General features: G+C 74.2%; 45 protein-coding genes and 1 pseudogene. 21 read left to right on the forward strand and 25 right to left on the reverse strand.

What is annotated here, in order from left to right; all coding sequences use genetic code 11:
- On the forward strand, positions 1-654 hold a 654-nt coding region (locus ACGF7U_RS07935), incomplete at its 5' end, for a glycosyltransferase family 9 protein (RefSeq protein WP_393104191.1).
- A gap of 52 nt (positions 655-706) precedes the next feature.
- Entirely contained in the window at positions 707-1570 is an 864-nt protein-coding gene (locus tag ACGF7U_RS07940) for an alpha/beta fold hydrolase (RefSeq protein ID WP_393104193.1), read from the forward strand.
- 46 nt (positions 1571-1616) lie between these two features.
- On the opposite strand, the gene ACGF7U_RS07945 is transcribed toward ACGF7U_RS07940, so the two are convergent.
- On the reverse strand, positions 1617-1787 hold the full coding sequence (locus ACGF7U_RS07945; protein WP_393104195.1) for a hypothetical protein: 171 nt from the start codon (positions 1785-1787) through the stop codon (positions 1617-1619).
- A 225-nt stretch (positions 1788-2012) separates the two neighbouring features.
- Here ACGF7U_RS07945 and ACGF7U_RS07950 point away from each other — a divergent pair, with 225 nt between their 5' ends.
- Together ACGF7U_RS07950 and ACGF7U_RS07955 are read left to right on the forward strand one after the other, a co-directional pair.
- Complete coding sequence (locus tag ACGF7U_RS07950; RefSeq protein ID WP_393104197.1) at positions 2013-2636, forward strand: hypothetical protein; 624 nt, start codon at positions 2013-2015, stop codon at positions 2634-2636.
- A gap of 245 nt (positions 2637-2881) precedes the next feature.
- A complete protein-coding gene (locus tag ACGF7U_RS07955; RefSeq protein ID WP_393104199.1) occupies positions 2882-3187 on the forward strand; it encodes a hypothetical protein in 306 nt (101 codons plus the stop codon).
- A gap of 26 nt (positions 3188-3213) precedes the next feature.
- Here ACGF7U_RS07955 and ACGF7U_RS07960 read toward each other — a convergent pair whose 3' ends face one another.
- From ACGF7U_RS07960 to ACGF7U_RS07970, 3 genes are all read right to left on the reverse strand, one after another.
- On the reverse strand, positions 3214-3744 hold the full coding sequence (locus ACGF7U_RS07960) for a DinB family protein (protein WP_393104201.1): 531 nt from the start codon (positions 3742-3744) through the stop codon (positions 3214-3216).
- A gap of 75 nt (positions 3745-3819) precedes the next feature.
- Positions 3820-4008 (reverse strand): hypothetical protein, encoded by a 189-nt coding sequence (locus tag ACGF7U_RS07965; protein ID WP_393104203.1) that lies wholly within the window; start codon positions 4006-4008, stop codon positions 3820-3822.
- A 132-nt stretch (positions 4009-4140) separates the two neighbouring features.
- Positions 4141-5049: a DUF72 domain-containing protein gene (locus ACGF7U_RS07970; RefSeq protein WP_393104205.1), complete on the reverse strand. Its 909-nt coding sequence runs from the start codon at positions 5047-5049 to the stop codon at positions 4141-4143.
- Between the two features lie 132 nt (positions 5050-5181).
- Here ACGF7U_RS07970 and ACGF7U_RS07975 point away from each other — a divergent pair, with 132 nt between their 5' ends.
- Together ACGF7U_RS07975 and ACGF7U_RS07980 are read left to right on the forward strand one after the other, a co-directional pair.
- On the forward strand, positions 5182-5679 hold the full coding sequence (locus ACGF7U_RS07975; protein ID WP_393104207.1) for a DinB family protein: 498 nt from the start codon (positions 5182-5184) through the stop codon (positions 5677-5679).
- A 105-nt stretch (positions 5680-5784) separates the two neighbouring features.
- Positions 5785-6615 carry a hypothetical protein gene (locus ACGF7U_RS07980; protein ID WP_393104209.1) on the forward strand — a complete coding sequence of 277 codons (831 nt, stop codon included), beginning with the start codon at positions 5785-5787 and terminating at the stop codon, positions 6613-6615.
- A 146-nt stretch (positions 6616-6761) separates the two neighbouring features.
- Here the strand turns inward: ACGF7U_RS07980 and ACGF7U_RS07985 are convergent.
- A pseudogene (locus ACGF7U_RS07985) lies at positions 6762-6938 on the reverse strand (glycogen debranching N-terminal domain-containing protein); the annotation flags it as partial.
- Positions 6939-7131: 193 nt separating this feature from the next.
- Here ACGF7U_RS07985 and ACGF7U_RS07990 point away from each other — a divergent pair.
- From ACGF7U_RS07990 to ACGF7U_RS08010, 5 genes are all read left to right on the forward strand, one after another.
- A complete protein-coding gene (locus ACGF7U_RS07990; RefSeq protein WP_393104211.1) occupies positions 7132-8178 on the forward strand; it encodes an NAD(P)-dependent alcohol dehydrogenase in 1047 nt (348 codons plus the stop codon).
- A 23-nt stretch (positions 8179-8201) separates the two neighbouring features.
- Positions 8202-8717: a 2'-5' RNA ligase family protein gene (locus ACGF7U_RS07995; RefSeq protein WP_393104213.1), complete on the forward strand. Its 516-nt coding sequence runs from the start codon at positions 8202-8204 to the stop codon at positions 8715-8717.
- 307 nt (positions 8718-9024) lie between these two features.
- On the forward strand, positions 9025-9921 hold the full coding sequence (locus tag ACGF7U_RS08000) for a LysR substrate-binding domain-containing protein (protein ID WP_393104215.1): 897 nt from the start codon (positions 9025-9027) through the stop codon (positions 9919-9921).
- A gap of 119 nt (positions 9922-10040) precedes the next feature.
- On the forward strand, positions 10041-11783 hold the full coding sequence (locus ACGF7U_RS08005; RefSeq protein ID WP_393104217.1) for an exo-alpha-sialidase: 1743 nt from the start codon (positions 10041-10043) through the stop codon (positions 11781-11783).
- A 147-nt stretch (positions 11784-11930) separates the two neighbouring features.
- Positions 11931-12782: a S1 family peptidase gene (locus tag ACGF7U_RS08010; protein WP_393104219.1), complete on the forward strand. Its 852-nt coding sequence runs from the start codon at positions 11931-11933 to the stop codon at positions 12780-12782.
- 53 nt (positions 12783-12835) lie between these two features.
- On the opposite strand, the gene ACGF7U_RS08015 is transcribed toward ACGF7U_RS08010, so the two are convergent.
- The 4 genes from ACGF7U_RS08015 to ACGF7U_RS08030 form a co-directional block, all read right to left on the reverse strand.
- Positions 12836-13753, reverse strand: coding sequence for a carbohydrate ABC transporter permease (locus ACGF7U_RS08015; RefSeq protein WP_393104221.1), 918 nt, complete (start codon positions 13751-13753; stop codon positions 12836-12838).
- A 58-nt stretch (positions 13754-13811) separates the two neighbouring features.
- Entirely contained in the window at positions 13812-14762 is a 951-nt protein-coding gene (locus tag ACGF7U_RS08020) for a carbohydrate ABC transporter permease (RefSeq protein ID WP_393104223.1), read from the reverse strand.
- 8 nt (positions 14763-14770) lie between these two features.
- Positions 14771-16123: an extracellular solute-binding protein gene (locus ACGF7U_RS08025; RefSeq protein WP_393104225.1), complete on the reverse strand. Its 1353-nt coding sequence runs from the start codon at positions 16121-16123 to the stop codon at positions 14771-14773.
- A 137-nt stretch (positions 16124-16260) separates the two neighbouring features.
- Positions 16261-17343, reverse strand: a complete 1083-nt coding sequence (locus ACGF7U_RS08030) for an NYN domain-containing protein (protein ID WP_393104227.1) — start codon at positions 17341-17343, stop codon at positions 16261-16263.
- A gap of 171 nt (positions 17344-17514) precedes the next feature.
- On the opposite strand from ACGF7U_RS08030, the gene ACGF7U_RS08035 reads away from it, so the two are divergent.
- From ACGF7U_RS08035 to ACGF7U_RS08045, 3 genes are all read left to right on the forward strand, one after another.
- The gene (locus ACGF7U_RS08035) at positions 17515-18804 is read left to right on the forward strand and encodes a sensor histidine kinase (protein WP_393104229.1); all 1290 of its coding nucleotides are present in this window, start codon (positions 17515-17517) and stop codon (positions 18802-18804) included.
- Entirely contained in the window at positions 18792-19460 is a 669-nt protein-coding gene (locus ACGF7U_RS08040) for a response regulator (protein WP_393104231.1), read from the forward strand. Before ACGF7U_RS08035 ends, ACGF7U_RS08040 begins: the two co-directional genes overlap by 13 nt.
- Positions 19461-19566: 106 nt before the next feature.
- Complete coding sequence (locus tag ACGF7U_RS08045) at positions 19567-20751, forward strand: endonuclease (RefSeq protein WP_393104233.1); 1185 nt, start codon at positions 19567-19569, stop codon at positions 20749-20751.
- Positions 20752-20810: 59 nt separating this feature from the next.
- On the opposite strand, the gene ACGF7U_RS08050 is transcribed toward ACGF7U_RS08045, so the two are convergent.
- The 4 genes from ACGF7U_RS08050 to ACGF7U_RS08065 form a co-directional block, all read right to left on the reverse strand.
- Complete coding sequence (locus ACGF7U_RS08050) at positions 20811-21752, reverse strand: ion transporter (RefSeq protein ID WP_393104235.1); 942 nt, start codon at positions 21750-21752, stop codon at positions 20811-20813.
- A gap of 280 nt (positions 21753-22032) precedes the next feature.
- Positions 22033-22665, reverse strand: a complete 633-nt coding sequence (locus tag ACGF7U_RS08055; RefSeq protein WP_393104237.1) for a hypothetical protein — start codon at positions 22663-22665, stop codon at positions 22033-22035.
- Positions 22666-22808: 143 nt separating this feature from the next.
- Positions 22809-23282: a molybdenum cofactor biosysynthesis protein gene (locus ACGF7U_RS08060; protein ID WP_393104239.1), complete on the reverse strand. Its 474-nt coding sequence runs from the start codon at positions 23280-23282 to the stop codon at positions 22809-22811.
- 128 nt (positions 23283-23410) lie between these two features.
- Complete coding sequence (locus ACGF7U_RS08065; RefSeq protein WP_393104241.1) at positions 23411-24085, reverse strand: M23 family metallopeptidase; 675 nt, start codon at positions 24083-24085, stop codon at positions 23411-23413.
- A 95-nt stretch (positions 24086-24180) separates the two neighbouring features.
- On the opposite strand from ACGF7U_RS08065, the gene ACGF7U_RS08070 reads away from it, so the two are divergent.
- Positions 24181-24342 carry a hypothetical protein gene (locus ACGF7U_RS08070; protein ID WP_393104243.1) on the forward strand — a complete coding sequence of 54 codons (162 nt, stop codon included), beginning with the start codon at positions 24181-24183 and terminating at the stop codon, positions 24340-24342.
- A gap of 62 nt (positions 24343-24404) precedes the next feature.
- Here the strand turns inward: ACGF7U_RS08070 and ACGF7U_RS08075 are convergent, their stop codons facing one another.
- On the reverse strand, positions 24405-25088 hold the full coding sequence (locus ACGF7U_RS08075; RefSeq protein WP_393104245.1) for a macro domain-containing protein: 684 nt from the start codon (positions 25086-25088) through the stop codon (positions 24405-24407).
- Between the two features lie 158 nt (positions 25089-25246).
- Between ACGF7U_RS08075 and ACGF7U_RS08080 the strand changes: the two genes are divergently transcribed.
- Both ACGF7U_RS08080 and ACGF7U_RS08085 read left to right on the forward strand, forming a co-directional pair.
- The gene (locus ACGF7U_RS08080) at positions 25247-26863 is read left to right on the forward strand and encodes an ADP-ribosyltransferase domain-containing protein (RefSeq protein WP_393104247.1); all 1617 of its coding nucleotides are present in this window, start codon (positions 25247-25249) and stop codon (positions 26861-26863) included.
- 128 nt (positions 26864-26991) lie between these two features.
- Positions 26992-27558 carry a GNAT family N-acetyltransferase gene (locus ACGF7U_RS08085; RefSeq protein WP_393104249.1) on the forward strand — a complete coding sequence of 189 codons (567 nt, stop codon included), beginning with the start codon at positions 26992-26994 and terminating at the stop codon, positions 27556-27558.
- On the opposite strand, the gene ACGF7U_RS08090 is transcribed toward ACGF7U_RS08085, so the two are convergent.
- Complete coding sequence (locus ACGF7U_RS08090; RefSeq protein ID WP_393104251.1) at positions 27533-27991, reverse strand: hypothetical protein; 459 nt, start codon at positions 27989-27991, stop codon at positions 27533-27535. The two genes, ACGF7U_RS08085 and ACGF7U_RS08090, sit on opposite strands and share 26 nt — an antisense overlap.
- Before the next feature lie 90 nt (positions 27992-28081).
- Here ACGF7U_RS08090 and ACGF7U_RS08095 point away from each other — a divergent pair, with 90 nt between their 5' ends.
- A complete protein-coding gene (locus ACGF7U_RS08095) occupies positions 28082-28492 on the forward strand; it encodes a MerR family transcriptional regulator (RefSeq protein WP_393104253.1) in 411 nt (136 codons plus the stop codon).
- A gap of 56 nt (positions 28493-28548) precedes the next feature.
- Here ACGF7U_RS08095 and ACGF7U_RS08100 read toward each other — a convergent pair whose 3' ends face one another.
- From ACGF7U_RS08100 to ACGF7U_RS08130, 7 genes are all read right to left on the reverse strand, one after another.
- Positions 28549-28971: a hypothetical protein gene (locus ACGF7U_RS08100; RefSeq protein ID WP_393104255.1), complete on the reverse strand. Its 423-nt coding sequence runs from the start codon at positions 28969-28971 to the stop codon at positions 28549-28551.
- A gap of 650 nt (positions 28972-29621) precedes the next feature.
- Complete coding sequence (gene argS, locus ACGF7U_RS08105) at positions 29622-31340, reverse strand: arginine--tRNA ligase (protein ID WP_393104257.1); 1719 nt, start codon at positions 31338-31340, stop codon at positions 29622-29624.
- 269 nt (positions 31341-31609) lie between these two features.
- Positions 31610-33571, reverse strand: a complete 1962-nt coding sequence (locus ACGF7U_RS08110) for a bifunctional aldolase/short-chain dehydrogenase (RefSeq protein WP_393104259.1) — start codon at positions 33569-33571, stop codon at positions 31610-31612.
- 32 nt (positions 33572-33603) lie between these two features.
- Positions 33604-34617 carry an S-methyl-5-thioribose-1-phosphate isomerase gene (mtnA, locus tag ACGF7U_RS08115; protein ID WP_393104261.1) on the reverse strand — a complete coding sequence of 338 codons (1014 nt, stop codon included), beginning with the start codon at positions 34615-34617 and terminating at the stop codon, positions 33604-33606.
- 86 nt (positions 34618-34703) lie between these two features.
- Complete coding sequence (gene pdxY / locus ACGF7U_RS08120; RefSeq protein WP_393104263.1) at positions 34704-35555, reverse strand: pyridoxal kinase PdxY; 852 nt, start codon at positions 35553-35555, stop codon at positions 34704-34706.
- 102 nt (positions 35556-35657) lie between these two features.
- On the reverse strand, positions 35658-36113 hold the full coding sequence (locus tag ACGF7U_RS08125; RefSeq protein ID WP_393104265.1) for a DUF6463 family protein: 456 nt from the start codon (positions 36111-36113) through the stop codon (positions 35658-35660).
- Positions 36110-36724, reverse strand: coding sequence for a DUF2867 domain-containing protein (locus ACGF7U_RS08130; protein ID WP_393104267.1), 615 nt, complete (start codon positions 36722-36724; stop codon positions 36110-36112). The genes ACGF7U_RS08125 and ACGF7U_RS08130 overlap by 4 nt, the downstream gene beginning before the upstream one ends.
- A gap of 100 nt (positions 36725-36824) precedes the next feature.
- Here ACGF7U_RS08130 and ACGF7U_RS08135 point away from each other — a divergent pair, with 100 nt between their 5' ends.
- Together ACGF7U_RS08135 and ACGF7U_RS08140 are read left to right on the forward strand one after the other, a co-directional pair.
- Entirely contained in the window at positions 36825-37400 is a 576-nt protein-coding gene (locus ACGF7U_RS08135) for a TetR/AcrR family transcriptional regulator (protein WP_393104269.1), read from the forward strand.
- 140 nt (positions 37401-37540) lie between these two features.
- Positions 37541-38008, forward strand: coding sequence for an SRPBCC family protein (locus ACGF7U_RS08140; protein WP_393104271.1), 468 nt, complete (start codon positions 37541-37543; stop codon positions 38006-38008).
- A 132-nt stretch (positions 38009-38140) separates the two neighbouring features.
- Here the strand turns inward: ACGF7U_RS08140 and ACGF7U_RS08145 are convergent, their stop codons facing one another.
- Both ACGF7U_RS08145 and ACGF7U_RS08150 read right to left on the reverse strand, forming a co-directional pair.
- Positions 38141-38377 (reverse strand): hypothetical protein, encoded by a 237-nt coding sequence (locus tag ACGF7U_RS08145; protein ID WP_393104273.1) that lies wholly within the window; start codon positions 38375-38377, stop codon positions 38141-38143.
- Positions 38378-38744: 367 nt separating this feature from the next.
- A complete protein-coding gene (locus tag ACGF7U_RS08150) occupies positions 38745-39338 on the reverse strand; it encodes a MauE/DoxX family redox-associated membrane protein (protein WP_393104275.1) in 594 nt (197 codons plus the stop codon).
- A gap of 154 nt (positions 39339-39492) precedes the next feature.
- Between ACGF7U_RS08150 and ACGF7U_RS08155 the strand changes: the two genes are divergently transcribed.
- Positions 39493-39945, forward strand: a complete 453-nt coding sequence (locus ACGF7U_RS08155; protein ID WP_393104277.1) for a S26 family signal peptidase — start codon at positions 39493-39495, stop codon at positions 39943-39945.
- Here the strand turns inward: ACGF7U_RS08155 and ACGF7U_RS08160 are convergent.
- Complete coding sequence (locus ACGF7U_RS08160) at positions 39898-40485, reverse strand: peroxiredoxin family protein (RefSeq protein WP_393104279.1); 588 nt, start codon at positions 40483-40485, stop codon at positions 39898-39900. The genes ACGF7U_RS08155 and ACGF7U_RS08160 overlap by 48 nt on opposite strands.
- Positions 40486-40640: the final 155 nt, after the last annotated feature.

Here is a 40640-nt window from a genome sequence, read left to right on the forward strand (position 1 = left end):
GACTGGGACGACGACGAGCACGAGGTGCACCGCTGGTGCCGGCTGCTCGGCTGGTACGGGATCCCCGCCGACCGCGGCGACCTCGCCCTGCGCCGACCGGCGGCGGGCGGACTGCCGACCGGGGTGAGCATCGTGCACCCCGGCGCGAAGGCGGCGGCGCGGCGCTGGCCGCCGAGCCGGTTCGCGGCGGTCGCCCGCGAGCTGGCCCGCCGGGGGCACCGGGTGGTGGTCACCGGCACCCCGGGCGAGCGGGCGATCGCGGCTGAGGTGGCGCGCGGTGCCGGGCTGCCGGACACCGCCGTGCTGGCCGGGGAGACCGGGATCGGCGAGCTGGCCGCGCTGGTCGCCCACGGGCGGCTGGTGATCAGCGGGGACACGGGCATCGGGCACCTCGCCACCGCGTACGGCACCCCGTCGGTCCTGCTGTTCGGCCCGGTGTCGCCGGCGCTCTGGGGCCCGCCGCCGGACCGGCCGTGGCACCAGGCCCTCTGGGCGGGACCGCTGGCGGGGCCGGCGGACGCCGTACCGCATCCGGCGCTGGCGGCGCTCGACGTGCCGGACGTCCTCGCCGCCGTCGACCGGGCCGAGCGCGGTCGGGGCGGCCGGCGCGTCCCGGCGGCGCGGGCCGACGGGGCGACGGCGCCCGTCGGGTGACCCCCGCCACCCACCGGTTACCCCCGGGTAGCCTCGGCCGTAGCCTGAGGCGATGAGCGCGACGGGGGAATACCGGCAGGAGTTCGTGGACGTGGACGGGGCCCGGATCGGGCTCCAGGTCTACCCCGAACCGGACGGCGTCGCCGACGCCCCGCTGGTGCTGATCTCGCCCGCGATGGGCGTCCGCGCGCGCTACTACCGGCCGTTCGCCGCCGAGTTGCGCGCCGCCGGTCTCGCCGTGGCGGTGGCCGACCTGCGCGGCACCGGGGAGAGCACCCCGCCGCCGAGCCGCGCCTGCCGATACGGCTACGCCGAACTCGCCGCCGACGTGGGCGCCGTGCTGGCGGCGCTCAAGACCCGGCGCGACGGGCGGAAGACGCTGCTGCTGGGGCACTCACTCGGCGGGCAGGCCGCGCTGCTGCACCTCGCCGTGCACGGCGACCACGACGTCGACGGGCTGGCCCTGGTCGCCGTCGGCCTGCCGTGGTGGCGCACCTACCCGGGGCTGCGCGGGTACGGCGTCCTGCCGTACACCCAGGGGATCGCGGCGACGGCCCGGCTGCTCGGCGTCTGGCCCGGTTGGGGCTTCGGCGGCCGACAGGCGCGTGGGGTGATCCGGGACTGGGCGCACACCGCGCGCACCGGCCGTTTCCCCCGCCTGGACGGGGTGGACGCCGACGCGGCCGTGCGGAGGCTGCGCACCCCCGTGCTCGCGATCAGCGTCGACGACGACCAGTACACCCCGCACGAGACGCTCGACCACCTCTGCGCGAAGCTGGCCGCGGCGCCCGTCGTGCGCGAGCGCTACACCGCGACGCAGGCCGGCGCCCGGATGGACCACTTCACCTGGGTACGCGCCGGAGCGCCGCTGGCGGCCCGGGTGGCCCGCTTCGCCGCGGACCTGCCCGCCCGCTGACCGTCCGTACGTGCCCCGGGCGGCTCCCCGCCGCCCGGGGGCACGCTCACTCGTCGGTCTCGACGGGCACCATCTCGCCGTCCCGCTCGACGCGGGTCTCGCCGTGCTCGGGTGGCGGCGGCACCTGGGCGGTCGTCTTGCGCGGATCGTTGCCGGGGTGCATCAGCACCGCGTCGGTGGAGGCGGTCTTCTCCCGGCTCTCCTCGGGCTGCGACATCCTCTTCCCCCCTCGCTCATTTCCTCCGTCAGGCGATCTACCCGCCACCGGCCCGCCGACTCCTCCCGGCCGGCACGCCGGGTCGCCCCGGCCGGGCGGCGACGCCACCGCCACCCGGTCTTCCCCGGTATCCGCGCGGCCGTGCCGTATCAGCAGGTGACGGACGGGATTAGCCGACCGGGCGGCGGGTATGCCGCACCGCCCGACACGGTGGAAGGGGATCAGATGTCCGAACGGCACACCGCACTGCGCTCGATGCACGATCTGGGCCTGGCGGCCTGGTTCGGGGGCTCCCTGATGGGAGCGTTCGGCGTCAACGGCGCGGCGGCACAGATGAACGACTCGACCCAGCGGTTGCCGATGGCCTCGGCCGGCTGGGCCCGGTGGACCCCGGTGAACGCGGCCGCGATCGGCGCCCACCTCGCGGGCGCCGTCGGCGAACTGGTGACGGAGAGCCCCCGGGTGGCCGCCCAGTCCGGCGTCGGCCGGGCCAGCACACTGAAGACCGCGCTGACGGTCGGTGCGCTGGCCGTGACCGGCTACAGCCGGCTGCTCGGTATGAAGCTGGAGAAGGCCGGCGGCCCGCCGGTGGAGGGGGTCACCGAACCGAACTCGCAGACGCCGTCGAACGTGGCGTCGAGCCAGCGGCAGATGCGGATGCTCCAGTGGGCGGTCCCCGCGCTGACGGGGGCGCTCATCGTGGTGACCGCCTACATGGGCGAGCAGCAGAAGCCCGGCGAGGTGTTCCGGGGCATGCTCGGCCGCGCGGGCGGGCTGCCGAAGGGGATGGGCGCGCTGATGGCGATGGGCTCGACCAAGAAGAAGCGGATGTCGATGTCCGGCCGCTGACGCGGGCGACGCGCCCCCGGCGTCCCGCCGACTCCTCGGCGGCGGGGCGCCGCTCGGCGTGTCCCCGGGTCCGGGTGCGCCCGTACCGGGCGGCGCGTGCCCGCCCGGTGGCGCCGGCGCAGGCATGACCTGCTCCGGGACGGGCAATCGGGCCCGGTATCGGCGGACCGACCAGCGAGGTGACCATGGCGGCAGGAGACGGACGCAGCGGGAACAGGCGCACACCGGAATCGACCACGCCGTGGGTGACCAGGGACGGCCTGGACGCGGAGCCGCCCTGGGGCACCGGTGAGCACGACCCGATGGACGAGGGCAGCGAGGAGACCGCCGTGCCGGAGGGGCGGCGCGGGGACCGACGCGCCGGCGAGCCGGCGGGACCGTCGGGGCCGGCGGGCCGGCACGGCCTCGGATCGATCGAACCGACCCGTACGATGCCGGCCGGTCCCGGCGCGCCCCCGGACCCGGCGCCGTCCCGACGGACCTTCCCCGATGCCGCCGACGTCGAGGAGCGGACGGAGGACGCGCTGCGGACCCGGGGCCGCCGCTCCTGAGCCACCTGTTCCCCGCCCGGCGGGGGTCAGGCTCCGGGACCCGCCGCCCGCAGCAGCCGGAGCTGACCGATCTCGGCGGCGTTCTTCATCAACTCGGCGTTGACCCAGCCGAGCATGTGCGTGACCGTGTACTCCGGGTCGTCCTGCGACGGAAACGGCGCGGTGCGGTCGAGGTCGGCGTCGGTGAGTCCGTCGAGGACGGCATGCCACTCGGCGCGCAGCCCGCGCAGCCAGGCGACGGTGGGCTCGCCCGCGCCCGGCCACCGGACGTCGGTGCGCTGCCGGGGCCCTCGCCCCCGCAGGTGGTCCACGGTCACCGTCCACCACCAGCCGATGTGCCAGGTCAGCCACGCGATCGTCGGGACCGGGACCGGGTCGGGCTCCGTGTCGGCCCAGTCGGGTGTCCAGCCGCCGTCCGCGCCCCGGCGTACCGTCCAGCAGTGGCCGGCCGGCTCCCAGAGGAAGTCCGCCGGCTCGAGGCGCTCCAGGTGGTACTCGAACAGCGACCAGGTCAGGTCGAACTGCCAGCGCACGAGAGCGCGAGAGGAAACCGACATCCGACGATCATGTCGGAGGACTGTTACCCGGTTCGACCGAATTAGTGGCCCGGGCAGCGGTCAGCCGTCCCCGGATCAGCCGCCGGCGGTCCCCTCGCTGGTGACCCCCGGCTCGTCGGACGCGACCGGGTGACCGGTGTCGTCCACCACGCCGGGCGCCATGCTGCCGCCGTGCGCCTCCTGCGCCTCCCGGGTCTCGCGCGCCGCCGCGTCCCGCGGTACGCCCGGCATCCCGTCTCCCGGCCGCTCCTGCCGCTCGGTCATCTGTCGTCCCTCCCGTCGCTCGACGCCACCGGCGGTACCCGACCCGCCCCACGGGAAACCTCCCGCCCGCGAGGTCACCCTGCTGGTGGGCCGGGCCACCCGCTGCGGGGAACGCGGTTCGCGCGCCCGCCGTCAGGAGGCGGCGGCCGCCCGCGCCGGGCGTCCCACCGGCTCGACGCCCAGCAGCCCGGCCAGCCGCTCCGCGTCGCGCTGGGCCTGGTCGCCGCAGCAGTTGTTGAACAGCACGTGCAGCTCGCCGGCCTGCCCGGCCAGCTCGGTCAGCAGCTCCGACCAGCGGCGCAGTTCCTCGTCGCCGTACGCGTAGCGGAACTTCTCCTGCTTGTCCCCGGTCCCCCAGGCGGCGCTGTGCCCGTGGAAGCGGACGACCGCCAGCTCCGCCGTGGCGAACAGGATGGGCGGCACCGACGACGGATGCCCCTGCGGCATGTCCACGCAGACGAACGACACGTCGCGCGCCCGCAGGAAGCCGAGCGTCTCCACCGCCGCCGTGCCGTCGAACCACGATCCGTGGCGCAGCTCGACGGCGACCCGCCACGGGCGGCAGCGCTCGGCCAGCTCGGCGATGCGCCGCTCGGCGGCGGCGCCGCGGGCCAGCCACGGCGGGAACTGGAGCAGGACCGCGCCGAGCCGGTCGGCCGCCGCGATCGGGTCGAGCGCCGCCCGGAACCGGTCCCACAGCTCGTCGTACGCGGCCGCGGGCAGGTCCCGGCGGCGGATCCGGCTCGGCCCGCCGGCCGGACGCAGGTCGCGGGGCAGCGCCGCCACCGGGGTCGGGTGGCCGGTGAAGAGGCTGAACGCCTTGACGTCGAAGGTGAATCCCTCCGGCGTGGCGTCGACCCACGCCTGCGTCGTCTCCGGTACGGGCACCGCGTAGTAGGAGGTGTCCACCTCGACCAGGGGGAACCGCCCGGCGTAGAAGCCGAGCCGGCCGGCCGGGGTGTTCGCCGCGCGCGGATACCACCCGGAGCGCAGCAGCATCTGGTCCGCCCACGACGACGTGCCCACCTTGATCACACCCATGTAGTTCACTGAACCCCGGATCGGACGAATCGGCAACCGCTGGCCGAAACCGGCTTCGGGTGCCGTCCCTGTCGGTGGCGGGCCCTAAGGTGACTCCCGACTTGCGGACCGGAGAAGGGCGACGGGATGACCATGTCCGAGCAGCTGACCGGAGAGCGGGCCGAGCTGGTGCAGACGCTGCGCCTGCACCGCGGGTTCCTGCGGCAGACCGTCGCCGGGCTCACCGACGAGCAGGCGGCGACCCGCAGCACGGTCAGCGAGCTGTGCCTGGGCGGGCTGATCAAGCACGTGGCGACGGTCGAGCAGCGGTGGGCGCGGTTCGCGGTCGGTGGCGCCGAGGCGATGAACAGCGAGCCCCTCGACTGGGCCGGGCAGTTCCGCATGAACGACGGCGAGACGCTGGCCGGGCTGCTCGCCGACTACGACCGGGTGTCCGCCGCGACCGACGAGCTGATCGCCACGCACGACCTCGACGCCGCCCACCCGCTGCCGCAGGCGCCCTGGTTCGAGCCCGGCGCGATCTGGTCGTTCCGCCGCGTCCTGCTGCACCTGATCGCCGAGACCGCCCAGCACGCGGGCCACGCCGACATCCTCCGCGAGGCGATCGACGGCGCCAAGACCATGGGCTGAGCTGCCCGGAGGGCATCCTCCGCGTCGTCTCCGGCCCGGCGTTTGTCGGGCGTCACACCCGATCCGTGTGACGCCCCGAGGGCGGGTGGCGCTGAGGGACACGAGATGAAAGCACACCGGATGGACCAGGAGACCGTCGAGCGGCTGCTCGGCGGTCCGGTCGTCGACCCGCAGGACGCTCCGCGCCCTCTCGCGTCGCTCCTGACAGCGGTCCGCGCCGCGCCCCGCGCCGGTGAGCTCGCCGGGGAGGACGCCGCGGTGCGGGCGTACCGGCTCGCCCGCTCCGGCACGCCCGCCGCCGCGCCGGAGCGGGGCCGGGTCCCGGTCCTCGCCCGACTCGGCGTCCGCGCCGCGCTGGCCGGCGTCGCCCTCGCCGTCACCGGCGGGGTGGCCTTCGCCGCCACCGGCGGCGCGCTGCCCAACCCGCTGGACGGCCCCGCCCCGGCCACCACCCCCGCGCCCGTGCCGCCCGTGCCCGCCCCGGTCATCTCCCCCACGGCGGCTCCCGGTCAGCCGTCCGCGTCGGCCACCACGGTGGACGGTCGGCCCGAGCCGAGCGCGTCGGTGGCGGTGCTGTGCCGGGCGTTCCGGGCTGGCGGGGAGGATCCGGGCCGCGTCCTGGACAAGCCGGTCTTCGGCGACCTCGTCCGCGCGGCCGGCGGGCGCGGCAAGGTGGCCGGCTACTGCGACCGCCTGCTGCGCGACGACCCGGGGCGCTCCGACGCGCCGGGTGCCACGCCGACGGACCGGCCCGAGGCCAACCCGACCGTCCGGCCGTCCGGGCGGCTCACGGCATCGCCGTCGGCTCCGGCCGGCCGGCCCTCGGCGCCGGGCGCCGTCCAGGTCACGCCCGGCACCGTGCAGGTCTCGCCCGGCTCCGTCCAGGTGTCGCCCGAGCCGGGCCGCCCCACCGCGAGCAGCGGCGACGGGCGCTGACCCGTGCCGCCCGCGCGGCCGTGGCCCCGGCCGCCACGGCGTGGTGGTGCGACGCCGCCACCGTGCGGTGACGGCCGCTCCACAGCAGGTGCCCGATGTTGGACGTGAGCGTCTCCACCGGCGTGCCGTCCGGCTTCAGGGCCAGCGTCGCGGGAGAGCGCGTGCAGCCGCTCGCCGTCGAGGGTGAGCAGCCAGCGGGACAGGAACCGGGTGTCGAACGAGAAGAGCCCGACCGGCGCCTGCCGATCAGGTTCCATGTCCCCCTGCGCGTCGCTGATCGCGAACGCGTTGCCCGCCAGCACGTGCACCCGTTCCTGCCTCATCGGTCGGGGTGGCGACCGGAGCCCAGCCCGCGCAGGTGTTCCGTCGCCGACGTCGTCATCGCACCCCTGGCAGGCTGGCACCGGCGGGGGTGAGCCCGGCTCACCCCGAAGGGGTGGGATCCGGCGGGTCGTTTGGCCGGGTGCTGAGCGGGCAGGCGGGCGGAGCCGAAGACCGGAGGACAGGAGACATCCCATGCGCGCGCTGCGGTTGCCGAACTGGAAGTCGGAACCCGAGCTGGTCGAGGTCGACGAGCCGACCCCCGGTCCCGGGCAGGTGGTGGTGAAGATCGGCGGCGCCGGCGCCTGCCACTCGGACCTGCACCTCATGCACGACTTCGAGGCGGGCGCGGTGCCGTGGAACCCGCCGTTCACGCTCGGGCACGAGAACGCGGGTTGGGTGCACGCCCTCGGCGACGGGGTGACCGGGCTGACGGTGGGCCAGCCCGTTGCCGTGTACGGCCCGTGGGGCTGCGGCACCTGTGCCCGCTGCCGGGTGGGCGTCGACCCGTACTGCGAGAACATCGCCGAGGCGCCGGTGCCCGGCGGGGGCGGCGGCCTCGGCCTGGACGGCGGCATGGCCGAGTACATGCTGGTGCCGCACGCCCGGCACGTGGTGCCGCTGCCGGAGGGGCTCGACCCGGTGGCGGCGGCGCCGCTGACCGACGCGGGCCTCACCCCGTACCACGCGATCCGCCGCTCCTGGGAGAAGCTCGGCCCGACCAGCACCGCCGTGGTGATCGGCGTCGGCGGGCTGGGCCACGTGGGCGTGCAGATCCTGAAGGCCACCACCGCGACGCGGGTGATCGCGGTGGACACGCGCGAGGAGGCGCTGAAGCTCGGCGAGGAGTTCGGCGCGGACCTGAGCATGCTCTCCGGCGGGGACACCGCCCAGGAGATCCGCCGGGCCACCGGAGGCCGGGGCGCCGACGTGGTGCTGGACTTCGTCGGCGTCGACGCCACCCTCGCGCTCGGCGCCGCCGCCGCCCGCACCGTCGGCGACCTGACCATCGTCGGCATCGGCGGCGGCACCCTGCCGGTGAGCTACTTCGGCGTGCCGTACGAGGTGAGCATCCAGACCACCTACTGGGGCAGCCGGCCGGAACTCATCGAGGTGCTCGACCTGGGCGCCCGGGGCCTGGTGCGGCCGAAGTCGAACACGTTCCGGCTCGACGAGGCGGTCGTCGCGTACCGGAAGATGCGCGACGGCACGCTGGAGGGCCGGGCCGTCGTCGTGCCCTGACCACCGCCCCCTAAAGTGATCATGTGGTCGCGGCGCTGGAGCTCTACCTGGACACCGACGCCACCCGACGGATCCGGGTGCTCTGGGACGCGCTGGAGTCCGAGGGCGTGCAGAGCATGCGCTCGCTTCTGGAGCAGCGCCACCGGCCGCACGTGTCGCTCGCCGTCGCGCCCCGCTTCGATCCGGAGCGGGTGGCGGCGGCGCTGCGCGACACGGTGGTGGCCGCGCCGCTGCGGCTGAGCTTCCAGCACGCCGGGCAGTTCGTCGGCCGCGTGCTCTGGCTGGGCCCGACCCCCACCGCAGAGTTGCTCGCTCACCACGCGCGGGTGCACGGCCGGCTGGCCGAGGCCGGGATCGGGCTGGTCGAGCACTATCAGCCGGGGCGCTGGGTGCCGCACTGCACGCTGTCGATGCGGGTGCCGAACGCGCTGATGGCCGCGGCCGTGCGGCGCTGCCTGGAGGTGCTGCCGCTGGAGGCGACGGTGGTCGGCGCGGCCCTCACCGACCACGCCCGGGGCATCTCCGTCCCGCTGCCCTAGGGCCCGGCCGCCGGAGCCGGCGGCACGTCGAACATCCGGCGCACGCCGTCCAGGACTCCGACCGCACGCCGCATCGTCGCGGATCCCCACCGCCGTCCGAGGCGCCGTCGGCCCCCGGCCACCGCCGGGCGCGGCGACCGGGTGGGGGCGTCGTCGCGGTCAGCTCGCCGGCCACTTCGGAATCGACGGTCGTCCCCCGCCCATCGCCACCCCCATCGTCGACCGTCCGCCCGTCGCGCTCCACCGCGCCCCGGGCCAGCCCGACAGGACAACTGAACGCCTCTGTCGCACTGTTAAGGTGTGCTACATGCTCGACGTACGGCGGATGCAGGTTCTGCGCGCGGTGGTGACCAGCGGGTCGGTGACGGCGGCGGCGACCCACCTGGGCTACACCCCGTCCGCGGTCAGCCAGCAGATCGCCGCGCTGGAGAAGCAGGCCGGCGCCGCGCTGCTGGAGCGGTCCGGCCGGGGGGTGCGCCCGACAGCGGCCGGGCTGCTGCTGACCGAGCACGCGGCCGTCATCAGCCGGCACCTCGCGGAGGCGGAGACCGCCCTCGCCGAGCTGCGGGCCGGGCGCACCGGGCGGCTGGCCGTCCGTTACTTCGCCACCGCGGGCGCCGCCCTGGTGCCGCCGGCGTTGGCCCGCTTCCGCCGTGACCACCCGGACGTCCGCGTCGACCTGCGGCTGGTCGACCCCGAGGACCCGCTGCCGCAGGTGCAGCGGGGCGAGGCCGACCTGGCCATCGTCGTCCACCGCCGGGGGCAGGCCCGCGACGGCGTGCGACTCGTCCACCTGCTCGACGACCCCTATCTGGCCGTACTGCCGCCGGGGCACCGGCTCGCCACCCGGCCGGCCCTCGACCTGGCCGATCTCGCCGACGAGCCCTGGGTCGGCAGCGAGCCCACCGGCCCGTGCCGGGAGGCCGTGCTGGACGCGTGCGGCGCCGCGGGCTTCAGCCCCGACGTCGCGGTGGAGAGCGAGGACTACCCGACGACGCAGGCGTTCGTCGCCGCCGGCCTCGGGGTCGGGGTGGTCCCACGCACCGCGTTGGACAGCCCGCACCCCGACGTGGTCGTACGCCCGCTGCGCAACCCGCGGCCGGTCCGGGCGATCCACGCGGCGGTCCGGGAGCCCGCGCTGGACCAGCCCGCCCTGCGCGGCCTGCTCGACGCGCTCCGGCACGCCGCCGCCGCGCGCGGCTGACGTCCCGGGCCGCCGGGGCCCGTTCCATACCACTCTCCGTCGATGTCTTGACCCGGAGCGGCACGGCACCTACCGTCATCAGACGTCTTACGTCTTATGACTTTCGCCTGGAGGTGCCCGTGCCCCTGCCCCGAGCCGTACCCCTCGCCCTCGCCACGGTGCTCGCCGCCGTCGCCGGCGCGCTCGCCACCCCGGGGGTCGCGTCCGCGGCGCCCGCCGGCGTGACCGCCACCGTCGGCGCCGACTGCGCCACCAACCGATTGACGCTGCTGCTCGACAACCGCAGCACCGCGTCGCAGACCTTCACGGTCACCTGGCCCAACCGCTCCGGTTCACCGTGGACCCGCACCGTGGCCCCCGGCGCCGCCAGCGAGCTCTACTGGACCCTGGCGGCGGGCACCCCGTACACGCTGCGGACCACCACCCCGAACGGCCTCGACGAGCAGATCGACGGCATCTTCCACTGCGGCACCGGCATGTCCGCGCTGGTGAGCGTCGACTGCACCGCCGGCCGCCTCCAACTGGCCCTGGAGAACCGCACCGCCACCAGCCGGACGTTCACCGTGACCTGGCCCGGCCGGTCCGGGTCGCCGTGGACCCGCACCGTCGCCGCCGGCGGCAACACCGTCCACTTCTGGACGGTCCCACCGGGCACCGCGTACGAGCTGCGCACCACCGCGACCGGCTTCGACACCACCCACCGGGGCACCGCCACCTGCGGCCTCTCCCCCGGCACCCCGCGGCTCAACCACACCACGCTGATGAGCAGCGGCACCGTCATCCGCGGCCTGAACGGCCCGAACGGCCGGTACGACGGCACCGCCGCCTCCGTCCGCATCCCGGGCCTGGCGGTCACCGGCAACGGCACGGTCATCGCCGTCGCCGACGCCCGGGTCGACGGCTCGTACGACCTCGGCGGCGGCACCAACAACATCCAGCTCGCCATGACTCGCAGCACCGACGGCGGCCGCACCTTCGAGCAGCCCCGCGTCATCCTGGCCCCGCCGACCACCAGCGAGGGCGTCGGCGACCCGAGCCTGCTCGTCGACCGGGTGACCGGGACCGTCTACTGCTTCTACACCTACTCGCCCCGTCCGGGCATCAGCTTCTGGTCCGGCGCGTCGGGCAGCAACGCGGCCGACGACCCGAACAGCCTGCACCTGCGGTACGTCACCAGCACCGACCACGGGGCGACCTGGAGCGCGCCGGTGGAGCTGAACCCGGCGGTCAAGGACCCGGCCTGGCGACAGGTGTTCTTCTCCTCGGGGCACGGCATCCAGACCAGCAGCGGCCGGCTGGTGCAGCCGATCGCTTACCGGGACGCGGCCGGCACCAGCCACGCCGCCAACGTCTACAGCGACGACCACGGCCGCACCTGGCGGCGCGGCGGCTCCGCCGGGGCGAACGTCAACGAGAGCAAGGCGGTCGAACGCGGCACCGGCGCGATCGCGCAGAACATGCGGCACAACAGCACCCGGAACCGCCACTACTCGACCTCCGCCGACGGCGGCGCCACGTTCGGGGCCACGACGGCCAGCGCCGAGCTGACCGACCCGCTGTGCAACGCCGACGAGCTGTCGTACCTGACCCCGGCGCAGGTCGGCCCGAACGGGGCGCCGGTGCGCACCCGCACGGCGCTGTTCAGCAACAACGCGCACCCGACGGCGCGGGAGAACCTGACGGTGCGGCTGTCCACCGACGACGGGGCGAGCTGGCCGGCCCGTGCGTTGGTCCGCCCCGGGGCGGCCGGGTACTCGACGATGGCGGTGCTCGCCAACGGCGAGGTCGGCAACCTCTACGAGATCGGCGCGGGTCAGATCGTCTTCGCCCGGTTCACCGTGGACTGGGTGCGCGGCGCCTGACCGCGGCGCGGCCCCGGCACGCCTCGCGCGCCGGGGCCGCCTCCGGCGAGCAGCGGCGGGGAACTCGGGCGGCCCGCGCCTTGTCCGCGTCCCGGCGGCGGGTGGATCCTTACAGAATCGACAGAGATGGATCTATCGGAGGTTCGGATGCGTCGTCTCCCGCTCGCCCTGCTCCTGCTCGCCGCGCTGCTGCTCGGCCTGCCGGCGCCCGCCCACGCCGCCCCCGACCGCGCCGACCCCGACCGCGCCGCGGCCGCGCTCGCGGCGGTACGCACCGCCGGCACCGCCTGGGGGCTCGACCCCGCCACCGGACGGATGACCCTGACCGTCGACGACACCGTCTCCGCCCGGGACGTGGCGGCACTGCGGGCGACCGCCGCGCGCGCCGGGGCGCTGCTGCGCCGGGAGCCGGGCCGGCTGCGCATCCTCATCGCCGGCGGCGAGGCCGTCTACGGCGGCGGCGGACGCTGCTCGCTCGGCGCCAACGTCCGCAGCGGCACCACCGCCTACTTCGTCACCGCCGGCCACTGCACCGTCGCCGCCTCGACCTGGTACGCCGACGGCGCGCAGACCACCGTCCTCGGTGCCCGGACCGCCACCAGCTTCCCCGGCAACGACTACGGGCTGGTCCGCTACACCAGCCCGATCGCCCGCCCCAGCGCGGTCTACACCCACCCCGGGCTGCTCACCGTCTACGGCGCCGGCAACGCGTACGTCGGCCAGGCCGTCTGCCGCAGCGGTGCCACGACGGGCGTGCGCTGCGGCTCGGTCACCGGGCTCAACGCGACCGTCAACTACGCCCAGGGCACCGTGTCCGGCCTGATCCGGACCAACATCTGCGCCGAGCCCGGCGACAGCGGCGGGCCGCTCTACGTCGCGGCCACCGGCACCATCCTCGGCATCCTCTCCGGAGGCAGCGGCAACTGCACCACCGGCGGCACCACCTACTACCAGCCGATCACCGAGATCCTCGCCGCGTACGGCCTGACGATCCCCTGACCGGCCACCCGCGGGGCCCGGCCCGATCCGCGCGACGGGCCGGGCCCGACGGATCAGCCCTTGCGGCCGGTGGTGGCGATGCCCTCCACGAAGTGGCGCTGGGCGAGGAAGAACAGCACCAGCATCGGCACGGTCGCGATGACGCCGCCCGCGAGCACGATCTCCCACTGCTGCTCGCCGCCGTAGCCGAAGCGGTCCAGCACCACCTTCAGCCCGCGCGGCAGGGTGTACAGCTCCTCGTCGCGCAGGTAGATGAGCGGCTTCATGAGATCCGTCCAGCTCGCCTTGAACTCGAAGACGAACGCCACCAGCAGGGCGGGGCGGATCAACGGGAAGGCCAGCTTCCAGAACAGCTGCGGATAGCTCGCCCCGTCGACCCGGGCCGCCTCGAAGTACTCGCGGGGCAGCGAGAGCAGGAACTGCCGCAGCAGGAAGATGTAGAACGCCGAACCGAACAGGTTGCCCGCCCACAGCGGCACCTGGGTGCCGGTCAGCCGCAGCTCCGACCAGATCAGGTACGTCGGGATCATGGTGACCGCGAACGGCAGCATCATCGTCGCCAGCACCAGCCCGAACAGGACATCCCGCCCGGGGAACCGGAAGTACGCGAACCCGAACGCCACCCACGCGCTGGACAGCGTCACCGCGACCGCCGCCGCGACGCCGACCACCAGGCTGTTGAACAGCCAGGTGACCATCGGCACCGCCTGCCACGCCTCGGTGTAGTTCTCGGGCGCGAACGGAGTGGGCAGGAACCCGGTGGAGAAGACGTACTCGCGGGGGCGCAGCGAGGCACTGATCAGCCAGACGAACGGCAGCGTGAACACGACGGCCGCGCCGACGAGCGCGAGCACGAACAGCACCCGCTGCCAGACCGGCCGCCGGGCCTCCCCGGCCGCGGGCCGGCGCTCGGCGGCCTCCGGCGCGGCGGGTACGGGTGCGGCGACCGTCCGCTCGACCGCGGCCGTCACGACCGGCCTCCCTCGGCCCGGCCCGCGCGGCCCACGCCGCGCCGCCCCCTGTCCCCCGTCACGGTCGGTCTCCCTCGTAGTACACGAACCGGTTGCTGAGCTTCACCTGCACGAGCGTGATGACCAGGATGATCAGGAAGAGCAGCCAGGCCATCGCGGAGGCGAAGCCCATGTGCAGGAACTGGAACGCCTCCTGGAACAGGTGGATGACGTAGAACGAGGCGGCGTCGCTGTTGAACGAGCCCTGCGTCTGCCGGTTGCCGAAGTACATGGTGTAGACCTCGGTGAACATCTGCAGGGACGCGATGGTGTTGACGATCAGGGTGAAGAACAGCGCGCCGGAGATCATCGGCAGCGTCACGTGCCGGAACCGGGCCCAGCCGCCGGCGCCGTCGATGCTCGCCGCCTCGTACAGGTCACGCGGCACGTTCTGCAGCGCGGCCAGATAGATGATCACGGTGGAGCCGAGGCTCCACAGGCTCATCAGGACGATTCCGGGCATCACCCAGTCCGGGTCGGTGGTCCAGCTCGGGCCCTCGACCCCGACCAGGGCGAGGCCCCGGTTGATCACACCGTCCTGGGTGTTGAGCAGGAGCAGGAACAGGATGCCGACCGCCACCGCCGGGGTCATCACCGGCAGGTAGAAGACGGTGCGGAAGAAGCCCTGCAAGCGCCCCACCCGCTTGAGCAGCAGGGCCAGCCCCAGCGAGATGGCCATCACCAGCGGCACGTGCAGGACGGTGTAGTAGACGGTGTTGCCCAGGCTGCGGGCCACCATCGGGTCGGCCATCAACTCCCGGTAGTTGTCCAGGCCGGTGTACCGGGGCGCGCTGAACACGTCGTACTCGGTGAAGCTGAGCCAGGCGCTGGCGATCATCGGCCCGGCGTTGAACACCAGGAACCCGACGATCCACGGTGCCAGGAAGACGTACGCCCAGCGCGCCTCCCGCCGGGCCAGCGGCGTACGACGCCGCCGGCCGGCGGGGGCGGGGACGGTCGTGGTGGCCATCCCCGGGCCTACTTCGACGCCTTGTCCAGCGCGGCGGTCGCCTCCTGCTGGGCACGGGCCAGCGCCTGCGCCGGCTGCGCCTGGCCGGAGAGCACCCGGTTGACGGCGTCCGTCCAGGCCTTGTCGAACTCGGCGCCGGCGGGCGAGGCGGGCATGGCGAACGCGGCGTCCTGCACGGAGCGGATGGTGGCCACCGCGTCGTCGAAACGCTTGTTGCCGGTGGGCTGGTACAGCTCGTCGAAGATCCGCTTGTCGGCGGCCACGTTGCCCGTGTAGACGCCGGTGAACGGCTGGCCGGCGGCCTTGCGGGCGTCGGCGCGGGCCTTGGCCGCGGCGACCCAGGTGTCGGTGGCGGTCACCTTCTTGACGAAGGCGCAGGCCGCGTCCGGGTTCTTGGCGCCCTTGGGGACCACCCAGGACTGCCCCGAGGAGAGCGTGACCGGCTTGCCCTGCCGGTCGACGAACGGCTTGACCACCAGCTCGGCCTTCGGGGTGTTCTTGGCGGCCTGGTTGAGGAACCACTCCTCCATCGGCCAGGCGACGATCTGGTTCCTGGCGAGGGGGTTCTGCGCGCCGAAGAAGTCGAAGGTGTCCCGGAAGGACTTGAACCTGCCCCAACCGCCCTGGTCCTGGATCAGCTTGAGGCCGGTGGTGAGCGCCTCCACGACCTTCGGGTCGTCGAGGTTCGCCCTCGTCCCGTCGGCGGAGATCATGTCGACGCCGTTGGCCTTGGCCCACATCGGCAGGAACTCGGGGATCTTCGGGTCGATGCCGATGCGGGACAGCCGGCCGCCGGAGACGGTGGCGAGCTTGGCGTTCAGCGCGGGCAGCGCCGCCCAGTCCCCCAGGTTGACGTCGTCGGCGGTCAGGCCGGCCTGCCGGAGCAGCGCCTCGTTGAGGTAGACCACCCGGACGCTGGAGAACTCGGGGATGCCGTAGACGGTGCCGTCGAGGGTGACCTGATCCCTGGCGGCGGGCCGGTACTGCCCCATGTCGATGCCCTGCTTCTCGACGCAGTCCGTCAGCGGCTGGATGGAGCCACGCTTGGCGTACGTGCCGATCAGCTTCCGGTCCATGTAGACCAGGTCCGGCGGGTTGCCCGAGGCCACCGCGGAGAGGAACTGCTGCTCGTCGAAGGCCCCCTCGACGATCTTCAGGTCGACGTCCGGGTGATCGCGCTTGAACGCGTCGACGCGCGTGGCGGCGATCTCGTCGGACAGGCCGAAGCCCATCGTGCTCAGGGTGCCCCTGGTGGCCGTGCCACCGCCTTCGTCGCCGTCGCCACCGCCGACGCCTCCGCAACCGCTGACCGCCAGGGCGACCACCCCGACGAGCGCAGCCGCGCGCACCATCCGTGTCATGAGCTTCCTCCCGAGAGCCGGCGGGCGGCTCTGCCCGCGCGAGCGCACCTTCTCCGCTGCGCGCGATCTTCAAACGTCCACGGAGGAGTTCGCGTCCGTGCACGCTCGGCGGGGCGGCCCCGGCGGCCCCCGGGTGGTCAGGCGGCGTGGGGGGTGAGCAGGTAGTCGTCGGCCTCCGGACTCCACCGCAGGTCGACGACGCCGCTGGTGGCGGCCGCCTTGCAGAACTGGAGGAAGCTGCGGTAGCCGAGCTTCTTCTCGCTGAAGTCGGGGCGCGCCCGGCGCAGCTGGTTCTTGAGACCGGACAGCGCCACCGCCCCCTCGTCGCCGGCCAGGTCCGACACCACCGAGCCGAGCAGCCCGAACGCCACCTCCCGGTCGCCGTGCTCGGGCAGGCCGACCTCGGGGTCGCCCTTGGCGGGGCCCTCCCCCAGCTCGACGACGTTGTGCTGGGCGAGGTGCCGCAGGAGTTCGCCGAAGGTGCGGAAGCCGTAGTCGGACTCGCTGAACGTCGGGTCCTTCCTGAGCAGGGTCCGCTTCAGCGTCGAGGCGGTCACCTCGCCGCTGGAGCTGCCCTGGAGGCCGGCGACGGTCTGCGCCACCAGCACCGCGAGCGTGTCCACGTCGCGGGCGGCCTCCTCGACCGCCGGCTGCGCCTCCGGCTCCTGCTCCGGTTCCGCCGGCGGCAACTCCGGGCCGGACGGCCGGGCCGGGCGACCGCGGCGGGCCCGCGGCGGGGCGACGTCGACGCCCTCCAGGCGGTCGTAGTAGAGGAACTCGTCGCACGCGGGCGGCAGCAGCGCCGAGGTCGACTTCTCCACCCCGACGCCGATGACGCGCTTGTTCAGCTCGCGGAGCTTGTGCACCAGCGGGGTGAAGTCGCTGTCGCCCGTGCAGATCACGAAGGTGGAGATGTACCCGCGCTCGAAGGCCAGCTCCACCGCGTCCACGGCCATCTTGATGTCGGCGGCGTTCTTGCGCGAGGCCCCCATGCGCTGGGGTATCTCGATGAGTTCGACGTGGGACCGGGTGAGCATCCGGCGATCCTCGTCGAAGTACGACCAGTCGGCGTACGCCCGGCGCACCACCACCCGGCCGCGCTCGGCGAGGGCGTCGGCGATGGGGCGGAGGTCGAAGGCCGCGCCGCCGAGGTGGTCGCGCGCCCCCAGCGCGAGGTTCTCGTAGTCGAGGAACAGGGCGATTCGGTCCTCTTGATCCACGCACGCCACCCTACGCCGGACACCGCGCCGGCACCGGGCGACCGGCGGGCATGGGCGGTGATTTCGCCGGAGCGGACGGCCCGTGCGGGGCGCGCCGGTAGTGCTGGGCACACCCCGGGAGTACGCCCAGACGGCTGGGTCGGCTCCCGCGCCCCGATTAGCGTCTGCGGCATGACGACAGCCTCCCCTCCGCACCTGGCAGAGGCCCTGCGCCGGCCCGGCTACCTGCTCTCCCCGTGGCCGTGGCGCGCGCTCGCGTACGTGGTCACCACCGTGCCGGTCGCCGGCGTGCTCTCCGTCGGGTTGCTCGTCGTCGGGGCACCCCTGTTGGCGGCGGTCAACGCCGTGCGGCAGGGCCGCCAGGTCGAGCTGCCCCTCGTGCTGTTCCTGACCGTCGGCGCGCTGATGGTGCTGGCGGCCGCCCCGGTCGTGAGCATCGCGGTGACCGCGGTCGAGCGGCAGCGCCTCGGCATCGTGGACCCGCGCCCGCTGCCCGCGCACCGCTGGCGGGGGCTGGCCGCGCGCTACACCACCGCCGCCGCGTGGCGGGAGGTCGCCCACGCGTTCTGGCTGGGCAGCCTGGTGCCGCTGCTGTACTGGGTGTTCGCGCTGCTCGCACTGCTCGACCTCACGCTGGTGGCCAGCCCCTGGCTGGCCGGCGACGCCGACGAGGTCATCGTGGTCTGGACCACCGTAGACACGCCCGGCGAGGCCGCACCGTACGCGGTCGTCGGGGTCCTGCTCGTCCCCGTGCTCTGGTACGCGTTGGGCGCCCTCGCGGCGGTCCAGGCGGCGGTCGCCCGCTGGTTGCTGGGCGGGCCGGCCGAGGGCGCGGCGCTGCGGGAGGTCACCCGCTCGCGGGCCCGGCTGGTCGACGCGTACGAGGCCGAACGCCGCCGCATCGAGCGGGACATGCACGACGGCGCGCAGCCCCGGCTGACCAGCCTCACCCTCCAGTTGGGCCTGGCCCGGCTGGACGTGCCGGAGGACTCCCCCGCCGCCCGGCCGCTCGCCGTCGCGCACGACCAGGCCAAGGGTCTGATGGCCGTGCTCCGGCAGATCGTGCACGGCATCCGCCCGCAGAGCCTCACCGACCTCGGCCTGGCCGGCGCGGTCCGGGAGCTGGCCGACGAGGCCACCATCCCGGTGACGGTCCACGCGGAGATCGGGCAGCCGCTGCCCGAACTCACCGAGAGCACCGCCTACTACGTGGTGTCCGAGTCGCTGAACAACGTCCTCCGGCACGCCGGCGCGACCCGGGCCGAGGTCCGGCTCACCCGGGCCGACGGTGATCTCGTGGTGGAGGTCTCCGACGACGGGCACGGCGGTGCCGACCCGGCGCGCGGCACCGGCCTGACCGGCCTCGCCGACCGGGTCGCCGCGGCCGACGGGCGGCTGCTGCTCGCCAGTCCGCCCGGCGGCCCTACCCTCGTACGCGTGGAGCTGCCGTGCCGCCCGTGACGCGGGTCGTGCTCGCCGAAGACGAGGTCCTGCTGCGCGAGGGCCTGGTCGCCCTGCTGACCCGGTTCGGCTTCGAGGTGGTCGCCACCGTCGGCTCGGCGCCGGCGCTGCGGGACGCGGTCCGGGCGCACGAGCCGGATCTGGTGGTGACCGACATCCGGATGCCGCCGGGCCTGCGCGACGACGGTCTGCGCGCGGCCGTCGCCCTGCGCGCCGAACGTCCCCGGCTCGCGGTCATGGTGCTCAGCCAGCACGTGCAGGCCGAGTACGCCTCCGCGCTCCTCGACAGCGGCGACGGCCGGGCCGTCGGCTACCTGCTCAAGGACCGCGTCGCCGAGGTCGCCGAGTTCGTGGGGCACCTGCGCACCGTCGCCGCCGGCGGCACGGTCGTGGACCCCGACGTCGTACGACGGCTGCTGCACCGCCCACGCGACCCGCTCGCGGCCCTCTCCGCCCGCGAGCGGGAGGTCCTGATGCTGCTCGCCGAGGGCCGCTCCAACGCGTCGATCGCCGCGAAGCTGCACGTCACCGAGGCGGCGATCGGCAAGCACGTCGGCAACATCCTGACCAAGCTCGGCCTGCTGCCCAGCGACGACACCAACCGCCGGGTGCTGGCGGCCCTCACCTACCTGCGCGCCGGCCCGGCGCGGCACTGACCGACACGGCAGGCGCGGCAAGGACGGCGGGGGCACACCGAAATGTTGCGCTCCCGCTGTCCCGGCGTTCACCCGCACCCCATTAGCATCGCTGTCCATGAATACGATGAGCAGTACCCGCTCGGGGCCCAGCAGGCTCGCGCTGGCGTTCGCGCTGGCCGTCGCGCTGATGGCACCCGTGCTGGTGACGACGGCGGTGGCGTCGGCCGCCACCACGCTGACCGTGGCCCAGGCGCTCGCCGCGCAGGACGGCCGGACGGCGACCGTGACCGGCTACGTGATCGGCCAGCCGACCAGCAGCACGACGGTGCTCAGGTCGGGCTTCACGTCGGACACCGCGATCGCGATCGCCGACGCGGCGGCCGAGACCAGCACGGGCAGGATGCTCTACGTCCAGGTCACCGCCGCGTACCGGAGCACCTTCGGGCTGCTCACCAACCCGGGTCTGCGCGGGCAGCGGATCACCGCCACCGGCACCCTGACCGCCTACTTCAGCCACGGCGGCCTGAAGAACCCGACGGCGATGAGCCTCGGCGGCAGCGCGCCGTCGCCGAGCCAGTCGCCGACGCCGGGCCCGACCGGCACCGCGCCCGGCGGCGAGTACGACGCCACCTACTACGCCAGCGCGATCGGCAAGACCGGCCCGGCGCTGCGCAGTTCGCTGCACTCGATCATCAAGGTGCACACGAAGCTCTCCTACGACCAGGTGTGGGAGGCGCTGCGGGACACCGACCAGGATCCGGCGAACGCCAACAACGTCATCCTGCTCTACACCGGCCGGTCGCAGAGCAAGACCAGCAACGGCGGCGACCCCGACGACTGGAACCGCGAGCACGTCTGGGCCAAGTCGCACGGCGACTTCGGCACCGCCACCGGCCCGGGGACCGACGTGCACCACCTGCGGCCGACCGACGTGTCGGTGAACGCGACGCGCGGCAACAAGGACTTCGACAACGGCGGCAGCCCCGTCGGGGAGGCGCCGGGCTGCTACACCGACGCCGACTCGTGGGAGCCGCGCAACGCGGTCAAGGGCGACGTGGCCCGCATGATCATGTACATGGCGATCCGGTACGAGGGCACCGACGGCTGGCCCGACCTGGAGATGAACCAGTTGGTCAACAACGGCACCGCGCCGTACCACGGCCGGATGTCGGTGCTGCTGCAGTGGAACCAGCTCGACCCGCCGGACGCCTTCGAGAAGCGCCGCAACCAGCGGATCTACGAACGCTGGCAGGGCAACCGCAACCCGTTCGTCGACCACCCGGAGTGGGCGACGGCCATCTGGGGCTGACCCGCCCGCACCGACGCCGCGGCCGGCCCCCGCGCTCCGGGGCCGGCCGCGCGCCGCGCCTAACGGCCGGCCGTGCGCTCGCCGTGGTGGTGGCGCGGCGGGCCGTGCCCGTCCTCGCGGTCGATGCGCAGCTCGCGTTCCAGCTCGGCGATGACCGCCCGCAGGTCGTCCAGCCGCTGGGTGAGCGCGATCCGGTCCACCTCGTCCGGCACGCCGTCACCGTCCTCGTCGTAGTCCGGCGCCAGCCGCTCGGTCATCTCCAGCCGGCGGGCCTCCTCCATCGAGTTGACGATGACGGCGATCAGGATGTTCAGCAGCAGGTTCACCGTGATCATCACGTAGCTGACGTAGTAGAGCAGGGTCCACGGTGACACCGCCATGCCCTGCGCGATGAGGTCCGGCAGCGTCTCCAGCGACAACAGCACGAACAGGGTCAGCAGGGAACGGCCGATGTCGCCGTACTGCTCCGGGTACCGCTCCCCGAAGATCAGCCAGCCCGCCATGCCGTAGACGTAGAGGGTCACCGCGGCCAACGCGAGGAAACCGGCGACGCCGGGGAGACTGCGCCACAACGCCGCTACGATCGTGCGCAACCCCGGCGAGAAGCGCACCAGCCGCAGCACCCTGGCGACCCGTACGAAACGCAGCAGCGCCGAGTCGCCGTGCAGGCCGGGGACGAAGATCGCCGCCGTCACCAGGAAGTCGAAGACGTTCCAGCCGTGCCGGAAGAAGTCCTGTGGCCGGCGCCCGTACGCCAGCACCCGGATGGCGATCTCGGCGACGAAGACCAGCCGGAACAACCACTCGAACCAGCGCAGGGCGCGGCCCGCGGCACCGAGATCCGGGTACGTCTCGACGCCGAGCACCACCCCGTTGGCCATGATGATCACGACGATGGCCACCTCGAACGGCCGCGACCGGGCGATCCGGGCGCACCGCTCCGCCAACCCCGGCCGGCCCCGGTCAGCAGCCGCCGCCGCGCCGCTCCGCTGCGTGGGCACGGACGGCGGGCTCACCGCCCCCGCACCGGCGCGCCGCCCCGTGCGGTGGCGAAGCGGTCGTCAGGCAGGCGCGGGATAGGCATGGGCACAGCCTAGAGCGCCGGCCGGCGGCGGTGTCCCGCCGACTTCAGACGTACGCGTAGCAGCGCCACCCGTCGATGTCGGCCCGGGCCAGGCGCCCGGGCGCGGCCAGCAGCTCCGGGTGCGCCGCGGTCTCGGTGACGGCGGCGCCCGACGCGTTCCGCGACCGGGCGACCGGCGGCGCGGGCTGGGCGCGGTCTCAGACCGGCCGGGCGTACGCCAGCGGCAGCGGAGTCGGCTGACCGTCCCAGGCGCCGGTCAGCGTGGCGCCTGCCGGCCGGCTCCCGCCGTCGAGGCGACGGACGACGACCAGTTCGGCGGCGTCCGTGACGATGAGCGTCGGGTCGTCCTGCACCACCCGACGCACCGCGCCCACGACGGGGGGCTCGGAGTGGGCGGAGCCGCTGGTGGTGACGGTCATGCTCGGCTCGCGGCGTTCCAGCCGGCCGTCGATCTCGATGAACTCCTCCGCCTGGCCGGTGCCGGCGAGCACGGCGCTCGCCAGCGCCGCGGCGTAGACGGGGTCGCCGCACGCGTCGTACACCCAGCGCCGGCCGAGCACCGAGTGCTCGGCGGTGCCGACCAGCCACTCGTCGCCGCCGTCGAGGGGCGCGCCCCGGTACGTCAGCGGGACCTGGTGGACCGGCCCGTCGCCGACCGTGACGAGCATCGTCTCGATGCCGACCTCGCCGGCCGGGTCGTCGAACCGGTAGGCCGCCACGCGGACGGCGTCCGCGCCGGGCGTCCCCCGGAACCATGGGCGGCCGGGCAGCCACGCCGCCAGGAGGTCGAGTTTGGTCGGGTGCAGTTTCGCCCGGTGCAGCAAAGCCATACGGTGAATCGTAGAGGCAGCCTCGCACCCACGCGTACCGCCGCCGGACGCCCGGCGCAGCAGCACCTCGCCGAGCAGCTCCGGCGTCCAGTCGATGCGTTCCTCCTCGCCCCGGAACTTGTCACGGGCGGTGGGCGGCCCGGCTACCGCCCGACCGCGACGTCGACCGGGCCGACGCGCAGGATGCCGTCGTCCAGCGGTGTGCAGCGGACGCCGCCCCTGCCGCGCAGCGCCTTCCACGCGCCGGGGCCGACGGTGGCGTCCATCCAGGCGCAGGGATGCGCCGGGCGGTTGACCCGCAGGCTGACCCGGCCCTCCCCCGAGTCCAGGGTCAGCACCGTCCCGACCAGTTCGTCGACGGCGATGCCGGCGGTGAGGACGTTCCGCCTGACCTGCGCCAGGTCGACGCCGGGCGGCAACGACTCCCGCGCGATCACGGTGACGCTCGCCTCCCGGTGCGCCGGCTTCCCGAAGTACCGGTCGCCGACGATGCCCAGACCCGCCCGGACCCGGACCTCCTCGACCAGTTCGCCGGGCGGCGCCGGCGCCGGGCCGTCCGCGGGCCGGCCGACGTAGCGGTGCACCGGCGAGGCCAGCAACTGGACGATCCGCGGCATGACCCCGAGTCTACGAAGCGGCCACGGCCGGTTCGGCCGGTTGGGCCGGGTCGCTCAGCACCGTGCCGCCGGTGGCCTCTCGGTGAGCCGCGAGCTGCTGCGGCGGGTCACGCTGGCCGCCCGGACGGCTACCGCTGCCCGCTCGCGCAGTTGTTGCTCGTACGCCTGACCGTGTATTCGGTGTCGTCGTGGGTGATGCCCGACGGGGCGCCGTCGAAGTAGCTCTCGACCTTCTCCCAACCCCGGCGCTGCTCGTAGTGCAGGTGCGGCGCGCCGGAGTTGCCGGTGCTGCCGAGCCGCCCGATCTGCTCGCCCTGGGCGACCCGCTGACCGACCCGGACCAGCGGCGGTTCGAGCAGGTGGAGGTACTGCGTCTCCCACTTGCCGCCGTGGTCGATCTTCACCCAGTAGCCGCCGCCGCGACCGCGCGGGCCGTTGGGGTTCTCCGGCGTGCGGCCGCCCAGCGACCCGTTGATCCCCGCCACCGTGACGGTGCCGGCGTAGGACGCGAGCACCGGCCGCCCCCATGCCTCGCCCTCGGTGGGGAACAGGTCGACGTCGTAGTCGTCGTGACCGGGATAGGTGCCGAGCTGCCAGGTCTCGCCGCAGGCGACGGGAAGCTGGAAGAGGGGGCGCGGGCCCGCCGGGCGCAGCAGCGGCACGACGACCACGGCGGCGACGTAGACGACGGCGGCGAGCACGGCCGCGACCGCGCCGATCAGGACGGCCCTACGGGTGCGGCGGGGGGCGCGGCGGTGGCTGCGGGGGGTGGTCGGCTGGCCGGTCGTCACCGTCCAGAGCATGGCAGACGCCCGCAAGGCGTCCGCTGGCGGACGACCCGCGCCCGGCGACCCGCGTCCCACCCGGGACGGCGGCCCGGGCGGGGCCACGCCGCCCGGTGGCTGGTGTCGTCACCGAGACGTTCGGCCCGCCCCAGCAGGTACCGCCGCTCGACCTGGTTCACCGTCAGGGCTGCCGCCTGACGGTGGAGCGTCGCCGCACCGGCCGCGTCGCCGGTCTGCTGGAGCAGGTGGGCGCGCACCGCGCGTTCCCGCCGTGACCCTCAGCCGCTCCAGGCGCCGCCTGACCACCGCCTCGGGCCGGCCGGCGGCCGACCGCCGATCAGCGGCGGGAGCCCGGCCGCGTGGGGGCCGTCACCCGGACGCGCTCCTCCTCGGGGCGGCTGTCGATGTCGCCGAGCTGCTCGCAGACGGTCTTCCGCAGGTCGTCGTAGTCGCGGAAGTAGTAGTCGTTGAAGAGCGTGTAGCCGGTCCACATCAGGTTGGCGCAGACCCGAGCCGGCACCCGGCCCGTCGCCGCGCCCATGCCGACCAGCGCCACCGACGCGATGCTGCCCGGCGCCCTCTCGTTCTGCACGTGGATGGCCTGGAACGCGGCGGCGCACGCCAGCGCCACGTTCAGCGTCTCGCTCACGTTCTGCACCGACTGCTCCATCGTCGGCGTCGAGATCAGGAACTTCGGGTTGGTCGCGCCGGACGGCACGCAGACCGCGCTGCCCACCGGCAGTGTCCCCCCGAACTGGTCGCGGATCGCCCGCTGGACGCGCAACTGGATCCCGGCTCCGAGGTGCCGCTTGATGGCCGCGTCGACACCGCCGTCCATCCGCCCCCGGGAGTTGGTCGGGCTGACCCAGGCGTCGACCTCGCGGGTCAGGATCGAGCCCTTGTGGATCTCGACCTCGGGGGTGTCGGCGAAGGCCGCCCGCCACGCCTGCACCACCTTCGCGTTGACATCTGTCAGCACTACCTTGAGCAGCGGCTTCTCGCGGTCGACGGTGACGGTCATGGCTCACTCCGGATGGGGAAGGGTCGCTCCGACGTGGATCAAGCTATCGCCACCCACCGACACCGTTGTCGTGCCTGTCACCCCTCGACGGCACAATGCCCCCACCTTGATCAACCGTGCCGTCGGACCGGCACGGTCCGCCACTCCGGGAGCCCGCGATGAGCGACACCACCGCCCCCACTCCGCCCGACCCGAGCGACCCGCTCGCCCTCGCCGACCTCTTCACCGGCGGCGGCGCGCCGTGGCTGCCGCTGTTGAAGCCGGCCATCGAGGCGCAACCCGACGCGGCCACGTTCATCGGCCCCGGCCGCAGCACGCAGGTCGTACCCGTCCGGGAACTGACCTTCCAGGCGCTCAAGCCCAACCCCCCGCACAGGTGGAAGGTCGTCGTCTTCGGCCAGAACCCGTACCCACGGCCCGAGAGCGCCACCGGCATCGCCATGTTCGACAACACCTTCCACGACTGGAAGGACAGCCAGTTCGGCCGGGTGGTGAGCATCCGCTGCATCATCAAGGCGGCGGCGATGTGGAAGTACGGCATCCCCAAGAAGACCCCGATCGCCGACATCCGTGCCCTGCTGCGGGAGCACGACACGGTACAACCGCCGGAGTGGTTCCAGGCGATGCTCACCCAGGGCGTGCTGCTCCTGAACGCGGCGCTGACCGCCAGCAGTGACGGGGCGATGGCCACCGACCGGCACACCGCGTTCTGGCGACCGGTCGTCGAGACGCTGGTCGAGGAGATCCTGAAGGCCAAGCAGCACGCCGACGAAGAGGACCGGGGCGTGGTGTTCGCGTGGTGGGGAGCGCACGCCCGCAGCCTCAAGCAGGTCGTGCAGCGGCTGGAGAAGAAGTACCCCGGCGTGGAGGTCCGCCACATCGACCATCCGAACCCCGCCGCCCAGGGCGACATCTTCTGCGACGGCAACCACTTCGCCGACGTGAACGCGGCCCTGCGGACGCTGGGCGCCGACGAGATCGACTGGCTGCCCAGCAAGGGGTGGAGCAGGTCGACGGCGCACGCCGCCGGCACGGACGCGGGGACGGCCGACCGCATGGGAGAGTTCATCGCCTCCACGATGGAACTGCACAAGCTCTATCTGGAACGGCTCGCCAGCGTCAAGGACGAAGGGCTCGTCCTTCCCGCGATCACGGGCGTGTTCGACACCCCGCTCATGGATTTCCGTACGGCCGTCGCCCCGGTGGCCGGGCTGCTGTCGGGCCTCGACTGGCACGTGGAGCAGTCGCACCAGTTCGGCGAGAAGCAGGCGGACGGCGCGGCCGACAGCCTCCCCGCCGACGAGGCCGCGGCCCTCTACCTGTACACCTGCGAGTCGACGTTCTACCGGCAGATCAACGCCACCCTGCGCGACCCGGACCGCAGCCGGATAGTCCCGTACCTGCCGTACCTGCGACTGCTGTTCGCCGCGGTGTCGCGGCTCCCGTCCCGCACCGAGCCGCTGTGGCGCGGGGTGTCGCTGGACCTTCGGGCGCAGTACCCGCTGGGCCGGACCGTGACGTGGTGGGGCGTCTCCTCGTGCACGTCGAAGCTCAGCGTCGCCCAGGCGTTCCTCGGCCGCCGCGGCAAGCGGACCCTCTTCGAGGTGCTACCGGCGCGGGCCGTGGGCATCCGCAGATTCTCCGCGTTCACCGGCGAGGAGGAGTTCATCCTCGCCCCCGGCACACAACTCAGGGTGACCGGCGTGAAGGCCGAACGCGGCGGCCTGTGCACCGTCACGCTCACCGAACTGGCCGAGCAGCGCCTGGTCGCCTGAGCCCCCGCGACGGTCAGTACCCGGTCCTGCCGAGCGGTGGATCGTCCGGCGCCCGCCGGCCTCCCACCGCCCGGGCAGCGGTTCGGGCGGTGGGCGGCCCGACGCGCGTGGAGCGCTATCGTCACCGCATGCCCGAACTGGTCGCGCCCACCGTCCGGCTACACGCCGCCTGGCGCGAAGCCCGTGACGACTGGGGCCCCGGCGTCCACGAGGACGGCTTCGGGCTGCTGCCCTCCGACGAGGTCGACACGCCCGCCGGGTTCGCGGACTGGGTGGACCGGTTGGCGGGCGAGTCGGACCCGGCCAGGCCGCTGGGCGGCGACCGGGTGCACTGCACCTACCGATGGATCGTCGACGGCGACCGGGTGCTCGGCGGAATCGCGCTGCGACACGGGCTCAACGACTTCCTGCTGCGGATCGGCGGCCACATCGGCTACGGCGTCCGGCCGTCCGCACGCCAGCGGGGCCTGGCCACCTGGGCGCTGGGCCGGATGCTCGGCGAGGCACGGGCGCTCGGCCTGGCCCGGGTGCTGGTCACCTGCGAGGTGGGCAACGTCGCCTCGGCGAGAACGATCGAGCACCACGGCGGTGTCCTCGAGGACGTTCGGGACACCGAACTCGGCGCCGTACGGCGGTACTGGATCGAGCTTCGCTCATCGTCCCCTCCGGTCAGCGGCGAGCGGCGGGGCTGCTGAGCTGACCGGACGCGGCGGTGCGCCAACTCCCCCACCACGGCAGGAGCTGGACGAGGCCGAACGTCACCTCGACGGCGAGGAACAGCCACAGCAGCCGGAAGGCACCGTGGGCCAGCGCGTACGCCTGCCACGCCGCGAACAGGGTGCGGGCGACGCCGTCGAACAGCCCGTACGAAGGCTGCACCCGAACGACGCGCAGGACGGCCCAGACGACGACGACCGACCCCATCAGGTTCGCGTACAGGGTCTGGATCGGATCGAGGGCGGGCAGGACGCCCAGCCCGAGCGCGCTGCCCAGCCGCGACAGCGCGCCGTGCAGCAGCGCGTACGTCCACGGCGTCGCGAAGCCCGCCGTGACCACGAGGTCGTACCAGGCGCTCGCGCGGACGAGGCGAAGGTAGGCGGGGCGGGAGGGGGCGAGTTTACCGGTCACGGCGAGGCTCCTGTTGGTCTGGCTGCGGGACGCCCGACGGTAAACCTTGGAGTACGCTCCAAGGTCAAGTCCACGAGCCGGCGGAGCGTCATGCGTATCGGGGAACTGGCCGCGCGAGCGGGTACGAGCACGGACACCATCCGGTTCTACGAGAAGGTCGGCCTCGTCGCGGGTCGCCGGCTGCCCAACGGGTACCGCGACTTCCCACCCGAGACGGTGGCGTGGCTGCACTACGTCCGCACCGCGCAGGCGCTCGGCTTCTCACTGGCGGAGATATCGCGGAACCGCGAGCAACTGCGCGACGCGCCCGACGAGGCGGCGGCCCTGTCGGCGCTCTTCCGGGAGAAGATCGGTGTCGTCGACGCCCGGATGGCCGAACTCGCCGCCCTGCGGGCCGAACTCGCTGCCCGCGTCGACACGGGATGCCCGTTGCGGGCGCCGAGCCACGCCGAGGACACCGCGCCTCACGTCGGGTCGTCCGCCGGTACGCGGCGCACCTGATCGTCCGGCCGGAAGCGCCGTCCGCGCCGGGCCGGGGCGACAAAAGCGATCCGGCCCTATCGCCGCCCGGCGGGGGGAAGGTCCGTGGCGGCACAGGCCTTCCGGTCGACGGCACAGTCGAGGCGGGCGATGCCGTCAGGGTTCCAGACGTACTGCACCGCGTAGTCGCCGGGCTCGCCGGCGAAGCCGGTCATCCGGAACGGCGCGCGGTCGGCCGGCGGGACGACCACCTCGTGCTGGTTCCCCCGGTACCGCAGCTTCAGGCGCAGGCGCCAGGCGCACTCGCAGCGGGTGGCCCGCGACAGCACGGCGCCCACCCAGACCTCTCCCCGGGCCAGCGTGACGCGCTTGGCGGCGAAGTAGGGCGTGCCGCTCCCGGCCGCCGTCGCCACCGGGATCGCCGCGTCGAGGTTCACCTCCATCGCGCCGTTCTCCGCCTCCCCCTGCGGCGGTATGGCGAACAGGGTGCCGGTCCGCACCGCGCCGAGCCGGTCCGCGCAGAAGGCCAGGTCGAAGCCGGGGGTGCGGGGGCCGCAGGGAGCGCGGCCAGGACAGCGCCACCCCGCCGCCGTCGCGGCGGACCCGGACGAACTCCGTCGAGCCACCGCCGGAGAACGTCACGTCGACGGCGGACGCCGCCGGCCGGACGGTGCCGTCGGCGGCGACCGACAGCGCCGCGTCCAACGCCGTCCAGCCACCACCCGCCCGCCGGGCGCGCTGGGGGAAGGCGTACTGCTCGACGGTGCCGTCCCGTCCGGGTTGACGTACACCTGGGTGGTCTCGGTCCGCCGGGACGTCACCTCGACGCGGCGGTCGCACTCGGCGGCCATGCTCCGGCGGCCGCCGCCTGTGGCACCTCCGCCACGCAACCCGGTCCCGCGGCGGTGGCCGCGGACCGTCCGAACGGTGCTGTCAGCGACGCGAGCACCGCCACCGCCGCGCAGGCAGCCGCGAGCAAGCTTCGTCGGCGCATCGATCCCCCGGAGACGTAGGACAGCAGTGCGACGGTCGACCGGCGGGCGTCGCCGAGGCGTCCATCACCTGCGACCTGAAGTGTGCGCATCGATCGCCGCTCATGGCCGCCGTGAACGGGCCAATCTCCGCGGCTATCGCGTCAACAGCTGACGCGTCACATCCGCTCCACGGTCCGGATGCCGAGCAGGTGCAGCCCCTGCCGCAGGGTCCGGGCGGTCAGGTCGGCCAGCAGCAGCCGGCTCTCCCGCAGCTCGTCGGGGGCACGCAGCACGGGACAGCGTTCGTAGAACGCGCTGAACGCGGTCGCCAGCCGGTGCAGGTGGCCGGCGAGGTGGTGGAACTCCAGGCTCCGCTCCACCCTGCCCACCACCCCGGCGAAACCGAGCAACTCCATCGCCAGCACCCGCTCCGCGCGCTCGGCGAGCACGACCGGCGCATCCGGCCGCGCGTCCGTCCCGGCCCGCCGGAACACCGACCGGATGCGCGAGTACGCGTACTGGAGGTAGGGGGCGGTGTCGCCGTCCAGGGACAGCATCCGCTCCCAGTCGAGGACGTAGTCCTTCGTCCGGTCGGTGGACAGGTCGGCGTACTTGATCGCGCCGATGCCGACGGCCCGGCCGATCTCGGCGGTCGCCTCGTCGTCCAGCGCGGGGTTCTTGCTCCGGGCCAGGTCGGTGGCGCGGCTGACCGCCTCCTCGAGCAGTCCGACCAGCTTCACCGACTCGCCGGTCCGGCTGCGCAGCATCCGTCCGTCGGCGCCGAGGATCGAGCCGAACCCGAGATGTTCGGCCCGGGCGGGCGGGCGCAGCCAACCGGCCGCCCCGGCGACGGCGAAGACCATCGCGAAGTGCTGCCGCTGCGGCTGCCCGACGACGTACAGCAGCCGGGTCGCGCCCAGCTCGCCGGTGCGCTGCCGCAGCGCGGCCAGGTCGGTGGCGGGGTAGCCGTAGCCACCGTCGCTCTTGCGCACGATCAGCGGCAGCGGCTCGCCGTCCCGGCCGGTGAACCCCGGCGGGAACACGCAGTCGGCTCCGCCGCTGCGCACCAGCAGCCCGAGCCGGTCCAGGTCTTCGACGACGCCGCCGAGCAGGTCGTTGTACGCGCTCTCGCCGCGGAAGTCGTCCTCGGTCAGCGTCACGTCGAGCAGGTCGTACGCGGTCAGGAAGTGCCGCTCGGACTGCTCCACCAGCAGCCGCCACAACCGCCGCGTCCGCTCGTCGCCGCCCTGCAACGCGACCACCCGCAGCCGCGACCGCTCCCGGAACGCCTCGTCGGCGTCGAACTTCGCCCGGGCCGCCTTGTAGAAGGCGTCCAGGTCGCCCATCGACAGCTCGTGCGCCGCCTCCGCCTCGCCGAGGTCGGTCAGGTGCTCGATCAGCATTCCGAACGGGGTGCCCCAGTCGCCCAGGTGGTTGGCCCGAACCACCCGGTGCCCGAGCCAGTCGAGCAGCCGTACCGCGGCGTCGCCGATGACGGTGGAGCGCAGGTGCCCGACGTGCATCTCCTTGGCCACGTTCGGCGCCGAGTAGTCGACCACCACGGTCTGCGGCGCCGCCGTCAGCGGCACGCCGAGCCGGTCGTCGCCGGCCAGCCCGGAGACCAGCGCGGCCAACGCCCGGTCGGCCACGACCAGGTTGAGGAAGCCGGGCCCGGAGACCTCCGCCGACGCGCAGACGTCGTCCAGCGCCGCGCGCTCCAGCACCTCGGCGGCGATGTCGCGCGGCGGGCGGCCGAGCCGCCGGGCGAGCGCCAGCGCCGCGTCGGACTGGAAGTCCGCGCGCGGCGAACGCCGCACCACCGGGTCGACCGGGCCGCCGGCCACGGTCGCGAACGCCGGCGCCAGCCGGTCGGAGAGCAGCTTTTCAAGATCCATGGGTACGCCAATCTCGCTCGGACCCGCGTCGTCGCGCGGGCCACTGGAAAGGGAGATGCGGGCGGATCGAGGGCGACCGTCATCGACCGGCGGCTCGATCCGCCGGTCGCAGGGAACAGGTCAGCGCGGGCGGGCGACGGATCGCCGGCGTCGCTCCGCACCGACCTGGACGTCGTACGACGTTCCGGTGCACTGAGCGGTCGCGCTGGTCATGGGGGCAGCATAGCGGTCCGGCCCGGGCGGGAACACGCCGAGCCGGACCGGGGTGCTCAGATCACCCGCTCGTTCCCCCCGTCCACGGTGAGCTGCGCGCCCGTGGTGGCCGCGAAGGTCTCCCCGCAGAGCGTGGCGGCCAGGTCGCCGACCCGGGCGCTGGTGATCTCCGTCCGGAGCAGGTTCCGCCGCTTGTACTCCGCCACGGTCAGCCCGTAGCGCCGGGCCCGGGCCGCCAGCAGCTCCGCGCTCCACAGCCCGGTGTCGAAGACCGCGTCGGGATGCAGCACGTTCACCCGGATGCCGTCGGCCGCCCACTCCAGCGCCGCCACCCGGGCCACCTGGGTCACCGCCGCCTTCGACGCCGAGTAGGCGACCGCCCCCGGCCCGGGGGCCAGGGCGTTGCGCGAGGCGACCACGACCACCCGGCCGCCCCGGGGCGCGAGCGCCAGCAGCGGGTGGGTCCGGGCGAACAGGTACGCCACCGACTCCGCGTTCACCGCCATCGTGCGCCGCCAGTCGGCCTCGTCCAGCCCGGCGATCTCCCGGCTCGGCGGGAAGATCCCGGCGGCCGCGACGACGATGTCCACCCCGCCGAAGCGGTCCACCGCCGCGTCCAGGGCGGCGTCGACGGCCGCGGAGTCGGTGACGTCCACGGTCAGGCCGAGCCGGGCCGGCCCGTCCGACCCGGCGACCGCCGGGTCCCGGTCCAGGGCCACCACGCAGGCCCCCCGCGCCAGGAGCGCCTCGGCGCAGGCCCGGCCGATGCCCGAGGCCGCCCCGGTCACCACCGCCACCTCGCCGGCGAACTCCGGCGCCGGGCCGCCCCGCCGCAGCTTCGCCTGCTCCAGCTCCCAGTATTCGAGGTCGAAGATCTCCTGCTCCGACAACGCCCGGTAGCCGCCGACCGCCTCGGCCGCCTCGATCACGTCGACGGTGTGCCGGTAGATGTCCCGGGCCATCGTGGCCTCGGCCGCCGAGCGGCCGGCGGTGAGCAGGCCCAGCTCCGGATCGAGCATCACCCGGGGCGCGGGGTCGAGCACGGTCAGCGTCGCGCTCCGGGCCCGGGAGCGGTTCTGGTCGACGTACCGGCGGTAGGCGTCGGCGTAGCCGGCCACGTCCGTGCCGACCAGCGGGATCCGCTTGGTGCGCAGCACGTGGTCCGGGGTGACCGGGCCACGGGTGGCGACCGCCGCCAGGTCGGGCCGGTCGAGGAACGCCCGCACGGCCGGATCCTCGTACCGGCTGAGCAGCATCGGGGCGCCCGCCGCGGTGGAGACCTCGCGGCGCAGCCCGGCCAGCCGCAGCCGGTCCACCGGCCGGGGCGCGGTGGGCGCGACCCGGGGCCGGGGCAGGGCCATCCGGTCCTCCGCGAGGGTGACGAGCTCGATGTGCCGCCGGTACGCCTCCTCGGCGTCCGCGCCGAAGGTGAACAGTCCGTGGTTGAGCAGGACCATGCCGACCGTCCCGGCGTGGGCGCGCGCCGGATACAGCTCCGCGCAGAGCCGGGCCAGGTCGAAACCGGGCATGACGTACGGGACCACGACGACGCTGTCGCCGTAGACCTCCTCGACCAGCCGGGCGCCCTCCGGCTGGTTGGTCAGGGCGAGCAGCGCGTCGGCGTGGCTGTGCAGCACGGCCGGGTGCGGCAGCAACGCGTGCAGCAGGGTCTCGACGCTCGGGTCCGGGGCGGTCGCGTCGAGGCGGGCGCACCGCAGCTCGTTCATCATGTCGCTGTCGCCGAGCCGCTCCAGCCGCAGCAGCGTGCGCAGCCGGTCCAGCCGCAACGCGGTGAAGCCGGACGCGTCCATGGTCGCCAGGTCGGAGCCGCTGCCCTTGACGTGGAGCACCGCCACCGGCTCCCCGGTGAGGTCGGTGGCGGTCGTCTTGACCGACGTGTTCCCTCCGCCGTGCAGCACCAGGCCGGTGTCGGCGCCGAGCAGCCGGGACGCGTACACGAGTCGCGCGATCGGGTCGGAGTGGTCCGGGGCGTCGGCGGCGGACCAGCGGTTGAGCATCGGGGGTGGCTCCTTGCGGGAGGGTCGGGTGGTCAGGCCCGGCCGGTGGGGTCGTCGGGGCGGCCGCCCGCGGCCGGCAGGATAACCCGACGCTCGGTGACGATGGCGGTGACCAGATCCGCCGGGGTCACGTCGAAGGCATAGTTCAGCGTCCCGGTGCCCGTCGGGGCCACGGCCGCCGCACCCAGGACGGTGATCTCCTCGGGGGCGCGTACCTCGATGTGGACGTCCCGGCCGGTCGGGGTGGCCAGGTCGACGGTCGACTCCGGCGCGGCGACCACCATCGGCACCCCGGCGCGGGCCGCCGCCAGGGCCAGCGGGTAGGTGCCCACCTTGTTGATCACGTCACCGTTGGCGGTGATCCGGTCCGCGCCGACCACGACCGCGTCGACCAGGCCCTGCGCCAACACCGACGCGGCGGCCGAGTCGACCACGAGGGTGTGCGGCGCGCCGATCTGGGCCAGCTCCCACGCGGTCAGCCGGGCGCCCTGCAGCAGTGGGCGGGTCTCGGAGGCGTACACGTGGGTCAGCGCCCCCTGCTCCTGCAGGGAACGGACCACGCCCAGCGCCGTGCCCCACTCGACGGTGGCCAGGGCCCCGGCGTTGCAGTGGGTCTGCACCGCCACCTGCAGCCCCACCGTCTCCACCAGCCAGCGCGCGCCCCGCTCGCTGAGCGCACGGCAGCAGCGGACGTCCTCCGCCAGCACCGCCAGCGCCTCGGCGAGGGCCGCCTCCGCGCCCTCGGCGTCGAGCCGCGCGCGTACCCGGTCGACGCCCCAGGCGAGGTTCACGGCGGTGGGACGGGCGGCCCGGATCGCGTCGACGGCCCGGCGCAGCTCCGCCGGGTCGTCCGGATGCAGCCGGGCGGCGAGGGCCACCCCGAGCGCCCCGGCGACGCCGATCGCGGGCGCGCCCCGGATCGCCAGCGACCGGATCGCCGCGATCAACTCCTCGACGGTCCCGATCTTGAGGAACTCGACCTCGTGCGGCAGCCGAGTCTGGTCGATCGCGACGATCCGACCGTCGCGCCAGTCGATGGTCCGCATCCACACTCCCACTGTCCGGGTCCCATAACCTACGGTGGCGACCCGCTCCCCCGCTACCTCCCGACCGCTCGGTGGGCGCACCCGCGTCAGCGCAGCCGCCGGGCGGCGAACCTGGCCGGCGGCTCGGCGATCGCGTTCTGGGCCGCGATCAGCTGGATCTCCCGGGTGCCCGCCGCGAGGGTCGCCTCGAGCACGGCGAAGACGGAGGCGATGGTGCGTTCCAGTGCCGTCGCGGGCGAGCCCGTCGTCCACAGATGCGCGAGGTACAGCGCCGCGGTGATGTCGCCGCCGCCGTTCGGGTTGATCGGCAGCAGCGGCGTGGTCACCGCCCAGGCGCCCTCGTCCGAGACGGCCACCACCTCCAGCGACCCCGTCGGCACCTCGCCGTGGAGCACGCTGGTGACCAGGACGTGCCGCGGCCCGGTCTCGCGCACCACGTCGACCGCCTCCAGCACCTCCGTCAGCGAGTTCGTCGGGCGGCCCGCGAGGAAGTCCAGCTCGAAGTGGTTCGGGGTGATGATGTCCGCGCGTGGGACGACGACGTCCCGCATGTACTCGGGGATGCCCGGCCGGACGAACATCCCGCGGCCGGCGTCGCCCATCACCGGGTCGCAGCAGTACACCGCGTTCGGGTTGGCCGCCTTGACCCTGTCCACCGCGTCGAGGATGACCGCGCCCATCGCCGGGTCACCCTGGTAGCCCGACAGCACCGCGTCCGCGCTGCCGAGGACCCCACGGTCCGCGATGCCCGCGATGACCTCGGCCACGTCGGCCGGCGCCAGCAGCGGCCCGCGCCACGCGCCGTACCCCGTGTGGTTGGAGAAGTGGACCGTCACGACCGGCCAGACCTCGTGCCCGAGCCGCTGGAGAGGGAATGCCGCCGCCGAGTTGCCGACGTAGCCGTAGGCGACCGAGGACTGGATGGACAGGATCTTCACGGACTCATCATGGCGCTTGCCGCCGGTGCGGCGCGTACCGCCCGCCGTTCCTGTCGGGTGACCCACTCCGGGCCCTTCCTCCGCCGCGCGGGCGGGCGCGGATCACGCGGGGCTGTTCTCCCGGTCGCGGCCTGCCCGCGACCGCTCTTCCCTCCGCGTCGCCAGGACGATGAGCGCGCCGGCGGCGACGCCCGCGAAGTACGGGGACGGCACGAGCAGGACGCCGCCGACGAGACACCAGGCCGCGAGGCCCCAGCCGATCCCGGCGGGGACGGCCACCCCGCGCCCGGCGAGGTGCCATGTCAGGCAGCCCAGGAGAATCAGCGGTACGGCGAAGCTTCCCGGACCGGCCCAGAAGGTGGCCCCGTTCCGGACGGACTCCACCGTCTGGTCGGCGCCCCCGTCCGCCAGCGCGAGCGGGACGGCTGCCCACACCCCCCGGTCCACCCAGCCGGCGATGTCCTCCCGGGCGAAGAAGGTCGACAACAACAGGTGACCTGTGCCCAGCACGAGCATGATGCCGCTCGCCCAGCGCAGCAGTCGCCCACCGGCGTTCATCGGCTGCCCCGTCCACCGTGCTGCGCCGCGAGTTCGTCGCGGTCGCGCCAGGCTCGTTCCCACTGCCGGGTCAGGGCGGGATAGACGATGACGTGTCGGAAGGGCGCGATGGCGGCCATGTAGAGCCGCCCGAACCATCCGTTGGGTTTGACGAGGACGGCCATCCGCAGTTCGTGGTCACCGTTGGGTCCCGGCACCCAGCCCAGGTGCATCACGGTGTGCACGGTCCTGTTCGCCAGCTCACGAGCGGACTCCGTGCCGAGCTCGTAGATCGCCTTCAGGGGCATGTCGTCGTCGTCCTCGCCCCGCGCCTCGCGGAGGTCGGCGGGCAGGCGGCTGCGGAGCGAGGCGACCCGCGCGTCCACACCCGCCTCCGGGTCGTCCCAGCCGAGCAGCGCGCCGAGCTTCCACCGAACGGCGAACAGGAACCGCACCGGCCGGGGCTGCCTCGCGAGCCCGCCGGCCGTGCGCATCGCCGCCAGCATCGCCGGAAAGTCGTCGGGCCCGGCGCCGGGGGTACGGAACGCCCACACGTCCTCGACCTCGAAGTCGGAGCTGAGTTCGTGGATGCGCCACGGAAGGCTGGTGTGCGCGGTGCTCGGAAGTCTCACGGGTGTGCCCTCCCCGGGCTCTCCTCGCGGTGCTGTCGCCGCAAGTTGATCTACTATGCTGCTCAGCATAGGTTATGATGGCCAGCATAGAGGGGGTGGCGTGACAACCCGACGGGAGCAGACCAGCACAGAGAGCCGCGAGCTGATCCTCACCGCGGCGGCGGAGCTGTTCGCGGTCAAGGGCTACCGGCAGACGACATTCGCCGACGTGGCCGAGCGATCCGGGATCAGCCGGGGATCCATCCCGTGGCACTTCGGCAGCAAGGAGGGTCTGCTGCTGGCGGTGCTCGAACGGTCGGTGGACCTGCTCAACGCGAGCCTCGACGGCCCGCCCGACCAGGGCGCCGACCTCGGGCTGGACCGCGTGACGAAGGGGCTCGAGGCGCTGTTCGCGCAGCCCACCACGAAACTGTTCGTCACGCTGCTGGTGGAGGCGCTGGAGCCGGACTCACCCATCCACGACCGCTACGTGGCGATCCACGGCACCCTGCGCGGCCACTGCAAGCGCTGGCTGGATCGGTTCGCGCCGTCCGCCGGCCCGCCCACCGAGGCGCTGGCGGTCGCGATCGTCGGGGCGGGGATCGGCATCCACCAGCAGTGGCTGGTGGCGCCCGACCGGGTCGACATCGGGCAGTCGTTGGCCGCGCTGCGCGCACTGGTGGCGGGCATCCACTGAGGGTCGCCGCCCCGCCGCCGGCGGAACGACGCCGGCGCCTGCCCGCGCGGCGCCTCGGGCCGCCATCGGTGGTCGCTGGCCGGACGCCGCCGCACGCTGTCGGGTGACCCCGGAGCGAACCTCGGTCCTAGACTCGGGCCGTGGGACGGACCGACCGCGCCAGCCGGGTGATCGCAGCGTCACCGGCGACCGTCTACGCCGCCCTCCTCGACCGCGAGTCGCTGGAGGCCTGGCTGCCGCCCGACGGCATGCGCGGGCGGATCGAGCGGTGGGATCCCCGGCCCGGTGGCGGGTTCCGGATGGTCCTCACCTACCTCGACCCCGCCGGCAGTCCCGGCAAGACGTCAGCTGCGACGGATGTCGTCGACGTCGGGTTCGCCGCCCTGGTGCCACCGGAGCGCGTGGTGCAGCGGGCCGCGTTCGAGGCCGACGACCCGTCGTACGCGGGCACCATGACCATGACCTGGCACCTCGCCGCCACCGCCGAGGGGACCGAGGTGACCGTCACCGCCACGGACGTGCCCCCCGGCATCGACCAGGCGGTCCACGAGGCCGGGATCGCCTCCTCGCTGGCCAATCTGGCGTCGTACGTCGAAGCGGCTGACTGACTCGTGCGCCGGGCCGGCCACGCCGTCGAGGGGCGGGGGGCACTCTCGCCCGTCATCGCGCGTGACGCGCGCGGCCCGTGGGGCGACCTGGGCGATCGGCGCGGCAGACGGCTCGACCGCCACGGGAACCGGTCAGCGGCTGTCCGGATCCAGCGCTGGTGAATCGCCTCGCTGTAACCGCTCGCGTAGCCGCCGGGCTGCCCGACCGCGGTACGCCCGCAGAGCGCTTTCCAGCGTGTCGCGTACGTCCGGATCGGGATGGTCGGCCAGGTATGCCAGCTCTTCGGCGCCGCCGCGCCGGCCTCGGCCCAGCTCGCCGAGCACGTCGACGATCTCATCGGCGCTCCCCGCCGCCCGCAGCCGCGTCATCAGCTCGCTCTTCGGCCCGGGTGGCTCGTCGTGGGGAACCGGCGGCGCAAGCTGGCCGCCCTGTACCCACCGCGGGGCAGACAGGCCGGACACGGGCAGGGCCGCCGGCCGTGCGCCGCCGGCAGGTAGCGCCAACCGACCCCCTGGGGGACGTCACGGATCCGTCGGACCTCGGCGCTGGTGATCGCGCGGGGCACGAACACCTCGTAGCCGCGCGGATCGTCGAGCTCGCGCACCGCCGCGACGACCTGGGCAGCGGTCACCTCAGTCGGGAGGGTCGCTCGCCACGGGCCGCGGCGGTTCGGCCGGCCCGGTGGCCCGCGTCGCCCGGCCGCCCCGTTGGGTGTCCGTCCAGGAGACGGTGTGGTCAGGCGCCCGGCCGGCCGCCCCGCGGGGTGGCACCCCGGCCGGCCGCGGCTCCGGGCGGGGTGCCGGGCGAGAACAGGGCGACGACGTCGTCGAGGCGGACGACGACGAGCGCGCCCACCACGGCCAGCGGCACGGACAGCACCCCGGTCGCGACCGTCAGCCCGGAATCCCCGAGCGAGGCGTACGCGCCGGTCCCGGCGACCACGATCAGCGCGACGTTGCGCGCGAGATGGTGCCGGCCGAACGGGGCCGCCGCGGCTTCGCCGAAGCACCGGCAGGACACCGCCGTACCACGGCGGAGGACCGCCGCGATCGCCACCGTGAACGCCGCCAACAGGGCCGTCGCCAGCGCGAATCCGACCGTGGTCACCGCGGCGCCGGGCAGCGGCGCCAAGAGCAGCACGGGCACCGCCGCCTCGGCCACCACCACCGCGCCCGCCACCGGGACGACCACCCGCGCCGGCAGCAGGTTCATGGCCCGCAGCGAGTCGGCGAACGCCCGGAACGCGGGCCGCCCGCGCAGCTTGCTGGCGGCCGACGCCAGGAAGACCAGCGCGAGCAGGCACCGGCTGAACGCCAACACGTACGACATGCTCTCCCGCCTCCTGTTGCTGCTCACCCTGCGCGAGGTGAGCCTGGTTGGACGTTTCGCGCTCCGCCGGCGGGACGTCTGCCGTGCCGGCGCGCGTCTGTCCCACGGCCCGTGCCGGCCGGCCCCTGCCCCTTCGCTCCGCTACCGTGGTGCGGTGTCTCAAGCCGCTCTGCTGATCACCGTCGGCGCGTTCGTGACGCTCGGGATCGCCGTGTTGGTTGCCCGCGCCCTGCTCCAGGTGGTCGGGGTCAACGGTGACAGCATGACCCCGACGTACCGGGAGGGCGACCAGCTCCTCGTGCTGCGGCGGGGATTCCGGCGGCGGCTGCGCGTCGGTGCGGTCGTCGTCTGCCTGCCGCCGCCCGGCGTCCGGATCAGAGCGGGCGACGTCGACGCCGCCTCCCAGTTGATGGTCAAGCGGGTGGCGGCGCTGCCGGCAGGACAGGTCTACGTCCTCGGCGACGCGCCGCGGCACAGCCTCGACTCGCGGGCGTTCGGCGCGCTCCCGCCGGAGCTGGTGCGGGGCGTGGTCGTCCGACGGCTGCGGGCCGCCCTGCGGTCATCGCCCGGCGGACACGACGTCGCGCCCCGGGGACAGGTCGGGTAGCTGGCTGGCGTTGTTGCTGGCGGCGGCCACCCGGCCGTCGGTGTCGACCAGGTAGAACGCGGGGAACGCGGCGACCTGGAAGGCCGACTGGAGCGCCCCGTCGAGCGGCTCGTGGACGATGACCGCCCGGCTGTCCGCCACGCCCAACGCGGCAACCAGTTCGGCGCGCTCGCGGTCGTCACGGTCCGGCGCCGGGTGCAGCCGGGTGATGACGACGAGCACGGCCATCGGGGTGTCGAGCGCTTCGGCCAGCGCCGATCGCGTCGAGGGCAACTGCTCCTGGCATCCCGAACAGTCGGGCGCGAGGAACGCGACCAGCCCGCCCGACGCGCGCAGCGAGGCGGTGGAGACCACGTCCCCGCCGGCGGTGGCGGCGGTGAAGTCCGGCACCTGCGCGCCGACCGAGAGGGTCACCGGTGGGCGGGCCCGCGCCAGCTCCTGCGTGTGTTCGCGCAGCTTCCGGATGACGCCGAAGGTCAGTAGCAGGTTCAGCAGCGTGAGGGTGGTGAGGACGACGAGAACGGCGACGACTGTGGGCATGGGTTCGCTCCTGACGGGTTGGGGCACCAGCGCGGGGGGGGGGGGGGGGGGGGGGGGGGGGGGGGCGGGCCCCGCCCCCCCCCCCCCCCCGCCCCCCCCCCCCCCCCCCCCCCCCCCCCCCCCCCCGCGCCCGGCACAACACCCCCCCGGCCGGC

This window comes from Micromonospora sp. NPDC047670 (assembly GCF_043204915.1).
Taxonomy (GTDB): Bacteria; Actinomycetota; Actinomycetes; order Mycobacteriales; family Micromonosporaceae; genus Micromonospora.

Bases quoted from the DNA above. Each gene is read 5' to 3' on its own strand.
- ACGF7U_RS07940 (WP_393104193.1), top strand. From the start codon at position 707: ATGAGCGCGACGGGGGAATACCGGCAGGAGTTCGTGGACGTGGACGGG.
- ACGF7U_RS07945 (WP_393104195.1), bottom strand. From the start codon at position 1,787: ATGTCGCAGCCCGAGGAGAGCCGGGAGAAGACCGCCTCCACCGACGCG.
- ACGF7U_RS07950 (WP_393104197.1), top strand. From the start codon at position 2,013: ATGTCCGAACGGCACACCGCACTGCGCTCGATGCACGATCTGGGCCTG.
- ACGF7U_RS07960 (WP_393104201.1), bottom strand. From the start codon at position 3,744: ATGTCGGTTTCCTCTCGCGCTCTCGTGCGCTGGCAGTTCGACCTGACC.
- ACGF7U_RS07965 (WP_393104203.1), bottom strand. From the start codon at position 4,008: ATGACCGAGCGGCAGGAGCGGCCGGGAGACGGGATGCCGGGCGTACCG.
- ACGF7U_RS07970 (WP_393104205.1), bottom strand. From the start codon at position 5,049: ATGGGTGTGATCAAGGTGGGCACGTCGTCGTGGGCGGACCAGATGCTG.
- ACGF7U_RS07975 (WP_393104207.1), top strand. From the start codon at position 5,182: ATGTCCGAGCAGCTGACCGGAGAGCGGGCCGAGCTGGTGCAGACGCTG.
- ACGF7U_RS07980 (WP_393104209.1), top strand. From the start codon at position 5,785: ATGAAAGCACACCGGATGGACCAGGAGACCGTCGAGCGGCTGCTCGGC.
- ACGF7U_RS07990 (WP_393104211.1), top strand. From the start codon at position 7,132: ATGCGCGCGCTGCGGTTGCCGAACTGGAAGTCGGAACCCGAGCTGGTC.
- ACGF7U_RS08000 (WP_393104215.1), top strand. From the start codon at position 9,025: ATGCTCGACGTACGGCGGATGCAGGTTCTGCGCGCGGTGGTGACCAGC.
- ACGF7U_RS08010 (WP_393104219.1), top strand. From the start codon at position 11,931: ATGCGTCGTCTCCCGCTCGCCCTGCTCCTGCTCGCCGCGCTGCTGCTC.
- ACGF7U_RS08020 (WP_393104223.1), bottom strand. From the start codon at position 14,762: ATGGCCACCACGACCGTCCCCGCCCCCGCCGGCCGGCGGCGTCGTACG.
- ACGF7U_RS08025 (WP_393104225.1), bottom strand. From the start codon at position 16,123: ATGACACGGATGGTGCGCGCGGCTGCGCTCGTCGGGGTGGTCGCCCTG.
- ACGF7U_RS08035 (WP_393104229.1), top strand. From the start codon at position 17,515: ATGACGACAGCCTCCCCTCCGCACCTGGCAGAGGCCCTGCGCCGGCCC.
- ACGF7U_RS08045 (WP_393104233.1), top strand. From the start codon at position 19,567: ATGAGCAGTACCCGCTCGGGGCCCAGCAGGCTCGCGCTGGCGTTCGCG.
- ACGF7U_RS08055 (WP_393104237.1), bottom strand. From the start codon at position 22,665: ATGGCTTTGCTGCACCGGGCGAAACTGCACCCGACCAAACTCGACCTC.
- ACGF7U_RS08060 (WP_393104239.1), bottom strand. From the start codon at position 23,282: ATGCCGCGGATCGTCCAGTTGCTGGCCTCGCCGGTGCACCGCTACGTC.
- ACGF7U_RS08065 (WP_393104241.1), bottom strand. From the start codon at position 24,085: ATGCTCTGGACGGTGACGACCGGCCAGCCGACCACCCCCCGCAGCCAC.
- ACGF7U_RS08075 (WP_393104245.1), bottom strand. From the start codon at position 25,088: ATGACCGTCACCGTCGACCGCGAGAAGCCGCTGCTCAAGGTAGTGCTG.
- ACGF7U_RS08080 (WP_393104247.1), top strand. From the start codon at position 25,247: ATGAGCGACACCACCGCCCCCACTCCGCCCGACCCGAGCGACCCGCTC.
- ACGF7U_RS08085 (WP_393104249.1), top strand. From the start codon at position 26,992: ATGCCCGAACTGGTCGCGCCCACCGTCCGGCTACACGCCGCCTGGCGC.
- ACGF7U_RS08095 (WP_393104253.1), top strand. From the start codon at position 28,082: ATGCGTATCGGGGAACTGGCCGCGCGAGCGGGTACGAGCACGGACACC.
- argS (WP_393104257.1), bottom strand. From the start codon at position 31,340: ATGGATCTTGAAAAGCTGCTCTCCGACCGGCTGGCGCCGGCGTTCGCG.
- ACGF7U_RS08110 (WP_393104259.1), bottom strand. From the start codon at position 33,571: ATGCTCAACCGCTGGTCCGCCGCCGACGCCCCGGACCACTCCGACCCG.
- mtnA (WP_393104261.1), bottom strand. From the start codon at position 34,617: ATGCGGACCATCGACTGGCGCGACGGTCGGATCGTCGCGATCGACCAG.
- ACGF7U_RS08125 (WP_393104265.1), bottom strand. From the start codon at position 36,113: ATGAACGCCGGTGGGCGACTGCTGCGCTGGGCGAGCGGCATCATGCTC.
- ACGF7U_RS08145 (WP_393104273.1), bottom strand. From the start codon at position 38,377: ATGACGCGGCTGCGGGCGGCGGGGAGCGCCGATGAGATCGTCGACGTG.
- ACGF7U_RS08150 (WP_393104275.1), bottom strand. From the start codon at position 39,338: ATGTCGTACGTGTTGGCGTTCAGCCGGTGCCTGCTCGCGCTGGTCTTC.
- ACGF7U_RS08160 (WP_393104279.1), bottom strand. From the start codon at position 40,485: ATGCCCACAGTCGTCGCCGTTCTCGTCGTCCTCACCACCCTCACGCTG.